Annotated in this window: 64 protein-coding genes and 1 riboswitch (1 of these 65 only partly in view); of the genes, 15 read left to right on the top strand and 49 right to left on the bottom strand. The window is 39.5% G+C overall.

Annotated features, from left to right (window positions below):
- The first annotated feature begins 227 nt into the window (after window positions 1-227).
- Window positions 228-629, top strand: coding sequence for a hypothetical protein (locus J2X07_RS01805; protein WP_310255956.1), 402 nt, complete (start codon window positions 228-230; stop codon window positions 627-629).
- A 290-nt stretch (window positions 630-919) separates the two neighbouring features.
- Here J2X07_RS01805 and J2X07_RS01800 read toward each other — a convergent pair whose 3' ends face one another.
- From J2X07_RS01800 to J2X07_RS01770, 7 genes are all read right to left on the bottom strand, one after another.
- A complete protein-coding gene (locus J2X07_RS01800; RefSeq protein ID WP_310255954.1) occupies window positions 920-1,855 on the bottom strand; it encodes a VanW family protein in 936 nt (311 codons plus the stop codon).
- Between the two features lie 257 nt (window positions 1,856-2,112).
- Window positions 2,113-3,084, bottom strand: a complete 972-nt coding sequence (locus J2X07_RS01795) for a ring-cleaving dioxygenase (protein ID WP_310255952.1) — start codon at window positions 3,082-3,084, stop codon at window positions 2,113-2,115.
- A 77-nt stretch (window positions 3,085-3,161) separates the two neighbouring features.
- Entirely contained in the window at window positions 3,162-3,488 is a 327-nt protein-coding gene (locus J2X07_RS01790) for a YnfA family protein (RefSeq protein WP_310255950.1), read from the bottom strand.
- Window positions 3,489-3,669: 181 nt separating this feature from the next.
- Window positions 3,670-4,632, bottom strand: a complete 963-nt coding sequence (gene egtD / locus J2X07_RS01785) for an L-histidine N(alpha)-methyltransferase (protein ID WP_310255948.1) — start codon at window positions 4,630-4,632, stop codon at window positions 3,670-3,672.
- Window positions 4,629-5,903: an ergothioneine biosynthesis protein EgtB gene (egtB, locus tag J2X07_RS01780; RefSeq protein ID WP_310255945.1), complete on the bottom strand. Its 1,275-nt coding sequence runs from the start codon at window positions 5,901-5,903 to the stop codon at window positions 4,629-4,631. The genes egtD and egtB overlap by 4 nt, the downstream gene beginning before the upstream one ends.
- 518 nt (window positions 5,904-6,421) lie before the next feature.
- Complete coding sequence (locus tag J2X07_RS01775; RefSeq protein WP_310255944.1) at window positions 6,422-6,706, bottom strand: DUF3817 domain-containing protein; 285 nt, start codon at window positions 6,704-6,706, stop codon at window positions 6,422-6,424.
- Window positions 6,707-7,030: 324 nt separating this feature from the next.
- Entirely contained in the window at window positions 7,031-7,930 is a 900-nt protein-coding gene (locus J2X07_RS01770; RefSeq protein WP_310255943.1) for a manganese catalase family protein, read from the bottom strand.
- 139 nt (window positions 7,931-8,069) lie between these two features.
- Here J2X07_RS01770 and J2X07_RS01765 point away from each other — a divergent pair, with 139 nt between their 5' ends.
- On the top strand, window positions 8,070-8,537 hold the full coding sequence (locus J2X07_RS01765; RefSeq protein ID WP_310255942.1) for an NUDIX hydrolase: 468 nt from the start codon (window positions 8,070-8,072) through the stop codon (window positions 8,535-8,537).
- A 29-nt stretch (window positions 8,538-8,566) separates the two neighbouring features.
- Complete coding sequence (locus J2X07_RS01760) at window positions 8,567-9,355, top strand: class I SAM-dependent methyltransferase (protein WP_310255941.1); 789 nt, start codon at window positions 8,567-8,569, stop codon at window positions 9,353-9,355.
- A 49-nt stretch (window positions 9,356-9,404) separates the two neighbouring features.
- Here the strand turns inward: J2X07_RS01760 and J2X07_RS01755 are convergent, their stop codons facing one another.
- From J2X07_RS01755 to J2X07_RS01705, 11 genes are all read right to left on the bottom strand, one after another.
- Window positions 9,405-9,590 (bottom strand): 4-oxalocrotonate tautomerase, encoded by a 186-nt coding sequence (locus J2X07_RS01755; RefSeq protein WP_310255940.1) that lies wholly within the window; start codon window positions 9,588-9,590, stop codon window positions 9,405-9,407.
- A 12-nt stretch (window positions 9,591-9,602) separates the two neighbouring features.
- Window positions 9,603-10,403 carry a 2-keto-4-pentenoate hydratase gene (locus tag J2X07_RS01750; RefSeq protein ID WP_310255938.1) on the bottom strand — a complete coding sequence of 267 codons (801 nt, stop codon included), beginning with the start codon at window positions 10,401-10,403 and terminating at the stop codon, window positions 9,603-9,605.
- Between the two features lie 2 nt (window positions 10,404-10,405).
- On the bottom strand, window positions 10,406-11,434 hold the full coding sequence (gene dmpG / locus J2X07_RS01745; RefSeq protein ID WP_310255936.1) for a 4-hydroxy-2-oxovalerate aldolase: 1,029 nt from the start codon (window positions 11,432-11,434) through the stop codon (window positions 10,406-10,408).
- Window positions 11,421-12,332, bottom strand: a complete 912-nt coding sequence (locus tag J2X07_RS01740; RefSeq protein WP_310255935.1) for an acetaldehyde dehydrogenase (acetylating) — start codon at window positions 12,330-12,332, stop codon at window positions 11,421-11,423. Before J2X07_RS01740 ends, dmpG begins: the two co-directional genes overlap by 14 nt.
- A 28-nt stretch (window positions 12,333-12,360) precedes the next feature.
- Window positions 12,361-13,143, bottom strand: coding sequence for a 2-keto-4-pentenoate hydratase (locus J2X07_RS01735; RefSeq protein WP_310255934.1), 783 nt, complete (start codon window positions 13,141-13,143; stop codon window positions 12,361-12,363).
- A 70-nt stretch (window positions 13,144-13,213) separates the two neighbouring features.
- A complete protein-coding gene (locus J2X07_RS01730) occupies window positions 13,214-14,683 on the bottom strand; it encodes an aldehyde dehydrogenase (RefSeq protein ID WP_310255932.1) in 1,470 nt (489 codons plus the stop codon).
- The gene (locus tag J2X07_RS01725; protein ID WP_310255931.1) at window positions 14,680-15,159 is read right to left on the bottom strand and encodes a RidA family protein; all 480 of its coding nucleotides are present in this window, start codon (window positions 15,157-15,159) and stop codon (window positions 14,680-14,682) included. The genes J2X07_RS01730 and J2X07_RS01725 overlap by 4 nt, the downstream gene beginning before the upstream one ends.
- On the bottom strand, window positions 15,131-16,177 hold the full coding sequence (locus J2X07_RS01720; protein WP_310255929.1) for an amidohydrolase family protein: 1,047 nt from the start codon (window positions 16,175-16,177) through the stop codon (window positions 15,131-15,133). Before J2X07_RS01720 ends, J2X07_RS01725 begins: the two co-directional genes overlap by 29 nt.
- Entirely contained in the window at window positions 16,165-16,710 is a 546-nt protein-coding gene (locus tag J2X07_RS01715; protein ID WP_310255927.1) for a 3-hydroxyanthranilate 3,4-dioxygenase, read from the bottom strand. The genes J2X07_RS01720 and J2X07_RS01715 overlap by 13 nt, the downstream gene beginning before the upstream one ends.
- Window positions 16,711-16,957: 247 nt before the next feature.
- Window positions 16,958-18,445 carry a 4-hydroxyphenylacetate 3-hydroxylase family protein gene (locus J2X07_RS01710; RefSeq protein ID WP_310255926.1) on the bottom strand — a complete coding sequence of 496 codons (1,488 nt, stop codon included), beginning with the start codon at window positions 18,443-18,445 and terminating at the stop codon, window positions 16,958-16,960.
- Window positions 18,446-18,484: 39 nt separating this feature from the next.
- Window positions 18,485-19,234 carry an IclR family transcriptional regulator gene (locus tag J2X07_RS01705; RefSeq protein WP_310255924.1) on the bottom strand — a complete coding sequence of 250 codons (750 nt, stop codon included), beginning with the start codon at window positions 19,232-19,234 and terminating at the stop codon, window positions 18,485-18,487.
- Window positions 19,235-19,633: 399 nt separating this feature from the next.
- Here J2X07_RS01705 and J2X07_RS01700 point away from each other — a divergent pair, with 399 nt between their 5' ends.
- Window positions 19,634-20,764, top strand: a complete 1,131-nt coding sequence (locus J2X07_RS01700) for a HAMP domain-containing sensor histidine kinase (RefSeq protein WP_310255922.1) — start codon at window positions 19,634-19,636, stop codon at window positions 20,762-20,764.
- A 348-nt stretch (window positions 20,765-21,112) separates the two neighbouring features.
- On the opposite strand, the gene J2X07_RS01695 is transcribed toward J2X07_RS01700, so the two are convergent.
- From J2X07_RS01695 to J2X07_RS01685, 3 genes are all read right to left on the bottom strand, one after another.
- Window positions 21,113-21,979 (bottom strand): dimethylarginine dimethylaminohydrolase family protein, encoded by an 867-nt coding sequence (locus tag J2X07_RS01695; RefSeq protein ID WP_310255920.1) that lies wholly within the window; start codon window positions 21,977-21,979, stop codon window positions 21,113-21,115.
- A 271-nt stretch (window positions 21,980-22,250) separates the two neighbouring features.
- Window positions 22,251-23,096 carry a DUF4037 domain-containing protein gene (locus J2X07_RS01690; protein ID WP_310255918.1) on the bottom strand — a complete coding sequence of 282 codons (846 nt, stop codon included), beginning with the start codon at window positions 23,094-23,096 and terminating at the stop codon, window positions 22,251-22,253.
- A gap of 105 nt (window positions 23,097-23,201) precedes the next feature.
- Window positions 23,202-23,987, bottom strand: a complete 786-nt coding sequence (locus tag J2X07_RS01685; RefSeq protein WP_310255916.1) for a phosphotransferase family protein — start codon at window positions 23,985-23,987, stop codon at window positions 23,202-23,204.
- 97 nt (window positions 23,988-24,084) lie between these two features.
- On the opposite strand from J2X07_RS01685, the gene J2X07_RS01680 reads away from it, so the two are divergent.
- Both J2X07_RS01680 and J2X07_RS01675 read left to right on the top strand, forming a co-directional pair.
- Window positions 24,085-24,231, top strand: a complete 147-nt coding sequence (locus J2X07_RS01680) for a hypothetical protein (protein ID WP_310255914.1) — start codon at window positions 24,085-24,087, stop codon at window positions 24,229-24,231.
- Window positions 24,232-24,290: 59 nt separating this feature from the next.
- Entirely contained in the window at window positions 24,291-24,521 is a 231-nt protein-coding gene (locus tag J2X07_RS01675) for a hypothetical protein (RefSeq protein ID WP_310255913.1), read from the top strand.
- Window positions 24,522-24,630: 109 nt separating this feature from the next.
- On the opposite strand, the gene J2X07_RS01670 is transcribed toward J2X07_RS01675, so the two are convergent.
- From J2X07_RS01670 to J2X07_RS01620, 11 genes are all read right to left on the bottom strand, one after another.
- Window positions 24,631-25,317 carry a YqcI/YcgG family protein gene (locus tag J2X07_RS01670; protein WP_310257364.1) on the bottom strand — a complete coding sequence of 229 codons (687 nt, stop codon included), beginning with the start codon at window positions 25,315-25,317 and terminating at the stop codon, window positions 24,631-24,633.
- Between the two features lie 110 nt (window positions 25,318-25,427).
- Complete coding sequence (locus tag J2X07_RS01665; protein WP_310255911.1) at window positions 25,428-26,426, bottom strand: phosphotransferase; 999 nt, start codon at window positions 26,424-26,426, stop codon at window positions 25,428-25,430.
- The gene (locus J2X07_RS01660) at window positions 26,399-26,704 is read right to left on the bottom strand and encodes a DUF2087 domain-containing protein (protein WP_310255909.1); all 306 of its coding nucleotides are present in this window, start codon (window positions 26,702-26,704) and stop codon (window positions 26,399-26,401) included. The genes J2X07_RS01665 and J2X07_RS01660 overlap by 28 nt, the downstream gene beginning before the upstream one ends.
- Window positions 26,705-26,723: 19 nt before the next feature.
- Window positions 26,724-27,098: a DUF2500 domain-containing protein gene (locus J2X07_RS01655; RefSeq protein ID WP_310255907.1), complete on the bottom strand. Its 375-nt coding sequence runs from the start codon at window positions 27,096-27,098 to the stop codon at window positions 26,724-26,726.
- Between the two features lie 34 nt (window positions 27,099-27,132).
- Complete coding sequence (locus J2X07_RS01650; RefSeq protein ID WP_310255906.1) at window positions 27,133-27,528, bottom strand: DUF2500 domain-containing protein; 396 nt, start codon at window positions 27,526-27,528, stop codon at window positions 27,133-27,135.
- Between the two features lie 432 nt (window positions 27,529-27,960).
- A complete protein-coding gene (locus J2X07_RS01645; RefSeq protein ID WP_310257362.1) occupies window positions 27,961-28,938 on the bottom strand; it encodes a S66 family peptidase in 978 nt (325 codons plus the stop codon).
- Between the two features lie 102 nt (window positions 28,939-29,040).
- Window positions 29,041-29,505 carry a GNAT family N-acetyltransferase gene (locus J2X07_RS01640; RefSeq protein WP_310255900.1) on the bottom strand — a complete coding sequence of 155 codons (465 nt, stop codon included), beginning with the start codon at window positions 29,503-29,505 and terminating at the stop codon, window positions 29,041-29,043.
- Window positions 29,506-29,569: 64 nt separating this feature from the next.
- A complete protein-coding gene (locus J2X07_RS01635; protein WP_310255899.1) occupies window positions 29,570-30,379 on the bottom strand; it encodes an alpha/beta fold hydrolase in 810 nt (269 codons plus the stop codon).
- Window positions 30,380-30,579: 200 nt separating this feature from the next.
- Window positions 30,580-31,242, bottom strand: coding sequence for a type 1 glutamine amidotransferase domain-containing protein (locus J2X07_RS01630; protein ID WP_310255897.1), 663 nt, complete (start codon window positions 31,240-31,242; stop codon window positions 30,580-30,582).
- A 375-nt stretch (window positions 31,243-31,617) separates the two neighbouring features.
- Window positions 31,618-32,463, bottom strand: coding sequence for an aldo/keto reductase (locus J2X07_RS01625; RefSeq protein ID WP_310255895.1), 846 nt, complete (start codon window positions 32,461-32,463; stop codon window positions 31,618-31,620).
- Between the two features lie 94 nt (window positions 32,464-32,557).
- Window positions 32,558-33,058 carry an NUDIX hydrolase gene (locus tag J2X07_RS01620; protein WP_310255893.1) on the bottom strand — a complete coding sequence of 167 codons (501 nt, stop codon included), beginning with the start codon at window positions 33,056-33,058 and terminating at the stop codon, window positions 32,558-32,560.
- A gap of 188 nt (window positions 33,059-33,246) precedes the next feature.
- On the opposite strand from J2X07_RS01620, the gene J2X07_RS01615 reads away from it, so the two are divergent.
- Window positions 33,247-33,480, top strand: a complete 234-nt coding sequence (locus J2X07_RS01615; RefSeq protein WP_310255891.1) for a transporter suffix domain-containing protein — start codon at window positions 33,247-33,249, stop codon at window positions 33,478-33,480.
- A 78-nt stretch (window positions 33,481-33,558) separates the two neighbouring features.
- Here the strand turns inward: J2X07_RS01615 and J2X07_RS01610 are convergent, their stop codons facing one another.
- The gene (locus J2X07_RS01610; protein WP_310255890.1) at window positions 33,559-34,131 is read right to left on the bottom strand and encodes an MFS transporter; all 573 of its coding nucleotides are present in this window, start codon (window positions 34,129-34,131) and stop codon (window positions 33,559-33,561) included.
- On the bottom strand, window positions 34,128-35,561 hold the full coding sequence (locus J2X07_RS01605) for an FAD-binding oxidoreductase (protein ID WP_310255888.1): 1,434 nt from the start codon (window positions 35,559-35,561) through the stop codon (window positions 34,128-34,130). The genes J2X07_RS01610 and J2X07_RS01605 overlap by 4 nt, the downstream gene beginning before the upstream one ends.
- Window positions 35,562-35,821: 260 nt before the next feature.
- Here J2X07_RS01605 and J2X07_RS01600 point away from each other — a divergent pair, with 260 nt between their 5' ends.
- Window positions 35,822-36,055 (top strand): hypothetical protein, encoded by a 234-nt coding sequence (locus tag J2X07_RS01600; protein ID WP_310255886.1) that lies wholly within the window; start codon window positions 35,822-35,824, stop codon window positions 36,053-36,055.
- 178 nt (window positions 36,056-36,233) lie between these two features.
- Here J2X07_RS01600 and J2X07_RS01595 read toward each other — a convergent pair whose 3' ends face one another.
- Entirely contained in the window at window positions 36,234-37,394 is a 1,161-nt protein-coding gene (locus J2X07_RS01595) for an amidohydrolase (RefSeq protein ID WP_396193573.1), read from the bottom strand.
- 366 nt (window positions 37,395-37,760) lie between these two features.
- Between J2X07_RS01595 and J2X07_RS01590 the strand changes: the two genes are divergently transcribed.
- Window positions 37,761-38,387 carry a class I SAM-dependent methyltransferase gene (locus J2X07_RS01590; RefSeq protein ID WP_310255881.1) on the top strand — a complete coding sequence of 209 codons (627 nt, stop codon included), beginning with the start codon at window positions 37,761-37,763 and terminating at the stop codon, window positions 38,385-38,387.
- A 157-nt stretch (window positions 38,388-38,544) separates the two neighbouring features.
- Entirely contained in the window at window positions 38,545-39,201 is a 657-nt protein-coding gene (locus J2X07_RS01585) for a class I SAM-dependent methyltransferase (RefSeq protein WP_310257361.1), read from the top strand.
- 73 nt (window positions 39,202-39,274) lie between these two features.
- Here J2X07_RS01585 and J2X07_RS01580 read toward each other — a convergent pair whose 3' ends face one another.
- Window positions 39,275-41,557, bottom strand: a complete 2,283-nt coding sequence (locus J2X07_RS01580; protein ID WP_310255879.1) for an ATP-dependent DNA helicase — start codon at window positions 41,555-41,557, stop codon at window positions 39,275-39,277.
- 183 nt (window positions 41,558-41,740) lie between these two features.
- Between J2X07_RS01580 and J2X07_RS01575 the strand changes: the two genes are divergently transcribed.
- Complete coding sequence (locus J2X07_RS01575; protein WP_310255877.1) at window positions 41,741-42,700, top strand: isopenicillin N synthase family dioxygenase; 960 nt, start codon at window positions 41,741-41,743, stop codon at window positions 42,698-42,700.
- 168 nt (window positions 42,701-42,868) lie between these two features.
- On the opposite strand, the gene mscL is transcribed toward J2X07_RS01575, so the two are convergent.
- The gene (gene mscL, locus J2X07_RS01570) at window positions 42,869-43,330 is read right to left on the bottom strand and encodes a large conductance mechanosensitive channel protein MscL (RefSeq protein ID WP_310255876.1); all 462 of its coding nucleotides are present in this window, start codon (window positions 43,328-43,330) and stop codon (window positions 42,869-42,871) included.
- A gap of 221 nt (window positions 43,331-43,551) precedes the next feature.
- Window positions 43,552-44,088, bottom strand: a complete 537-nt coding sequence (locus J2X07_RS01565; RefSeq protein ID WP_310255874.1) for a 2'-5' RNA ligase family protein — start codon at window positions 44,086-44,088, stop codon at window positions 43,552-43,554.
- A 167-nt stretch (window positions 44,089-44,255) separates the two neighbouring features.
- Between J2X07_RS01565 and J2X07_RS01560 the strand changes: the two genes are divergently transcribed.
- Window positions 44,256-44,384 carry a YjcZ family sporulation protein gene (locus tag J2X07_RS01560; RefSeq protein WP_310255873.1) on the top strand — a complete coding sequence of 43 codons (129 nt, stop codon included), beginning with the start codon at window positions 44,256-44,258 and terminating at the stop codon, window positions 44,382-44,384.
- Between the two features lie 154 nt (window positions 44,385-44,538).
- Here J2X07_RS01560 and J2X07_RS01555 read toward each other — a convergent pair whose 3' ends face one another.
- Both J2X07_RS01555 and J2X07_RS01550 read right to left on the bottom strand, forming a co-directional pair.
- Window positions 44,539-44,994, bottom strand: a complete 456-nt coding sequence (locus J2X07_RS01555) for an NUDIX hydrolase (protein WP_310255872.1) — start codon at window positions 44,992-44,994, stop codon at window positions 44,539-44,541.
- A gap of 186 nt (window positions 44,995-45,180) precedes the next feature.
- Window positions 45,181-45,459 carry a hypothetical protein gene (locus J2X07_RS01550; RefSeq protein WP_310255871.1) on the bottom strand — a complete coding sequence of 93 codons (279 nt, stop codon included), beginning with the start codon at window positions 45,457-45,459 and terminating at the stop codon, window positions 45,181-45,183.
- A 352-nt stretch (window positions 45,460-45,811) separates the two neighbouring features.
- On the opposite strand from J2X07_RS01550, the gene J2X07_RS01545 reads away from it, so the two are divergent.
- Window positions 45,812-46,651 (top strand): 5'-nucleotidase, lipoprotein e(P4) family, encoded by an 840-nt coding sequence (locus J2X07_RS01545; protein ID WP_310255866.1) that lies wholly within the window; start codon window positions 45,812-45,814, stop codon window positions 46,649-46,651.
- A gap of 148 nt (window positions 46,652-46,799) precedes the next feature.
- Here J2X07_RS01545 and J2X07_RS01540 read toward each other — a convergent pair whose 3' ends face one another.
- The 9 genes from J2X07_RS01540 to J2X07_RS01500 all read right to left on the bottom strand — a co-directional run bounded on the left by J2X07_RS01540 (window position 46,800) and on the right by J2X07_RS01500 (window position 55,757).
- Window positions 46,800-48,050, bottom strand: coding sequence for a homoserine dehydrogenase (locus J2X07_RS01540; protein ID WP_310255865.1), 1,251 nt, complete (start codon window positions 48,048-48,050; stop codon window positions 46,800-46,802).
- Window positions 48,037-49,134, bottom strand: a complete 1,098-nt coding sequence (metX, locus tag J2X07_RS01535; protein WP_310255863.1) for a homoserine O-acetyltransferase MetX — start codon at window positions 49,132-49,134, stop codon at window positions 48,037-48,039. Before metX ends, J2X07_RS01540 begins: the two co-directional genes overlap by 14 nt.
- A gap of 185 nt (window positions 49,135-49,319) precedes the next feature.
- Window positions 49,320-49,434, bottom strand: a riboswitch (SAM riboswitch).
- 175 nt (window positions 49,435-49,609) lie between these two features.
- Window positions 49,610-50,716 (bottom strand): hypothetical protein, encoded by a 1,107-nt coding sequence (locus J2X07_RS01530; protein WP_310255861.1) that lies wholly within the window; start codon window positions 50,714-50,716, stop codon window positions 49,610-49,612.
- Between the two features lie 287 nt (window positions 50,717-51,003).
- Window positions 51,004-51,651: a nitroreductase family protein gene (locus J2X07_RS01525; protein ID WP_310255859.1), complete on the bottom strand. Its 648-nt coding sequence runs from the start codon at window positions 51,649-51,651 to the stop codon at window positions 51,004-51,006.
- Between the two features lie 92 nt (window positions 51,652-51,743).
- Entirely contained in the window at window positions 51,744-52,280 is a 537-nt protein-coding gene (locus J2X07_RS01520) for a hypothetical protein (RefSeq protein WP_310255857.1), read from the bottom strand.
- 155 nt (window positions 52,281-52,435) lie between these two features.
- A complete protein-coding gene (locus J2X07_RS01515) occupies window positions 52,436-53,053 on the bottom strand; it encodes a phosphatase PAP2 family protein (protein ID WP_310255856.1) in 618 nt (205 codons plus the stop codon).
- Window positions 53,054-53,155: 102 nt separating this feature from the next.
- On the bottom strand, window positions 53,156-53,587 hold the full coding sequence (locus J2X07_RS01510) for a general stress protein (protein WP_310255854.1): 432 nt from the start codon (window positions 53,585-53,587) through the stop codon (window positions 53,156-53,158).
- 85 nt (window positions 53,588-53,672) lie between these two features.
- A complete protein-coding gene (corA, locus tag J2X07_RS01505) occupies window positions 53,673-54,626 on the bottom strand; it encodes a magnesium/cobalt transporter CorA (RefSeq protein ID WP_310255852.1) in 954 nt (317 codons plus the stop codon).
- 303 nt (window positions 54,627-54,929) lie between these two features.
- The gene (locus J2X07_RS01500) at window positions 54,930-55,757 is read right to left on the bottom strand and encodes a VanW family protein (RefSeq protein WP_310255851.1); all 828 of its coding nucleotides are present in this window, start codon (window positions 55,755-55,757) and stop codon (window positions 54,930-54,932) included.
- Between the two features lie 201 nt (window positions 55,758-55,958).
- Here J2X07_RS01500 and J2X07_RS01495 point away from each other — a divergent pair, with 201 nt between their 5' ends.
- Entirely contained in the window at window positions 55,959-56,879 is a 921-nt protein-coding gene (locus J2X07_RS01495) for a permease (protein WP_310255850.1), read from the top strand.
- Window positions 56,880-56,897: 18 nt separating this feature from the next.
- A protein-coding gene (locus J2X07_RS01490) for a TIGR03943 family putative permease subunit (protein WP_310255849.1) crosses the window boundary here: on the top strand, window positions 56,898-57,671 show its 5' portion. Its footprint extends 84 nt past the window's final position; only the first 774 of its 858 coding nucleotides appear in the window; the start codon lies at window positions 56,898-56,900; its stop codon lies off the right edge, out of view.

The following is a 57,671-nucleotide window of genomic DNA, read 5'->3' as shown; positions in this document are numbered from 1 at the left end:
CAATTATATTTATAGATTGTTTTTGCATACTTTGTTGCTTTTGATTTGGAAAGTAGGTGATTTTCGTTTCAGGATGTTCGCACCTTACACTCCAATCAACTTCACAATGAAGTCTCTTTATAATATTTACCTAAAAGCATCAATCTTTTAGAAAAAAGCTTATTTATATGTATCTTTCAGTTATCATAATGTAAAATAATGGTATAAAAGAGGTAGAGGTGTTACTAATGAATTATTTGAAAGGTGCTGCTTTATCTTTTATCCTGTTTTCTCTTTACCTTTACTTTACGTTGCTTAATGGTTCATCTGAAGGCGAAGGTATTTGGTACGAAGCATATGTAATGGGATTTTTACTTGTATACACCATTTGTTTTGCAACAGAGATGTTTATTAAACTAGCTGAAACCCAGTGGCACCGCAAAAAATTTGATTGGCTGATCATTCCTGCTACCTGTATAATAAGTTTTCCCTTTTTGCATTTCCCACCTTTATATATATCGATTTTTGTCGGAGCATTTGGCTTTTTTATCGGTCGCCGGCTCCCCAATAACCGATTTATTTTAAGTTTGACACCGCTTCCGTTACTTTTCTTAGCTTTTTTCGTCATTGTTCAATCCCTTGCCTTATAAATTTCTTGAACCTGAGGCTAAAATCCTTCAATTTTTTATAAGGCTTTTTTTGCTTTTGAAAATTTTGGGATTTCCGTTCCAGTTTGCTTAATTTCCGCGGGGCAGGCGGTGAGCTCCTCGTGGTCAAAAGTTTGATGGTCCCGAAGGCAAAAAGCACATTCTTAGTGCATTTCCCTTTTTCTTGTCGAGGCTGGTCAAACCGCTTTACACTTGTCACTGCGTCGTAATTTTCCCTCGTAAATAGTTATGCTTTCTAAAAGTAAAAAATAAAACCCTGGATTTCTCCAGGGTTAATGATTTGAATGATGAACATTCTGTTCTGTATGAATTTCTTTTGGTAATTTTGTAGATGCACTTGGAACTTTACGCGGTTCGATATTGATAACATCAGATGAATACAATCCTATGATCATACTTCCGCCATATTTCTTTGCCCGGATTAAGATTGGCTGATTATACTCATTCTTAAATTGAAAATCAGGACCGTACCAGCTAACTGTGGCATCTCGTCCTGGAGGAACATAAGGAACACGTTTGCTATGAGAATAACGCTGTACGATTTTTAGACCTGCACGATCCACTGCATTAAACAAGGTGGAAGAAACTTGGCAGATTCCTCCTCCGACACCTTCAGCCAGCTCACCTCTTACAATGATAGGAGCACGCATATACCCTTTTCCTAACGTTCGATTTCCGACTACTTTGTTAAAGGAAAACGTTTCATTCGGAAAAACCACATGACTATCAATCGCCTTTGCAGCCAAGTCAATATTGTTTGTACGGCTTTTATTATTGGAGTTAAAGTATGTAACATATTGACCAATTCTTTGTGTTTTTATGTGGGAAAGCAATTCGCTGTCTACTTTAGGATACATATTTAACTCTGGTACATCTGCTGTTACAGATCCTTCACCGTAAAAATAAGAATAAAACGTCTCTATAAAAGCTTTTCGATTTAATTTGTAACCGACTTCTCCAGGAACGATTCCGCCTTGGTCACTGATTTTTGCGTTAACTGGCGGTTTGTATACTTTAAGTTCCAGTTTATTTACGAATTGATTTAATTTCTTTTCATCGATCATCGGTATGCCGGGAATAGATAAATCGAAGCTGGAACGGTTCACTTCCGCAACTTGCTCTCCTTGTTGGTTGATCGTTAATTGGTCTGATGCTTGAACAGGCTGTGCTATAAAAAGCATGCTGGCCAGCAATGGAATTTTAATCACTTCGTATACCTCCAATCCTCATTACGATATCTATTTTGTTACGGCGTTTTTTACTTTTTCCTAATTTCCTTCTTTTTAGTCATTTGTTTGATAACAATGTCTGATTTTTGTATTCTTGATTGTTCTTGGAAGTGTTCGATTGTAACCTTGTCTTACACCAAGCATTATTCGGCAGCTCCGGTTGCACTTCTACTGACGATTAAATAGAACAAAAAAACGCCCGGATTATTATATAATCCAAGCGCCTTTTCATCTTGTTATGATTTTGTATCAAGCGGCTGCAGTTTAGCTTCAATTGCCTTACGCTGCGGTTCTAAAAATGGCGGTAATGCCAATGATTCGCCAAGATGCTCCAGTTCTTCATCCGTATCAAATCCAGGTCCGTCAGTTGCAAGTTCAAAAAGAATGCGGTTAGGTTCTCTAAAGTAAAGTGATTTGAAATAGAAGCGATCCACAAATCCAGAGTTTGGAAACCTCGAAGAACTTACTTTTTCGATCCATTGACTTAGCTCTTCTTCATTATCTACACGGAACGCCACATGGTGCACACCGCCGCGTCCTAAGCGTTCTTGCGGAATGTCGTTTCGCTCTTCTACATGAACTTCAGCCCCGCTGCCCCCTTCTCCCGTTTCAAGCACAAGAATTTCTGGCTGACCGTCAACTTCCGCTGAGTAAGTACCTTTTTTACGAAATCCTAATAGTTCCGTTAACACTTGAACAGTCGCTTCAGCGGCAGGAACGGTAAGACGGACAGGTCCAAGTCCGACAATTGCTGTTTCTTCTGGGGTGGTGCTCTTACTCCAAGGCTGTCCACCTGAAACACCTTCATTATTTTCATCTGAAACCAGTATGAGACGCTGACCTTCTAAGTCACGGAAAGCTAGCGTTTTACGTTCGGCGCGCTCTTTTATTGCTTCTGTTTCAACGCCATACTCTGTTAAGCGTTTTTCCCAATAGGAAAGAGCTGCGTCATTTTTCACCCGAAGCGAAATGGCAGATATACTGTTGTTTCCATCATGATTGCGTCCAGCCATTGGGATTTCAAAAAACGTAAGCTCTGTTCCAGGATTTCCTTTTTCATCGCCATAGAACAAATGATAAACGGAAGTGTCATCTTGATTTACCGTTTTTTTAATCAATCTAAGGCCCATCACTTCTGTATAAAACTTAAAATTCTCTGGCGCTTTTGCAGTTAACGCTGAGACATGGTGAATACCTTTTAATTCCATGATTACAACCTCTTCTCGTTTCTTTTCCCTTATTATGTACTTGTGTATAAAAAATGACAAAAGAAATGATTTCTAACTTAAGTTCTCGGTGCCCAGAGCATCACAGAAACACCGATTAAACAAATACCTGCGCCAACCCAATCGTACAAATCAGGTGTTTTCTTATCGACTACCCAACCCCATAATACTGCTAGCACGATAAATACACCGCCATATGCAGCATAAACTCTGCCGAATGACGGGAAGTTTTGAAAAGTCGGGATTACTCCATATGCAATTAATATTAAACTTCCCGCTGCTCCATATGAAAAAGGTTTGGATTCCTTTAGCCAAAGCCAGATTAAATACCCTCCTCCAATTTCCGCCAGACCGGCAAGCACAAACAGTAATATAGCCCCGAGCATTAAAACGCACCTCTTTTAAAATCATTTTCCCTCATCATACTTTATTAAGATTAAGCGGACAATTCCCCTTCTAAACTTACACATGATCATTCCTTTTATTGCGAGGGTACAATCCAAATGAAACAACTGCTCCTCATCAACATACAAAAAAGACCGAATCAACGGTCTTTTTCTGGATACATTAAACTACTAAATAGTGCATACTGAACCATTCTTTTTCATCACACCAAACGTTTCGAGATGTGAATCCGCATTTTCGTGCGATATCCTGGAACTCTTTAATTGTGAATTTATATGAGTTTTCAGTATGGATGGTCTCTCCCTCATTAAAAGTTATCTTCTCGTTTCCAATTGTGATCCGTTGATTTTTTAAACTCACTAGATGCATTTCAACCCGGCCTTTATCTTTGTTGTAAAATGCGTGATGACTAAAGTGCTCGAGCTTGAAATCAGCTAATAGTTCACGATTAAACCGGTTCAACAAGTTCAGGTTGAATTTACTCGTTATCCTTTTATTATCATTGTAGGCTGCATTCAGCACAGCAGCATCTTTTTTTAAATCAACTCCAATGAGCATCCCGTCGCCTTTCGTAAGAAACTGTGATGTCTTTTTTAAGAAAGCCATCATTTCATCTCGTTCGAAGTTTCCGATTGTGGAGCCCGGAAAAAAAACAATCTTGCGCTCTGAGTTAAGTTCAGGCATATTGAACTTTTCGGTATAATCTGCAGATACAGCATGAACTTGAATATTCGGATATTCGATTGAAAGAGCTTTTGCTGACTGGTATAAAAAATCCTTTGAAATGTCGATCGCTACATATTCATTCAGTTCACGCATTGCACCTAAAAGTGTCCTGACTTTTTCACTGCTTCCACTGCCGAACTCAATTAGAGCACTATCCGATCCAGCAGCGTCTGCCATTTCATGTTTGTACTTGTTTAATATGTGAAGCTCTGTTCGTGTTGGATAATATTCAGGCAGCATCGTGATTTCTTCAAACAGTTCTGACCCTCTTTTGTCGTATAAGTATTTCGGTGATATGGATTTCGACGATTTTTTTAAACCATTTAGCACTTCACTGTACATATCTGTTTCTGTTTCATTGCCTAAATGATAGTGGACGTTTTGTTTTATCGTTTTCATGCTTTGTCCTCTGCTAATCGCAAGCCGCTGAACTGCCATCTCTTATCAGCTTGAAAAAAGTTTCTGTATGCCGGACGAATATGCGTCTTTGATGTTGCACACGATCCACCGCGCAGTACGATTTGGTTGCACATAAACTTTGCATTATATTCCCCAAGTGCTCCTTCTAGAGGCTGACTCCTTGGATAGGAAGTGTACGGGCTACTTGTCCACTCCCATACATCTCCATACGCTTTTTTTATGGATGAATGTGTTTGCTCCTCTTCTGCTGTCGGATGATAAACCTCATTCTCCACAAAATTACCTGCATGATCCAGACGCTCACAAGCATGCTCCCATTCTGCTTCTGTCGGCAATCGTTTTCCGCTCCATCTTGCAAAAGCGTCTGCTTCATAAAAACTAACATGACAAACTGGTTCATCCAGATTCAATTTCTTTTCTCCGGTTAATGTAAACGTATACCAGCCATCTTCTGTTTTCCGCCAATATAAAGGATGCTTCCACTTCTCTTTTTTCACAGTTGCCCAGCCGTCAGACAGCCAATGTTCCGGCTGATCATAACCGCCTGCTTCAATAAACGCGATGTATTCTCCGTTCGTAACTGGATGTGATGCTAATCGGTATGGTTCCAGATAAACCTTGTGTCTTGGCCGTTCGTTATCAAAAGAAAAACCCGGACCCTCAAATCCAATTTCGACTAAACCGCCTTCAATATCGATAAAAGCTGTCTCTGTTTTCAAAGGTGATCGTTTTGCAGAATTAGTTTCAGCAAACTTAGGAAGCAATGGATTGCATGAGAAGTTATATTTTACATCGGTTAAAAGGAGTTCCTGGTGCTGCTGTTCGTGCTGCAGGCCGATTTCAATCAAATCATAAATTTCTTGAGGAGGCTGATCATGATACTGATCTAACAAATGCAAAATTGCATCATTCACATGTTGCCGGTATGCATAAACTTCTTCCATAGAAGGTCTGGAAAGCACACCTCTGGAATGACGGGGATGATAGGAGCCTATCTTCTCATAATACGAATTAAATAGGTAATCAAACTGAGGATTGTAAGGAACGTACGATTCATCTTTTTCTCGTAAAATAAATCGTTCAAAAAACCAAGTGGTATGGGCGAGATGCCATTTAGGCGGACTCACATCAGGCATTGCCTGAATAATTGTATCTTCACTTTGAAGTTTTAAGGCAAGCTTTTCGGATAAAGATCGAATCGCCGAATATTGCTCACTTAACTTTCGGACTGCTACATGCTCAATCGCCATAAAGATCCTCCTTCATTTCAGCTCAGGATTTTACTGCTATGCTGTGGTTGAAGTATGTATGCACATTGATGATATAAGGAATGTTTGCGCCGCTTTGATATATATATTGACCATTAACGTCCATCATGCCACCTGCTCAAGTCATGACGTTCCATTTAAAAACCATATTAACGTATAAATAGCCGAAAAAAAGAAAATTAAAACAAACCAAACATTAACTTAATAAAAGTGCTGGGGGATGACCGCATAAAAGTAAATTCGAGCAAAATTTATTGGTATTTTGCTTGTAGGTGAGGCACTTTCTATATGAGAAAAACACATTGAAGAGACAAAGTGCATTATTGAACAAAAATCGGGGTCTATCAAACAAAAATCTAACGTTTTCAAACAAAAATCGGAGTCTAGCAAACAAAAATTCAACTCTATCAAACAAAAAGACCTTCCTCTGCCGTTGATGTACACCTGGAAAAGACACATCTAATAAAAGTAAAAGGATGTCCCGACATGGACATCCTTTTCTAATCTTTTAAAAACTTCCGGTCAAAAATAAACGGCCCGAACGGTATGACAGATGACACCATGGCAAGAAATGTGCGCATGAACGGCCATCTTTTAACATTCCATACGTACAAAATTGATAGTATGTATAGGACGAATAACAGCCCATGAAGTGAACCTGCAATCATAACCGCTATTGGCATGCCCATGAAGTATTTCAACGGCATGGCAATTCCGAGCAAGATAAGGAACGACAAGCCTTCTAAATAACCCACGATTTTTAACGTTTTTATCGGGTTCATCATAAATTACCTCCAATATTACGAATCTACTAACAGTTTTACCATAAATCATATAGAAAGTGCTTTCACAACCCTTACTATTGTGTGAACAAATCCAAAAGAAAAAGGGGACAGACCCCGGGACTGACCCCTTACAATTTATTTATTTTTCACTTTTTGGGTATTTCTCCAAGGTTTTTGCTTTATTTCATCCACCTTAACGGAGTCATTTCACTGTGTAATTAAATTTCTAGTACCTCTATAACCTATAAAACTTAATTGCGTTGAATATCATCTTATCAAATCAGAATTTTTTCATAAAAAAAAACCGGCTAAATATCGCCGGTTTTATGACATTCCTGCGTTTTTCTGAAGTCTTTTAGCAATTTCCATAAAATCTTCCTGTGAGATTCCAGGTGCGAACTCTTCCGGAATGGATCGTAATTCTGGCATTGGACCACCCTCAGGTGCACCGATAACGACTTCTAGCGGACCGCCGTCTGTTGGATGCTGACCAGCCCATATCCATGCGATATCGCGGTAATCCGTATCACTGAACGTATACAGCTTACGGTTAATCCCTTCTGCCTCAAACTTCCGTGTTGTTTCGAACGCCGAATTATCCAAATTTGGAATAGGGATCATCTTCTTCATATCGACGCCTGTTACCATCTCAATCGCTTTTGCATAAGCGAGAACATGAACGCCGCCACGAACGAGCAGATATCCAATCATTTCACGCGCGACAGGATTTGACGTCATCTCATAAACTCTCATTTTATGTGTTCGCGCTCCACACTCTAAGAAAAAGTTATGAAGCAGATCAAGAAGCAAATTCCCGCTGCAGAATACATTATCACCACTCCAAGATTTCCCCATCGAATCGAATGGAAACGCAGTTTGGGCAGTAGAAATAAAATGGTACGTATTCCGTTTGTCCGTAGCCGCTGACATCGGTGCATCGTTCACATCACCAGGTTGAGTCGTACCGTAAATCATCAAGTTAATCGTATTTGCTACGAGTTCCACATGACCAAACTCTTCTGCTGTAATACTAGACACTAAATCAAAAAACGGCTTCAACTTTCCTTTTTTTCGAAAGTTAAACGATTGATACATATAGTTATTAAGTGTAGACATCTCTCCAAAGCGTCCACCTAGCAGTTCCTGTACAGCGGCTGCAGCGTTGGCATCCGGATTAGTCGGCATGGGCAAAGCGATCGCCAGTCTGTTAAACCTTTTAATCATCGAGCACCCTCCTTAAAGTCACTAACGTTAACTTTTATGTCGGAAATAGATTGTATTATTCACATTTTTTCTAAATAAAGGAAGGAAGCTTGTCTAATTAAAGCGAATTAAGTCTGATGAAAACCTAAGGGAGAAAAAAATGGATTACATAAAACACTTACGATCTTTGGTAGGTACGGAAAAAGTGATTATGGTTGTAGCGGGGGCTATAGTATTTGATCAACAAAACCGAATACTATTACAAAAGAGGTCAGATAACGGTCGTTGGGGTATGCCAGGTGGTTTTATGGAATTTAATGAAACCGTACAGGATACCGCAAAACGAGAAGTGTATGAAGAAACAGGACTAGTGTTAAACAAATTAGAACTTTTCGGCATTTACTCTGGTTCAGATTATGAAAAAACATTTGAAAATGGCGATCAAGTGGCCATGGTTCAGATCATTTTTACTTGCAGTGACTATGAGGGAACATTGGTGCAACAAAACGAAGAATCTCTTAAAAATGAATTTTTCCCTTTAAATCACTTACCAAACGATTTATTTCTTGAGCATAAAGTATTTTTGAAAGACCTATTCTCCACAAAAGAAAGACCAATAATAAAATAGATTTAGTTTAATAGGAGGCTCATCATTTCATGGAAAACGTAATCAAACAATATAAAAATGCTTCTAATTTAGATATACGCATTCGTATTCATGAGCAATACAGCACAAATAAAACGGATTGGCACGAATGGCTATTTGATCAATATGAAATTCAGCCCAACAGCAAAATTTTAGAACTAGGCTGTGGAAGCGGTGCATTCTGGGTAAAAAATAAATCTCGTATTCCTGCTGACTGGCAAATTACCCTTTCCGACTTTTCTTCAGGTATGCTGCAAGATGCTCAAAACAACTTAGAAGGTTTGCCAAATTTAAGCTTTCAGCAAATAAATATCCAAGAGATTCCTTTTGATGTCGATAGCTTTGATGTCGTCATTGCCAATCACATGCTTTATCATGTTCCTGATCGCAGTCAAGCTTTATCAGAGATCAGAAGAGTTCTAAAACCAGGCGGCTTGTTTTATTCTTCTACAATTGGCGAAGAACATTTAAAGGAATTTGGTGAGCTACTAACACACTTTGATTCGAAGTTAGACTATTCTTCCGCGTATTTACATGCACAAGCATTTGGAATGGAAAATGGCGAACAGCAATTAAAGAGTGTCTTTTCCTCTGTAAAATTAATCCCTTTTCCAGGGGATCTTCATATCACGGAAACGGATGCCATCGTTGAGTATCTATCCTCTACAGATACAGAAGTGAACGAAGCCTTATTAGGACATAAATTAGAGGCGTTCAAAATGTACCTCGAAAAGCTTAAAGACAAAAATGGGGGCTATATTCCGATCACAAAAGCAACAGGTTTGTTTGTATCTAATTAGCACACGACACTCATAATACTGGAAAAATAGAAAAAAGAGCTGAATCCACTCAGCTCTTTTCTTTCGGCTTTCCGCCCACACCCCAATGCTTATTCGGAACTTCTTGAATCAGCACGCGGACTTGTTCTTTTTTCACATCCAGACTTTCTGCAGCTGCCGCTGTCAATGCTTCCATCAATGAACCAAGCTGTTCGTCTGTTCGACCTTCAATCACATGCACATGTATAATCGGCATCTAAAGTTTCTCCTACTTCACATATCTCGACGACAACGTTACAGAACCCAATCCATCAAACTGAGCAACAATCGTATCGTCCATATCAAACGCCACCGCTTCAGAGAGCGCACCGCTAAGTACGATATCTCCTTTTTTCAGTCCCTCGTTATGCTTTGCCAGCTTTTGAACCGCCCATGCAACCGCCTCAGCAGGGTGTCCTAAAACGGCTGATCCCGCGCCAGTTGTAACCATTTCGCCATTTTTACTCATGACCATACCTACCTCAGCTAAATCCAGATCTTCTGGCTTAACCATCTTGCTTCCTAAGATCAGTTTAGCTGAAGAACAGTTATCAGCTACAACATCCGCTAATGTAAAACGGAAATCCTTGTAACGGCTGTCGATCACTTCAATTGCTGCCACAACATACTTGGCTGCTTTCAACACATCGTCAGCTTTTACGTGTTCACCTTTTAAATCTTCTCCCATAATAAAAGCAATTTCAGGTTCTACCTTTGGATGGATGAGCCTATGCTGCTGAAGGGGTTCCCACTCATAGGCCAGCATATCACTCAGTAAATAACCGTAAATCGCCTCATGAACACCCATCATTTCCTGCTTTGCTTTACTCGTTAACCCGAGTTTAATACCGAGTCTTTTTGAACCTGTTCTCTCCATCCGTTTTTCAATAAGCTTTTTTTGGATGGAATAAGCTTCTTCAATGGTTAATTCAGGATACTGATCCGTAATTTTCACCACTTCTTTTACTTCATGCTCTGCTCTGAGCAGATAGTCAACATATTCGAGATCTGACCGGTTTGTAACTGTCATTTTCATACCTCCAATTTTGACTGCTTTGCCAGTTCTGCCGCTACTTCAATAATGAGGTCCTCTTGTCCGCCGACCGCGTTTCTTTTACCCAATTCTATTAGGATATCCCGTGGGTCCAACCCAAACCTTAAACCTGCTCGTTCAGCATGCAGCAAGAAACTTGAATAAACGCCTGCATATCCCAGTGCCAGGCTCCCTTTTTTGATTTCCTGCGAACTTGGCAGCATCGGTCCGATGACGTCTTCTGCGAGATCCATCATTTTATAAATGTCAATCCCCATGTCCATACCCATTCGATCTAATACGGCAAGGAGTACTTCTGTTTGTGTGTTTCCAGCACCGGCTCCTAAACAGCGGACACTGCCGTCAATTCGTGTCGCTCCTTCTTCAACGGCAACGAGTGTATTTGCCACTGCTAATGAAAGGTTGTTATGCGCATGAAATCCAACTTCGATATTGAGTGAATTCCGTAAAGCGGCAATCCGCTCTTTCACTTCATGAGGCAGCAAAGCCCCTGCCGAATCGGTTACATAAACGCCTTGAGCACCATACGATTCCATCAATTTAGCTTGTTCTACGAGTTTCTCTACCGGTGCGGAGTGAGCCATCATAAGAAATCCCATCACTTCCATTCCAAGTTCACGCGCCATGTGAATGTGCTGCCGCGATACATCAGCTTCCGTTACATGAGTCGCTACCCGTACAAGGCTTGCACCTAATTTTCTCGCTTCTTTCAGCTCATTTACCGTTCCAATACCAGGAATGAGAAGTACTGCAATCCTCGCTTGTTTGCATGATGCAGCAGCCGTCTCAATCAGCTTCATCTCATCAACAAGTGATTTTCCGTACTGTATGGTTGAACCCCCAAGACCATCCCCATGACTGACCTCGATATAATGCATGCCTGCTTCATCAAGTGCTTTTACAGCATCATTCACTTGTTTTTCAGTGAATTGATGAGCCATCACATGATTGCCATCACGCAAACAAACTTCTGTAAAGCGTAAAGGTAAAGTGCTATTTCGTTTCATGAGAGACCACCGCCTTTTTCACTTGTTGATTTTGTCCTAATAGATGTTTGGCGATCATTTCACCTGCCTGCTTTGCAGCTGCAGTCATGATATCCAGGTTTCCAGCATACTTCGGAAAATAATCTCCTGCCCCTTCTACTTCAACAAAGACTGTTACGCGTTTTCCATCAAATAGCGGTTCATGTTTTAAACGGTATCCAGGAACATAAAGCTGTACCTTTTGTTCCATCGCGGCAATGGATTCCCTGATTAAATCTTCATCTTTCATTTTCACTTCGCAATAAATGACGGCTCTCATTAAGATCGGCGGGTCTGCTGGATTTAAAATAATAATCGCTTTACCATGATCCGCTCCTCCAACTTCTTCAATGCCGCGGCGTGTGGTGACCGTAAACTCATCAATATTCGCTCGTGTACCTGGACCAGCACTTTTCGATGAAATGGTTGCCACTATCTCTCCATATGTAACATCAGCGACTTTGTTTATCGCATTTACAATCGGAATGGTAGCCTGTCCACCGCAAGTGATCATATTGATGTTTACTGAATCCAGATGCTCGCCTAAATTTACCGGCGGGCACACAAAATGCCCAATTGCAGCTGGTGTTAGATCAATTACCGTTTTTCCCATATCTTTTAAAATCGAAGCATGTCTGACATGTGCTTTAGCAGAAGTGGCATCAAATACGATATCAGCAAGCTCCGGCCGTTCAACTAAATCATCAATTCCGTTCGTAAAAACACGGTACCCAGCTGCATTAGCCCGTCTCAGACCATCCGAATCAGCATCGATACCAATCATCGCGGTCAGTTCAAGACAATCACTATTCTGCAGCTTGTACATGAGATCTGTTCCGATGTTCCCAGAACCGATTATGGCCGCTTTTATCTTCTTCATGTTGATAGGTCCTTTCTTTTACAGAAGTTTAATCACAAAATGAGATAGAAACTGAACCTAATTTACCGAAAAATGCTGTGACTTCATCACCAGCATCTACATCGATTGCAGCCGATAAAGCACCTGGCAAGATAAGTTCTCCTGCTCTTAACGACAAATTATAGTCTGCTAGTTTGTTAGCGAGCCAGGCAATCGCATGAGCTGGATGCCCAAGTGCAGCTGCCCCTGCACCAGTTGCAGACAGTTCTTGATTTTTCATTAATGTCATACTCATCGTACGCAAATCTATTTTGTCTAATTCATAAAAAGGTTCACCTACTACTGCACGTGCCGAAGAACCATTGTCCGCCACCGTGTCCACAAGCCGAATCTTCCAATCTTCTATGCGGCTGTCAATCACTTCAAGGGCAGGAACGAATGCTTCTGTAGCCATGAGTACATCTACAAACGTAATGTTCGGTCCTTTCAGATCTTCTTTTAAAATAAATCCGATTTCCGCTTCTACTTTTGGTTTAATAAAATCTTTTCTCGATAAAACCGCCCCGGTAGAAATTTTCATGTGATCAAGAAGGTGTCCGTAATCCGGTTCATTAACTCCGAGCATATCCTGCATGGCTTTGCTCGTCAGACCAACCTTTTTCCCGATAACTACCCGCCCATCTTCCAGCTTTCGTTCAACCCATTCCAGCTGAACTCGGTAAGAATCTTTTACAGACATTTCTGGATAACGGGCTGTTAATGGTTCGATTGGTGCTGCATTTTCTTCTGCCTCCATCAATTCATCGGTTAACTTTGAGATCAATGTTTCCATGATTAAATCCTCCCTTCCTTATTCAAAGCGTAAAACGCGACTGGTGGCCAATCACGTTTCATTATCGTAACTATAATTTCATCGTTATCGTTTTGGTTTCTGAATAAAATTCAAAACTATGCCTTCCGCCTTCTCTGCCAATTCCACTTGCTTTGGAACCGCCAAAAGGTGTGCGCAGATCCCGAATGTACCAGCAGTTAATCCACAATAAACCGGAGTCCACTTGTGCTGAAACGCGCTGAGCTCTTCTGAGATCGTTCGTCCAGACGACTCCAGCTAATCCATACTGAGAATCATTTGCTATTCGAACCGCCTCTTCTTCTGTTTTAAACGGAATCACAACGAGTACCGGTCCAAAAATTTCTTCCTGTGCCACTCGCCATTTGTTGTTCACATCATACAAAACAGTAGGTTCATAGAAGTTCCCTTTATCAAGCCCTGCAACTCGTTTACCGCCGCAAGCAAGCTTAGCCCCATCTTTCAATCCAATTTCTACGTACGATTCTACCGTTTCGAGATGACTCTTTGATACAAGGGCACCCATATCCGTGTCTTCAGATGTTGGATCACCAACTTTTATCTTTTTCACAGCAGTCGTAAACTTCTCCAAAAACAAATCATAAATACTCTCTTGTAAAAGTAAGCGTGAACCAGCTAAACAGATTTCTCCTTGATTTCGGTAAATTGCATCAATTGACCCTTGAACCGCTTCATCCAGATCAGCATCCTCAAAAACAATGTTCGCTGATTTACCACCTAGTTCCAGCGAAACTGGAATCAAATTTTCTGCAGCGTTTTTCATGATGGTTTTCCCTGTTGCAGATTCACCGACAAAAGAGATGCGGCGGACATCTGGATCTGTCGTCATCGCAGCTCCCATCGTGCTTCCTGGTCCAGTTATGATGTTCAGAACACCTGGAGGAAGCCCAGCTTGATTGGCGATTTCGCCAAACATTACAGCTGATAGCGGCGTGTAGGAAGCTGGTTTTACAACAACTGTATTTCCAGCCGCAAGTGCCGCTGAAGCTTTCCACGTCATCTGCATGAACGGCAGATTCCAAGGAATAATCAAACTTGTTACACCTGCCGGTCTGTATTTTGCGTAAGACATAATATTGTGCTTATCGTAATGCTCGCTCACCATGTACTTGGACATCTCGGCGAAGAATCGAAAGTTTGATGCTGCTCTTGGTATATCAAATCCACGGCTTTCTTTAATCGGCTTTCCAACATCGAGTGTTTCTACCATTGCAAGTTCTTCTACGTTTTCCATGATCAGATCAGCCATTCGGCATAAAATATCCGAACGTTCTTCAACAGGCATTCGGCTCCATACTCCGCTGTCAAATGCTTTCTTCGCCGATTGGACCGCTCTTTTAGCATCGGCTTCACTGCCATTTGCAACGAAGGCCAGTCTTTCATTAGTAGCGGGATTTATCGATTCAAACGTTTCTCCAGATAAAGCATCTGTATATTCTCCATCAATAAACAATTTAGCGTTTTTTACTTTTACAGATTGTGTCAAGGTTTCGGAGTTCACTTATGCGCGCCCTCCTTTTCTTCATCAATCTCGACGATCATCTCAATCTCGATCGCTGTGCCTCCTGGAAGCTGAGCCATACCCACAGCAGATCGTGCATGCTTTCCTTTTTCACCAAATATCTCTACGAGCAAATCTGATGCACCATTGATGACCTTTGGCTGATCTATAAAATTCTCCGTACAGTTCACAAAACCGAGCAGTTTCACAATTCGTTTCACTTTGTCTAAGCTGCCGAGTTCATGTTGAACAACAGCTAAGAGATTCAGCATGGACTGCCTCGATGCCGCATAACCCTCTTCCAGAGACAGGTCTGCACCAACTTTCCCATGATACTGATCCACGCCTTGTCCTGCTGTAAAAAGCAGATTTCCTACTCGAACACAGCTCACATAATTGCCTACAGATGGCCGCACTTCAGGGAGTACAAGCCCCAGGCTTTGCAGCTTATACTCCGGTGTTTGAATGACTTGCAACTTCCGCACCCCGCTTCCGTTTTTCTAGATTTAAAAAGTCAGCAGCGTTTCCTCCAAGCATCGCCTTTCTCTGTTCTTCCGTCAGTTCCAGCGTCTCATCAATAACTTTTCCAGGATTGATTTCACGCAATAAAAACGGATAATCGGAACCCATGAAAATCTTGTCTGCACCAAAACGCTCCATCATATAACGGATGTTGATCGGATCATAATTAAGCGAATCAAAATAAAATTGTTTCACGTAATGACTTGGAGGATGAGTTGTCAGCCTTAAATGCGGCCAAACGTGCCAGCCCTGATCCAAGCGTGGAATCAAATACGGAAAAGAGCCGCCGCCATGCGCAAAACAAATTTTTAGCTTTGGAAATTTCTCCATCATTCCACTCCATATTAATGAAGCTGCAGCAAGAGCCGTTTCACTCGGCATTCCGATTGTGTACATGAAATTATGGTTGTTCATGCGTTCTCGCCCAAGGGTTTCCCATGGATGAATAAAGAGAGGCACTTCCCATCTTTCCGCCATCTCAAAAAACTCAATAAAATCCGGATGGTCGAGATTCTGACCGTTCACGTTTGTTCCGATTTCGATTCCGTGAAGACTGAGCTCATTTATGCACCGGTCCATTTCTCGGATCGCTGTCTTTGCATCCTGCATCGGCACGGTTCCAAGGCCTGCAAAACGCTCCGGAAACTCACTTACTGTTTTTGCGATAAAATCGTTCTGAATCTTTGCCATTTCTTCTGCTTGTTCTGGCGGTGCCCAATAAGAGAACGTTACAGGAATCGGAGATAGAACCTGAATGTCAACTCCTTCTCTATCCATATCAAGAATTCTTTTTTTCGGATCCCATACCTGATCGGTCACATCTCTAAAATTCTTCCCTGCAACCATAATGGATGCTCCGCACGTACATGTGCGATTTAAAACCGCCCAACGCTCACCACCATACTTTTCAGCAAAGTCAGGGAACGACTCTGGAATGATATGTGTGTGAAAGTCGATTCTTAACACTTCCATTCCTCCACGTTCTCAGGCATCTGGTAGCCACAGTCCTTGCATAGGCGAACACGTTCGTTCGAGTTAAAGCTATGAATCGCTTCTTTTACCTGTTTTTCAATATCATTCAATTGAACGGTTACTCTGTGCATTTCAGAATCACAGCGGTCACAGAACCATACAAAGTCTTCTAGTTCACCTTGCGCGCGTTTGCGTTCAATAACAAGACCATACGAATCCGCAACACGATGAGGAGAATGCGGAACCATTGCCGGCAGCATGAACACATCGCCTTCTTTAACTTCTACCACTTCACGCTTTCCTTGGTTGTTGATGATTTCTACATAGCAGCTGCCTTTGATCTGATAAAAAAACTCATCGGATGGATCAACGTGAAAGTCCCGTCTTTTATTCGGTCCGCTGATGATCATGGCGATAAATTCTGAATCCTGCCAAATGACTTTGTTATTTACCGGGGGCTTGAGTAAATCTTTGTTTTCTTCAATAAATTTTAATAGGTTAAAAGATTTTAAAGTTGCTGTACTTGAACTCATTCTAATTTCCTCCTTTTATTTAAGGCTGTTTCCGTAATCATTGTTGTTTATTGAAAGTAGTTGATTTCCGTTACAGGTTGCTCGCTTTCCGCGGGGCAGGCGGTGAGCCACATTCGTACGTTTCACTTTTAAGTGTCTCACCTGCCCACCTGTCCCGCAGGAGTCTCGCACCTTGCCCTCCGATCAACCTGCCGTTAGAGGCAGTAATAAAAATACTTCAAAAGCAACAAACTTTTAGAAAAGTGCCTTATTTAACCAGCTTAGGCTGGGTTTCCACTAAATTTTCAGTTACTGAAAGTGCATCATCTACCATCGAGAAACTCGCTTTTCTTTTATGGCCATTGTAGAAAATGGCACGCTTTCTGATCGGATCGCCTGTATAATAGCGTTCATATTGCAGAAGTCTTTGTCCGAATGCTTCACCGCAAAGATCCCAAGCCAGCTTAAATAGCTTCACGCGTTCTAATGAAGCAACGCCTTCTCTTCCTAAGTAATACTTATCAATATCATCGCGGATTTCAGGTGCATTGAAGTCATATCCAGTAGGGGACATGAGCAGACCACCTGCACCAATCACTTGCATAACTTCAATTGCCCGCGGATACATTTTCGGCAGCATTCCCCGGATGGTTTCGAGTGCAGCTCCATTTGGCATCACTTCACCTGACGCAGTTGTCTCATACTCATATTCGGCAACACGCAATAATGATCGTATTACCTCTACGTTTTGCACAAGTTCACCAAGATCGTTTTGAACATTTAAATAGACATCTACACCAATTGAGTCTGCTAGTTTGCATGCGACTTCTGTTGCAAACGCCAGTTTTATATATCCTCTTACACCCGACTGATGAGCAGGCTGCTGCGCAATTCCTGTTTTCGGATAAAGCAGGTTAGCTGCTTCAACATTGTTATAGAGGAATACACGATCCCACGGAATAAGCACATCATTAAACACGAGAAGGGCATCCATTTCTTCAAACCTTGATGCTAATGGATGGTCGAACAATGAGCGTTTCCCATCCTGCATGGGTTCACGGCAAAGCAGCTTGAGTCCTGGTGTATCAATGGGAATTGCAAATGCCAACGCATATCGCTCATCGCCAGGAGCAAAGCCTGGGAACGAATAAATAATGACTTCATCTGTAATCGGTGCGAGTGTTGCCAGCATTTTTGCTCCGCGAACGACCAACCCATCAGGTGTTTCTTCCACTGCCCCAAGGTGTGTAAATGTATCCTTTTGTCCATGGGAGTTCTTGCTGCGGTCATTTTGCGGATTGATGATTGCATGTGTTAAAAACAAGTCGTTGTCTCTTATATAGTTGTAGTAATTTTTAATGTTCACGGACCATTCGGGATTGTACTGATCCAAAAACCAGCCGTTGTGTGCCATGCCCGTAACGACAACATTTAAAAAATCGGGTGTACGTCCCATGAGCCCAAACGTAGCTTTCGCATAAATTTCAAAGAGCTTGCTGCGGGCCATCATCTCTTCGTAGCTTTTTGGGTGTAAGAATGAGTTGTTAACCCGTTCACCTGTTTCAGTACAAATGTGTGTAATATCATTCTGATATTGCGGGTCATGCTGCATGTCATACAATCTAGCAATCTCTTGAATCGGCTGTTTAAAAACAGGCTCGTTTACAACATCAGTAACCCTTCTGCCCTCCATCCAAATCTCTGGTGTACGTGATTTTAACCCTTCCATGTATTGCGCACCCGTTCTAATACCCACTTACCTTACCTCCTTAAGTTTTCATATAAGAAAGCGCTTTCAATAAACGCTGATAAAACCTAGTTCTTTTGATATCGCCTCTGCTGTTTTAACTACATGATAAATCATGCTTTGTGTATTTTGCCCCATCATATATCCAACAGGACCAACCATGTTCAGGGCGGCGATCGTTTGTCCGGTATAGGACTTAATCGGGGCTGCAATACCATAAAGCCCCATCTCGTTTTCATTATTACTAATGGCATATCCATTGGACCTAATTGTGTTCATTTCTTCTTTTAACTTTTCAACACACGTAATGGTGTTATCTGCACGCTGCAGCAGTCCCTTTGCAATCGTTGGCTTGATCAGTGAGGGATTGAAAGCGAGCAAAACTTTCCCTGTACTCGAACAATAAGCAGGCAGTGTATCTCCAATAAATGTAGGGACCGGCACCGAATCTTTTGAAGCTGCCCTCAAAACGAACCTTACTTCACCGCTATCAAACATTCCAATATGTACAGTTGTATTAAATCTTCTGACCAAACCTTCGCATAAAGGAAGGGCGTCTGTATTAATATCCTGCTGATACATCACATGGTTGCTCCATTCGAGAAGCTTCCATCCTAATCTATATTTTTTTTGGCTGTCTTGAATTAATATTCCTTCTTGGCAAAGTGTCCTCACTATATGATGGACAGTGCTTGGGTTCATTTGAAGTTTTTCTGCAATTTGCAAGTTTCCTAGAGCTGGCTCATTCTTGGTGAAACAGTTTAATATCCTTGTCATTTTTTGAACAGATGATATCAACAATTCTCCCCCTCAAGCGAATATGCAATTTGTGAAATCTAACTTAAAAAACCACCCCTTTTCAGTACGAGTTCATCATATTGAAAAAGAACGATTGTAACAATCCGGAAATTTCATAATGTGAAATTACTATAAAAAAATTTTGAATTTTTAGATAATTGTGCAGACTATTGAAGGATAGCAAGATTTTGTAACGAAGATTTATAGGTAATGAAGTTCATTAATACTTTTCGTTATTGCCCTTCGATTTACCTACCTAAAATTTGCACTTTTTTATGAAAAAATTGTAAACTGTATATAGCATTTCATATAGCAATCTATTACTATATGTAGTAGGGACACTTTTCATATAAAAATAATTTTCTTTCTATAAGTTTATAGTTGAAAGAGGTGCGATTTGTGGACATAACTGAAAGTCTAATTACTTATATGGATGAAAATTTACCTACTTATTTAAATAACTGGCATGATAAGGTCATCATTTCCAACAATGATATACATAAAGATAAAGTTATTGAAAATGCTATACATATTTTTGAATTAGTTAAACTTTCTTTACAAGGCTATCTTTCACCTGAAAAAGTTATGCATCTCGCACACGATGTGGCAACTCAAAGACTTGAAGCCGATATTAACATCGGAGAATTTGTTTATAACGTAAATCTTGGCCGTAGCGAAATCATTCGGTTTGTTACAGGATCGCGCATATCCATCGAACAGCTTCAGCCTGTTCTTGAAAATATCAACTCTCTTTTTGATGAGTTTTTGTATCATGCCGTAAAAAAATATACTCAGCTTAAAGATGCTGAAATTCAAGAAAAAACAATTTTCATCAATCAAAGCCACAAAGAGCGTCTTACTATTCTTGGACAAATGTCCTCCAGCTTCGTTCACGAGTTCCGCAATCCGCTTACAGCTGTTATGGGCTTTGTGAAGCTGATGCAGCAAGAGAACCCAAACTTGAAATACATTGATATTATTAGCCATGAGCTCACACAGCTTAATTTTCGCATCTCTCAATTTTTGCATGCCTCACGAAAAGGAGTACAGGAAAGAGAAGCCGAGGAGTTCCCTCTCGAAGATTTATTTTCTGACATACTCAACTTCATGTATCCAAGTCTTGTAGATGCTGATGTAAATGTAGTTCCGCGTATTGATCCAACAATCACACTGCTAGCGCACAAAGATGAGTTGAAGCAAGTGCTGATTAACTTAATCATGAATTCAATTGATGCATTAAGACAAAAAAAGCAAGACCGCCGTATCATGATATTTAGCAAACTGGACGAAGACGCCTCTCATGTTCAAATCACCATTTCAAATAATGGACCTGCCATTCCGCCTGAGGCGATTAAGACGATCTTTGAGCCGTTTTTTACGACGAAGGAACTCGGAACAGGAATTGGACTTTTTGTATGTAAAAAAATCATTGAAAAACATAACGGAACAATCAGCTGTACTTCCGATGACATCATGACTACTTTTTCAATCGTACTGCCTTTGCATGTCTCTGCTGAAGTGAAGATATAAAGAAAACTAGAACTGCCGCAAAGCCTTTTACTTGCGCCTAAATGAAAAAAGGTGTCACTGCCAAATACGGCAGAGACACCTTTCTTTGTTTAATGCTGTTTTCAAAAAGGTTGTTACTTTTTAATCTTATTTTATCTTCTTTGACGGTTTAATGGAGTGGAAGGTGCGTGCCTGCCACCTGAGTATTCTCCTGGTAAGGCATGCGACGAGGAAGCCCGTTTAAAATAGCGTTTGCTTTCAGACGCAGGAGCAAGTACTTCAAATGTCTTTCAAGGTGGCCCACCGCCTGCCCCGCGGAAAACGAGCACTTGGAACGGAAATCAACTACTTTCAAGAAATCAGCCTTGTTTAATGAACAGTTTCCCTATATAAAGGCATAGAACAGCACCTGAACGATCCGCCCGATTTAATGATTTCTGATATATCAACCTCGATCACTTGGTATCCTCGTTCGCGAAGTGCAGCATTCACATTTTTATTACATGGCAGACTAATGACTTTTTTGTTCCCGATTGACAGCACGTTCGTACCCATCGTAAATTGTTCTTCTTTGTTCACTTCAATTAAATGAAAATGAGATTTGAGAAGTTTCAATGTTTCTTCTTCAAACGCTTCGGGATAAACAAGTGCCTCCTTTTCAGATAAAATGTTAAACACACAATCCAGATGCAGGAAAATAGGGTTGAATGGAACCGCGATCACTTCCATGTCAGGTATTTGTGTTTGCAATTCCTTTATCGTAGCTTCTGTTGTCCGTCCGCTAACACCGATATAGACCCTCCTGCCATGAACAATTACATCTCCGCCTTCAATGCGATCTCCTTCAATGAGAGAAAGATTAATCTGATGTTCCAGCAGCCAGCTGCGAAGAACCTTCTCTTCTCCATTACGTATGGTGCTCCCCATTCTCGAAACAAAAACCGTATCCCCTATCGTAAACCCGATATCTCTCGTAAATACTTGTTCAGGAAACTTTTCTCTTGGGGGAAGTTTATAAACATCTATACCGTTATCTTTAAGCGTTTGTACAAACTGCTGATGCTGTTTCATCGCACGCTTCATATTAATATTATCTTTTGCAAAATGTCTTTGCGTTTCGTTAATCACTTCATCAATTTTCATATATCTTGGTTCACAAACGATCACCTTTTTCAATTCTCCGTATTCACTGTCGCAGTTCATGAGATTGAATTCTCCTTTTATTACGGTAGCCATCTTTAAACCTCCACTTTTTGTTAGGTTCCTAATGTGCTTTTCCCTTAAATCGGTATACCGTAAACGTCCCGTAATTAGTTTATTTTCATTTTTTCCAAAAATGGCTAAAAACTTTCATTATGTATAACCTACCTCAACGTGAGACGGTTCTTTTGTGCTTCCTTAGTAATGCTCCTGTATTAAGTCATATACAAAAATAAAAACCACCCGGGGATCCACCCGGATGGCTACTAACTATTTTGTATGGATTTCACGTTAAATATACCTCGTTTTATTCAACTTCCTGCTGAGGTCTAACAAATTGCAGTTTTTCTTTGTAAGTATCTAAAAATGGCAAATGAGGGTATTGCTGTTCAACTAGAACAAATACTTCTTCAACTAATTGTTCGAGCTCACCTATACTTTCATTTGGATCTCCGATTAAGATTTTTGTAAAGCGTTCATCCAAATTTTTCGGTTTAATTTTGAACAGCTCAATACATGCATGCATCCATTTAAATGAAGGATGGTGAATGAAAAGATTATTAAGACCAAATAATGTCCCCATTAATTTTTTCTGTACGGAACCCATCAAATCATACAGCATAAGCCAGTCTTTTCGATCCAATAATGCATTTCGGTTGTTCCATCTTTGCCAAAGAGCCAGATTTTCTTCAATCATGTTTTCAGCAAGTTTGTCAGGATATTGTTCAATCTTTTTCTTCAAATCCTTAATGATGCTATCTCCAAATAAACTTTGACCGTAATAAATGGAAGAAACCATGCATTGTTTGCCATAATCAATTTCATATTTCTTCACCACATCATCGATCCATATTTCTGCTGTACCTATTAAAAAGCTGCTGATTTCCAGTTTCACATTTTCTTCTGTTAAATAACTTTCTGCCCATTCCTCTTCTTCATATGCATGGAAATCAATGATAGAACCATTGATAGCTTCAATTGGATTCATACGATCATCGTCAGTTGGTGCTTCTGACCAGAAGAGATTCAGTTCAATATCTGAATGTTTGTCTTCCCATCCTCTTGAAACAGACCCTGCCAGCAGTACTGCCTTTACTTTTGGATTTTTTTGATAAAGAGTTGCCATATGTATCGCTATGTCTATTAATTTCAAGTCATAATTCTCCTGTCGTTATTATTAAGACGCTGTTGCTTTTGAATTTGAAAGTAGTGAATTCGCAGGATGCTCGCTTTCTGCGTGGCGTTCGGTAAGAGCCTATTAAAAAAATTCGTACAAACCTTCTTCAAAATAGGTATATTCTTCTGGTGATATCTTTTGACCTCCATAGCCTTCGTAAAATTTTTGAAGGTCGGAATCTGCTTCAAATGCATTTTGTTTTGGTCTGATTGCTAATGCAATATCATACCTTGGATCACCATACGATCCGCCGCTCCAATCAATGATACTTGTAATTTCCCCATCTTTTATTAATACATTATCAATCGTAAAATCTCCGTGGATTAAGGTTTGGGCAGAAGGTTTAAGTTGTTGTTGCTGGAGTTTCTCTAACAATTCCCTTGAACCAACCACTTCGTAGTTTTCAAGATAAAACTGGGCTTTTTCCAGCATTCGGCTCAACCATGGCTTGTCTGACCTCAGTTCTGCCGGACAATCTGTTGAATGAATTTGAGCGAGCGTTTTCCCGAATTGATAGAGTGCTTCCTGTCGTTTGTGCATGTCTTTTTCATGAAGTAAATAATCTCTTAGTGTCTGCCCTTCCATAAATTCTAGCATTGCCCACGTTTCCTCTTTTCGAACGGCATAGTGAATCACCTTGGGTACGGGAAGATTTGTTTTTGACAAAGCATTCAGAACAAAAATTTCTTGCTTTAGCCACGAACTGTATTTCTCGCCTTTGGATCTTTTTATCACAAATTTGCCGTCATCCGTTACGATAATACCTACATCTGATGTCCACCCTTGCTTAGGAAACATAATGTAAATAATCTTACTTAAGCCCTTTTTGATCTCTTTAGGAATATCATTTAACTCAAATGGATTCATAACCGTTACCCCCATCCACACTACTAACATTTGGTAATTACTGATACTATTAGATTATCACATGCTAATTTAAAATAGCATTTTTCAGGAGTATATAATGGAATTTATAAAGGGGTATCCTAGTAACGAAATTGCTTTTAACAAACACGGACAAACTATGTTTAATCCATGGCAGGCAATTCGTATTAAAGAGCTAATGAATGCTTGGAGAGACTATGATTATAGGATTTATAAAAAACAATGAAAGGAATTTTAATCGTACTGAAGAATAACTTTATTAGTAAAAAATTAGGAGGTTGTTCGTTGATTTCAAAAAAAACTGTGTATTTATATGTTCTTCTAATGGTTGTAATGATACTTGGAATCATTGCGGTTAAACTTGGATATCATGTTTGGGTCAATAAGAGTTCCATCGAAAGCTTTGATTTTAACAAGGCCTATTTTACCGCTACTATTATCAGTATTGTGCTCTTTATAAGCAACATCCGCCAATATAAAGATTCAACCAGCATTTCTACTAATAAAAACGTCTAAAAACGAGGATTAATAGCGATTTAAATGCTATTTATCCTTTTTTCTTAGTAGTCTATCAAATTAAAAAAAGAGCACACATACAGATATGTGCACTCATTCTCATCTATTTTTATTTATGATGGAACGGACATTTTCCTTGAATCGGTTCAACGTCGTCTCCAATAAAGTACTGCTTCCATTCACGATGCTCCGGGTCCCCATAATGGCTGATGTTTGGATGTGTAGGCAGGTTATCCCATTTCTCAACACGTTCACGAACTTTTTCACGTGACATGCTGCCTCCTGGAGATGTTCCTTCTAATCCCTCAAAAATCCGGCGTGGCTGAAACCCAAGGACTAAGCTGTTGCCAAGATCACGTGTTTTCCGCTGTTTGTATGCAGGTGCATTCCCAAATACAAAATACGGTTCATTATCAAATGAAAAAGCAAATAAGTGATGATCGGGATCTTTCGGAATTTGTTCCGGCCAAGGCTGGTCATCCTCCTGGTGAAGGTATTGCAAGATATCCCAGAAATATTGCCGATAGTGAGGGATGTCTTTTTCTTCTTTTTCCGGCTCAACAAAAACAAACAAGCCATGGCGAATGAGCTTTGGTGCATCAAACAATTTATTGAATTCCTTGATGGCTTCAGGTAAGTTGGACCAGTCATCATGCGTCATATAAGCATATCGAAGTTCACCTTTCTTCTCTGCTGCCATACCAAAATAACAAGGGAATGTTTTGTCAGTTACTGTTTCATGAAAGGTCTTGTATTCTTCAATGACCCATGCTGGAACTTTATCTGGATTTGTCATATCTTCTTTTGTGAGCAAGCATAATTGTTTCGTCTCCACTTCACCACTCCTCTTTTTCTACTAATGAGGATGTTCCCTTAAGACGTTTGAATAAAACGTAAATTATGTAGCTACATTTTTCCAAGAAGAATTGAATCAATCCTTTCCATGTTTTTGGCCAGCCAAATCATTTCGTTTGCAAATCGTTTTGGCGGCTCTCCTTCATGAAAAGTGAGAGAGATCCACCATGTACTTTCCATGTACCATACTACCTTCAATGAACGGCACAACCGCTCGATTGATAATTCATTTGTATTACAATAGCCTCTAATAAATGCATGTACGCCTTCTACATTTAACTTATCTTTTTGTAAACAAGCTGAGATGATCAGCCGGCCAATATCTGTTTCAATAAAATCATAATTCATTCGATCAAAATCAAGAATGGCTGACACCGATTCTGATGAAAACAATAAATTATCCACCCATAAATCCCGATGGCACCATCCAGGGGTTAGATATTCAAAATCAGAATCCTTTAATTTTGCAGTAGCTTCTTTTTGAAGGAGAAATAATGGGCGTTGATCATCCATACATTTATCTAAAGTGGAATGCCAATGCTGTAAACGTTCTGAAACGGGAGGTATCTTGAACAAGGTTTCAGACCTGGCGGGCATGTATCCTTCATTAAAAAGTTTATGAAGTTTTCCGACCACCTCTCCTAACGATTCCATCTGCTGATACGTGGCTTCTCCAGGTTTTATCAAATCCCCTTCCATAAAACACATAACAGTAAAAAGTTCACCTTTACCGGAAGTATGTAAAAGGTTTCCTTCGTGCTCCAGAAGTTCAGGACAACGGATTCCATTTTGAAATGCTCGATTTTGCGTTTCTAAAGCTATCTGTATGGTTTGTAAATCGTACTTTTTAAAGCGTTCCGGATTATATTGCTTAAGCAAAAATGTGCCTTGATTCGTCTCTATCTTCCACTTTTGATTCAGCCATCCTCGTTTAATCGGTACACTCCGAAGGATTTTAAATCTAAACAAGCTTTCCGCTTCATCTTTTAAATGTTCCCATAACGATTGTTCAAGTGCATGCATCACTTCAAATCTTGCCACTTCGCCCATTGATTTTCTAGTCTTTTTGAGTAAAAACCAGATTCACGATCCATATAGCCATTGACGATAAATTCTCTGCGAATCGTACAAAAATCTTCGTGATATCTTTTTATAAATTGATTAAGCTCAGGTTCACTAATCTTTTCTTTATCGTCTAGCTGTCTGATAATGTGTTCAAGTGCGATAAGCTTTTTCTTTTTTTGTGACGGAATGTTTTTTAGCTTTCCTTCTTTATCAAAAAAAGCCCTAATAACGCTTGCCTGATAGTTTTCAAGTTCTGTTTGCATGACCCAGCAGCTCCTTATCTTAAATCGTTCCTCTATTTTTCTGTCTCTCAAAACCTAAATACCTTGTTCCTTGGTATAACAGCTTTCCTTGATCATCTTCAACCAGCTGTCCAAAAACCTCTGGCTTCACTTCGAACTCCATTCGGTCTCCATTTACCAGCTCAAACGTTACAAAATAATCGGTCCGCGTTGTATCGTTTGATCCTCCAACAACATTCGTACGCCTAGACTTCACAATCGCACTTTCAGATTCTAACGGCTGGCTGTTATTGAAACTCCAGCGTCTTATGCCTTTCATGACATTAAAAAGAAAGGCAGCCATCACAATCGCAAAAATGACGCCTCCAATCAGCATATTAATCTCACGAAAACTCAACTCTCCTAATTGGTCCATCACTTAACCTCCTAGGGTTGTTTGTGAATCATAATTAGATTGATTCTGATTTCTTGTTTCGAACGAATGCTAAAAAACGTGTACCTTGAAAAGATAATGTTCCAATGTCACCTTCTACTAATTGTCCATACTCTTGCGGCCGTACTTCAAATTCCATACGGTCACCGCTTTCTACTTCAAAGGTTACAAAATAATCAGTCCTAGCTGAAGTATCATTTCCTCCCCCTCGTACTGCAGTGCGTTTTGTGACCGCTTCAGCTGCAACTGATAATTGAGGCTGTTTATTATTGTAGCTCCATTGGCGAATGTTCTTAAAAATCGCAAAAATAATCATTGCCACTATTAACGCGAATACTGCTCCAAATAGAATGGGAAAGAAACTAAAAAACCAATCCCCGCCTCCAAAACCTGGCTCATCAAAACTCCCCATACTTTAGCCCCCTGTTCCAAACGTCTCTTTTACATATTATTACATACGAAAATAAAAAGACAGAAGTTTCAGTATTTTTTTCAGAAAACGATGTCCTCCTTTGGGACGAATTCTACACGATTAAGGTATTTTTCTACACAATCTAACTTACAGAAATAATAATTGCTGTATTTGGATAGCAGTTCTAAAATCCTTTATTTTTGTTATTAATCGATGGGAGGTCGATTCGCTCGTATTTTTCGTTTTTCGCTTGTATTTTCGAAAAAGCGCTCGTATTTTTCATATTTCGCTCTATTCCTAAAATAGCGCTCTTATTTGCCGAATTTCGCTCGTATTCCTAAAATAGCGCTCGTATCTACGGAGTTTCGCTCGTATTCTCTCTTTTCACTTCTCAACCAAATAAAAAAAGCCGCCACTTGGCGACTTTTCCTTTTATTGATTTGCTATTTTAATAGAAACCCTGCCCTTTTGAGCATCTACTTCACACTTTCCGCCTATTGGAAAGGTAAAGATCGGTGTTGTATGTCCAAAATCAGCGTTTACCACAACGGGTAAATTTCTTAATTCTTCTTTTGTTTGAATCACATAGCGAAGTTCTTCGTCTGAAAAATGTGATGCTTTTTCAAAACGCCCGATTACGATCCCCTTCACACCGCTAAATCCAGGCTGATGAATGAGAGATTGCAGATCCCGGTCAAAAGTACGTGCATTTACTTCAGAATCATCTTCTAAAAATAGAATAGAATTCTCCAGACTCGGCATAAATTCAGTACCTTGCAGAAGATTGAATGTACAAAGATTCCCTCCAATTAGACGCCCTGCTGCACTTCCTTCATGAATGACCTTATATCCTGAATTCGGAATAAATTCGCGGTTTTCTTGATTTTGATACCACATATCATTACTCCAATGAAGAGATGGTTTTAACTCAACCTCGCAATCCTCCATCAATACTTTCTTAAAATATTCGAGTGTATAATCTAAACCTTTTTTCATCCCGAGTGAAGAAAACGCTGGACCCGAAAACGTTACTAAACCTGTTTTTGTATAAATGGCATTCTGAAGTGCCGTAATGTCCGAATATCCGCAAAAAATCTTCGGATTATCACGAATTAATTCATAGTCTAAATACTTTAAAAGCTGGTTGGATGTGAAGCCGCCAATCGTTGAAAAGATTCCTTTTACTTTCGAATCGAGAAAAGCATCATGCAAATCTTCAATCCGCTTCTCTATGGGAGCTGTTAGCAAAGCACTTGTAGCCATAATGTTCTTGCCGTACGTAACTTTCAAGCCTAACTTCTCAAAAGTTGAGATCGCTTGTTTTGCGTTTTCTTCTGAAATAATCCGGTGTGTCGTTGAAGGAGCTATGACTCTTATTTCATCACCTGGCTGCAATCGATTAGGTATGATTGTGTTCATGTTGGTTCATCCTTTTCCGTTTGAAAAATAATAGAGTACATACATTCTTTTTCGGTAAAAATTGGAACGATTGAAACGATTTAAGACAACTTGTTACTTTTTTATAAGAAACCGCCAAACCTCTTCGTTACCGAACATTTGTGATGTTTTCTGAAATCCTGTTCTTTCATAAAGTTTCTTTGCGTTTCCATTCTCTTTATGCACCGTTAAGCGAATTTCATTGCACTGTTTGAATGTGCTCTTGATCCAATCAATCATTGCTTGAAATGCTGCTCGTCCATACCCCTTTCCTTGTTGTGAAGCATCGATTATGAAACCATTGATCCAATAGCTATACGTTGTCTGTTCCTCATAAGCATGCATAATGAAACCAACCATTTTTTCTCCATCATATATGGCAAAAGGAAGGTATTCGACTTGATCACCATCTGGTTTAATGTATACCTTTGCAAGTGACACAGCCACAGACGGGACAAAACTCGTCTGTTCTTCTCTCACCTGCAGATTCATGGCTTCTTCCCAATTATCACGCGTCACTTTTTGTAAATTTATTTTCATACGATGTCTCCTGAATTTTACTTTTTCTTAAAAAAACATTCTCTTTTCACTTACAAATTCCTCTTTAACCGATAAATTGATTCAGTTCCTGGTTTACTTTTTCATGCTCTTCCCAGAAAAGTCCGTGTCCGCTCTTTTCCATCGGCACTAGTTTTGAGCTCTTAATTCCTTGATTCATTGCAAGAGCTAAAGGATAAGGGCACACCAAGTCATGAACACCATGAAGAATGAGCGTCGGAACTTGAATTTTACCTAGATCACCGAACAAGTTTTCATCACGCAAAGATATTAATACCGCTGCAGTTGAATAACCTGCCGCCTCAAGTCCCAAATTGAAAAACCAATCTGAAAACGGTGCTGATGTGTATTGGAAAAAGAAGAGATCACCAAACCCCTGAAGCATTTTAGGACGATTACTTAAAGTCCCTTGTATGAGTTGATTGGTTTCCTCTTTCGTATGTCCGTACGGAAAGTTTGGAAGTTTTGTAAAACTGGGAGCAGCCGCACCTAATAATGCGAGCTTTGAAACGTTATGTCCATTGTGGCGTGCCATATAACGAATCGAAATGGCTCCTCCAACCGAATGACCGACAAGCGTAATATTTTCTAGCTTTAAAGTGTTGATAATCGTGTATATATCATCAGCAATCCGGTCATAAGAGTAGCCGATATACGGTTTATCCGATTTGCCGAATCCTCTTATATCGATTCCAATACATCGGTAACCTAGTCCAGGCAGCTGATTAAACTGATACTCGAATAATTTATGATTTGCAGGCCACCCGTGGATAAAAAGAATCGTTTTCTGGCCTGCAGGATTCACATCTTCAACGAATATTTTTACATCTGGCTCCACTCGAATATAGTATCCCACCATCATTCCCCCACGTTTTTAATGTTTTAATTAAAATACGCATAATGGCAGAATGGGTGAATTGACCGCACTGATTATGCTGCGGATTTCTCATTTAAAAAATTTAAGTCTTTCTGTAAATTCCGATACACTATTCGGGCCATCTTTGTTGATTGCAAAAAAAACGACCAGCCTCAGCTGATCGTTTCTATCACTCGTCTTTATTGTTTATTCAGCACTTCAATCATACGAATCGCGACACTTCTGCTTGATTGTGGATTTTGTCCGGTAACGAGGTTTCCATCAGTAACCGCGAAATCTTCCCACTTTCCAGCTCTTTGGAATTCAGCACCGAGTTCACGTAGCTTTGTTTCTAATAAAAACGGCACTTCCTTCGTCAATTGCATTTCTTCTTCCTCTTCATCCGTAAAAGCAGTAACTGTCTTGCCTTTTACGATTGGTGTACCATCTTTAAGAGTCGCTGTTGTTAGTCCCGCTGGTCCGTGGCAAACACTGCCGATGACTTTGTTCGTTTGTGCCATCTGACTGACCACTTCTTTTAATTCCTCGCTCTTTGGAAAATCAAAAACTGTTCCGTGACCCCCTGGCAAAAAGATTGCGTCGTAGCTCACTGCATCTTCACTGCTCAGTTTTGCTGTATCTTCCAGGATAGATAAAGCTTCTTTGTATTCTTCCTGGTCCACACCTTCTATGCTGTTCGGATCCAAAGGAATCTTGCCGCCTTGGATACTTTTTACTGTTATGTCATAGCCGCTTTGACGAAATTCATTAAATGGAACGGCATACTCTTCAAGCCAAAGTCCTGTTTTATTCGTTCCGATATTTTGGTGGTTTGTCACTACAATCAATATTCTTTTAGTCATACACGCACTTCCTTTCTTTATCTACGGTTTCATTCTTCCCGATTTATTTTTTTTGAAACAAAGAGTTGCTACTTTTGCTCTAGGAGTAGTTGATTTCGTTTCAGATGCTCGCTTTCCGCGGGGCGTGCGGTGAGCCACCGTGCCGCTTTGCGTCTGCAGGGTCTCACCTGTCCCGCTGATCCCGCAGGACAAGGAAGGCTTCGGCAGCGGAACATCGCACGAAGAAAATTGATTTTTATTTTCGAGGAGTCTCGCATCTTACACTCCAATCAACTTACCAATGAAGTCTCTTTACGACAATTACATAAAAGCAGCAATCTTTTAGAAAACAGCCTAAAAAACTGACCATCTCAAATTGATGGTCAGCTCATTCATCTATTCAAACTGCTTATAAAATTCGGAATCGTCGGGATCTACACCATTTCGTTTATTTTGATTCAAAGAAGAAATCTGCGACATTTCTTCTGCACTTAACTCAAAATCAAAAATTTCTACGTTTTCTTCTATTCGATGCTTTGTAACGGATTTGGGAATCGTTACAACACCATTTTGAATGTCCCAGCGCAAAATGATCTGTGCCACACTCTTGTTATGTTTTTCAGCCATTTTTACTAAAACAGGTTCTTCTAAAATCTCACCCTTTAAAAGTGGACGCCACGCTTCAAGCTGAATGCCTTGTTCTTTACAATAGGATAATAATTCGTCCTGAGTAAGACGTGGATGATATTCCACTTGATTGACCATCGGTTTAATCTCTGCATCAGCAATTAAGTCTTCGAGATGATGCTGTTTAAAATTGCTTACACCAATCGCTTTTGCTTTTCCATCTTGGTAGATTTTTTCGATGGCTTTCCATGTTTCTTTGTATTTGCCAGGAACGGGCCAGTGGATCAAATAAAGGTCGACATAATCTAAACCAAGTCTTTGTAAGCTCGCGTCAAACGCCGCAAGTGTCTGATCATACCCTTGATCTGTGTTCCATACTTTTGTAGTGATAAAAAGTTCTTCTCTTGGTACGGTAGATTCACGAATAGCTTTTCCAACGCCTGTCTCATTATCATAAAAACTTGCTGTATCAATGCTTCGATATCCCGCGTCCAGTGCCCATTTTATTGCTTGAACAACCTCGTCACCTTCTTCGGCTTTGTATACACCAAGACCAATCCAGGGCATATGTACACCGTTATGTAAAACCGCTCGATCATGAATACTGTTTACCATACAGAATCCCTCCTTTCTGCTATTTTGGCACATTTTTAAGTCACTTTCTAATTTTTGAACCGTTTCTGTGAGTCTTTAATGTGCATTTTTCTAACTAAATTAATCCCTTTAAGCGAGCAAGCAATAATCCATGAGCCAGTTCGCTGTCTTTCCAAATTCCTTTTTCGATGTTATGAAACGCTCTTTCAATCGGAATATGAAATGCTTGAATTGATGCTTCCTTCTTTTCAAGCATCTGCTGCTGATACTCTAGAATATCTCGAGTAAAGTAAACGTGTGTAATCGTATTTGCCAAACATGCGGAAGGCTGAATGCTTCCTAAAAAAACGGTTTCACCACACACAATTCCGGTTTCTTCTAAAAGCTCGCGTTTTGCACCAGCATTCGGATCTTCACCAACATTCATCCCCCCGCCTGGGAGCTGGATAATAACTTCATCCACAGCAGGACGATATTGACTGATTAGAACTAAATGATCACCCTCTACTGCAACCATTACCACAGCTTGGTTCTGGTTCTCTTTTAAGGTGATTTTTCCAAATTCATCTTCGTAAACTTCTATATCTTTTTCTCTATTTTGATACACAAGTTCCATTAACAATCCCCCGCTTTTTTAAACTTCTGACTTTACATTATCCAAAATTGGAAAGTTTTTCAATATGTCAGGATTGGTAATTGTGTCCAATTCGTAAAAAAATACGATAATAAACAGCTTTTGGGAACTTCTCAGCCATCCTTTCGTATGTTAGTGAACATTTACTTGATAAAAAGGAGTCTGCAGCCATGAAAAAGTCACTAGGTATTCTATTAATCATTGCTTCATTTATTTTATGGGGTTTCATTCTCGTCGTCCCTTTTATGTCGTTTAGCGGTACGACAAAAACTGTATTCGTTACGATCTTAGTCATCACAGGAGAGGTAACCTTTTGGTTAGGTGCTCTTCTTGCTGGAAAAGACATGGTAAAACGATTCATTCAAAACATTTGGAAACGGTTGAAAAAGGAAGAAGAATCATAATCAAAGGAGGATTATGGACAAAAGACGACATAATAAAGATCACAGACTCGATGGAATTACAGAGTTAAAGCCCAACAGTTAAGTCTGTACGGGCTTTTTTGTTTCTTTTACCGATTCTATTGAAGCAGACTTCATTAGTATAACCGCCGAGATCACATACAATAGGGATGCAAGGTAGAACAGGCTGCCAATTGTAAGAAAATCGATCAAATAACCTGTTGCAATTACAGCCGCTGCTCCCCACACACTTGTCCATAAATGATAGTTTCCTATTTTTCGTCCAATTTGTTTCCCGCTTGATTGTCTAGATAACGCTGTCTTTTCAGTCGTTTTTTGCACGGCGCCTAACACGCCCATCACGATTTGCAATGCATAAAGTGCTGATACTGTTTCTATGATTGGAACGACAAGCATCATTCCGGCCATTCCCCATGTGTATAGAAGTAATAGAGTTCGGTCTCCAATTTTATCCGAAAGCCTGCCTATAACCGGGTGAGCGAGTGCACCGGTTAATGCAAAAAGCCCGTATGCCAACCCAAATTGTGAATAGCTGTCTCCAATGTTTCTAATCAGCAGCAAGTAGAACGGAAAGACCATAGAACTTGCTGTCATTAATAGACTTTGTGAAGTTACAAACGTCCGATCATTCATTTCCCATACCTCACATAAAACAGATTTTTAAACCGTTCATCCGGATCCAGCACACGTTTCTTTTCGAAAAATTCGTCAATTCTGGGATAAGCTTCATGCAGCTGCCTCTTAGTTGGGTAGGAATAGTAAGGCAAATAATAGCTTCCATCGTGCTTTAACGTAACATCGATCATTTTTTGTACTACTTTTTCTGTCTTTTGGATTTCTTGTTTCGAACGTCCTTGGTTGATCAGCAGCACAAGAGCAAACATATCGTCTTTTGCATAAGAAAGAACAGCATTTTCATCATGCTCAACAAAACGAATCGTTATGTTTAAAAGGTTCAAATCTTCCTTTTTCAACAGAGTGCGCAAGTCATCCACGTATGCCGAAAATTCATCGACTGGTACAAAATATTCTTGAAGCACTTCTGTACGGTTTGGGTTTTCGTATTCCATAAACTCACTATCAGATCTCATCACATTATTTCGCGATTCATATTTCCCATCGTTTTTGATGAAATACTTCTTTTGGGTATCCCATAATAGATTTTTACCCTTATCACTGTACCGCGATAATCCGAGCATGAATTTTGGCAGCGCAACGATTGTCTCTTTTTTCAATTCATCGTACTTATTTAATTTTCTTTGGTCATCTACGAGCACATAATCCGTTACATACAATTCTTTAAAAAATGATTTGGGAGCTACCGATAATCTTGCTAAATGCATTCTTACAGAACGATCGTTTTTTACTTTTTCTTTAAAATAAGCGGTGTATTCTGAGTAATCCATTTCCACTGTTCGGTGCTGGTACAGTTCATCATCTGCCAGTTGCAATGTCACATCAAGAATAACGCCAAAAAGACCATATCCGCCGATCACGTAAGGAAACCACTCACTATTCTCTGTCCTGCTTACATTAATAATCTCGCCATCTGCTTTTAACAAATGAAAAGATTCTACTGTGTCCACTAATGAACCATAGCGTATGTCCCTGCCATGAACATTTACACTAAGTGACCCGCCGACTGTAAAAATATTTTGGGATTGCATGACTTTTAGTGATAAACCATAAGGGTTGATTTTCGTTTGTATATCAGCCCATGTTGCTCCACTTTGAACCGTAATCTTTTTCGTTTTCGGCTGAAACTTCAAAATTTTGTTGTAGCCCTTCATATTCAGAAGCGTTCCGTTCGGATAAAGCGTTTGACCGCCTTGACTATGCTGCATGCCTGCAATGGCAATTGTTTCTTTCATTCGACCTGCTTTCCTTACCCATTGCTGTAAATCTTTCGTTGAGCTAGTAGCTGTTACCACTTTCATCTTTGTCGGTAAAAGTTTGCTTGCATCCCTCACTGTATCGTTCTGCTGTTGTTTAGAATAAACATGCAGACTTAAAAATAAAGCGAAACTATAAATTAAGATTACTGCAGCAATCCACTTCTTCATTATCAACCCGCCTAATTCACAATAGTGTAATATTACACTAATATTATAAAAGGAACCTCACGGAAATAACAAGTAAAAATTTCCAAATAAAAAAATAACGCCTAGATACTCTAGACACCTATATCTCGACCGAACATAGGAAAAAAGATACAGAAAACGCTCATTTAATAATGATAAAAATCCAAAAAAAATAGAAAAAATGGTGATTCGTACAAGCACGATCTTTACATTTTCATATAGTAATATCGGGGGTGATATCCTTGGCAAAGAACAATAACGGACAAAACGGAAATTCAAAGGAAAATAAAAGCGAAACTACTGAAGTAGGCGTTATTCGTCTAACTTCCTTCGGTCCAAAGCTTGCATCTACATTGGTTGAAGTTGTTACAGTTCCGGAACAACTTACGGAATCTGCACAAAAAAAACAACAAGAAAAATCTAAGAAAATTTCTAAAATGAAAATTTCTTTAGATGCCTTTGAAGTTTCGGAATAATTCATAAGTAAAAAGCCCCAGAATCAGGGGCTTTTTCTTTTTAGCTTTTATTTAAAAAATTGTTGCTACTGTGAGATTTGAGAGAACTCTTCTTTGAACAGTTATTTGTAGAGGAAGGAAATTAACCACTTTCAAAAGCAGTAAAGTTTGCAAAAACAACCTTCTATTTTCAGTTCGTTTATTTGGTAACTTCTATTCTTTCATTTGTATTCTGCTTCAAGTAAGTAAGTGTTGCTGCACCTAGTAAGTTGGCTGCCAGCAATAATGCGTCTTCATTTATTTTAAATTTGGGATGATGATGCGGAAAAGTTTCCTCCCAAGCAGCATCTTCAGCACCGGTAAAGAAGAAAGTTCCGGGTACTTTTTCTAGATAATAGGCGAAATCTTCGCCGCCCATCTGTGCTTCAATTTCTTCTAATTCAACGACACCCGGCACTTTTTTCGCCACTTCAACGAAAAATTCAGTATCTTCCTTATGGTTGACCACTGCGGGATAGCCGCGTTTATAAATATATTCATAAGTAGCGTCTGCAGCGAGACATGTTCCTTTTGCAATACGGTCGATTTCTTTTTCAATCGTCACTCTTACATCTTCTTTAAACGTTCTGGCGGTTCCTGTCAGCATAGCTGTGTCGGCGATAACGTTGAATGCATTCTTTGCTTCAAAAGCCCCGACAGATACTACTGCAGCATCCAGCGGATTAACGCGGCGGCTCACGATTTGCTGTAAATTGGAAACAAGCTGTGCGCCGATCACGATGCTGTCTTTTGTTAGATGGGGCTGTGCGCCATGACCACCTTTTCCTTGCACTTTTATCGTAAATGAATCGGCTGCAGCCATTACTGGACCTGTTCGGTAACCGACTGTTCCCATTGGCAGCGGTGCCCATAGATGTGTTCCATAAATTACATCCACACCATCTAAACAGCCATCTTCAATCATGGGCAGCGCTCCGCCTGGTGCCAGTTCTTCTGCATGCTGATGAATGAAGACGACGTTGCCTTCAAGTTCGCCTTTCATTTCGGTTAAAACTTTAGCTAAAACGAGAAGTGTAGCAGTATGACCGTCATGACCGCACGCATGCATTACACCAGGAACGTTCGACTTGAACGGCAAATCTGTTTCCTCCTGTATCGGGAGTGCATCAAAATCTGCACGCAATGCAACCGTTTTGCCAGGTTTACCGCCTTTAAGCGTAGAAACAACACCTCTTCCGCCTACACCTCTTCTCACTTCTAGCCCTAGCTTCTCATGATAGCCTGCGATGAATGCCGGTGTTTGTACTTCTTCAAATGAGAGTTCTGGATTTTGGTGAAGATGCCTGCGGATTTCCACCATCTCATCTTTATAAGCTGCTAATAAATTAAACAATTGTTCCAAACCCGCTCACTCCCTTTTTTTAGATCTCCACTACTTTCTCTTCGTCAAGACACTTTATAAATCCTTGTATAAACCACATATCCGATCTTTTTTCAGAACATTTAATTTACTAACATTTTACAAGCTGTTCTTATCTCTTACAACAGGCATTTAAGAACACAACTTTTTTACTATAAATTAACACCCTTCTGCTTTTCATGCTATGTAAGGGGTTTCCTTACCAGAATTTTCACTCTTAATAAAATTTACCAGCCTCCTATATTCCGCTATAATGAATCTAGTATTTTGCTTTTCCTATTAAAAAGCATTAAAGGAGCGAACTGGATGGATCTTTTGTTAAAAGAAAGTCTGAAAGCTAGCTATAATGAAAAAGCCGATGTTCGAAATAAGATGGAAATAGAAAATTGGAAGCTTGCTGAGCTCGATCTATTTATCAATGTTCTTCATCAAGAAAACTTGAATACTGTTCTTGATCTAGGTGCTGGTTCCGGCCAGCAGGGCAAATATTTGCAAGACCATAGCTTGGATGTAACGTGCATTGATCTTTCACCAAACATGGTGGAAACATGCCGTTTTAAAGGCTTAAAAGCAGAAGTAATGGACTATTATTCTCTGGATTTTGAAAAAAAATCCTTTCATGCAATTTGGGCCATGAATACATTGCTGCATGTACCAAAGATCAGTCTTCCAGCTGTTTTGCATTCGATACATACCGTTTTAAAAAATGATGGGTTGTTCTACATGGGTGTTTATGGCGGAAATGAGATTGAAGGTGTCTGGCAGGATGACTCCTATATCCCAAAACGATTCTTCTCTTTTTATACAGACGAAGGAATTCAAGAAGTCGTGTCTCCATTATTTGAAATCATCAATTTTCATGTTGTGGAATGCGCTGGAGGAAGCTTTAATTACCAGTCATTATTACTTAGAAAAAAACAGATAGAAGACTAAAAAAAGCCGCCTTTTGCGCGGCTTTTCGTTATAACACCAACCTAATATTTGGTATAATTAAGACATAACTCCGTGTCAGTCAAAAGCCGATTCTTAAATATGAAAGGCGGACGATTTTTTGACAAAAACCATTACAAAAACGGAACACCTTTACGACATGCTGGACTCTTTATTACGAGATGAGGGAGCGTTTTGGAATTCTTTTTATGAAGATCGAAATAAAAAGATTCCTTTTTTTGTTGATTCACCTGATGAAAATCTAGTGAACTATGTGGAAAGCGGCATTATTTCTCCTGGAAGGGTATTAGAGTTAGGGTGCGGACCTGGACGAAACGCGATCTATCTTGCGGAAAACGGGTTTGAAGTGGATGCTGTAGACCTTTCATCTGAGGGACTTCAATGGGCAAAAGAACGAGCAGCTAAAAAAGGGGTAAATGTAAACTTTATTCAAGGAAATATTTTTAAAATGGAATTCCCCCATCATCAATACGATTTCATCTATGATTGCGGGTGCTTTCATCACGTTCCCCCTCACCGCAGAGTGAGTTATCTTCATCTATTAAACAACAGTTTAAAAGATGATGGCCATTTCGCTATAACCTGTTTTGATGCGGAAGGAATGGGAATGAATGTTTCTGATGAAGAAGTTTACAAAGAACGTTCAATGAAAGGCGGACTCGGGTACACACTTGAGAAAATGAGAGACGTTTTTGCAGGTTTTCAAGAACTCGAATTGCGTAAAATGAACGAAATCATTCAGCCAGCTTCTGTATTCGGGCTGCCCTTTCTATGGGCAGGGCTTTATAAAAAGTAAAAAAGGAAACACTTGGAGCGAATCCAAGTGTTTTTTTTATGAAAAAGTTGTGAACCCACCCACTAAACATAAATCATCCCCTCAGCACTACAAAATCCCGCCATTCTTCTGGAAGCATTTCTACGTATTTCCGCGTCAAAAACCGATCGTCAACTAGCACAAGTGTCCCGTGATCTTCTTCAGAACGGATGACCCTGCCTCCTGCCTGCAGGACTTTGTTCATGCCTGGATACACATATGCAAAATCATATCCATTTTTACCCGACTCCTGAAAATAATTTTTCATTGTATCCCGCTCTAAACCGACCTGCGGTAGTCCGACTCCGATAATAACAGCACCTGTTAACCGGTCTCCTTTTAAATCGATTCCTTCTGAGAAAATACCACCCATAACCGCAAATCCGACGAGAGATCTTTCATGCACATCATCAAAATTAGCCAAAAATTCCTCGCGTTCTTCTTCCTTCATAGATGGATATTGCACAATTGGCTGAAATTCTGGATTAGTCTCGAGTACTTGCTCATAGACATCTGTCATGTAACGGTATGAAGGGAAAAAGACTAAATAATTTCCTGGCCGCGTTTCAACCAAGTTTGTTATCATTTCCACAATCGGTTCAATTGTCTTTTCGCGATCTCTAAATCGAGTGGAAAGGGGCTGAATGAAAACGTCCAGCTGCTCTTTTTCATAAGGTGATGGCATGCGGATGACATAATCGTCTTCCCCGCCGCCTAGCATCTCACGAAAATAAGAAAGCGGAGAAAGCGTAGCTGAAAAGAAAATACGTGCGCCATATTTTTTCCCCGTTTGGCTTAGCAAATGAGATGGATCCAGACAAAACAGCCTCACAATAACTTCACTTTTAAAACAATCTATAAATGTGACAAATCGTTCATCGTAATAGGCAGAAATTTTCACCATCTGCAATGCCGAAAAATAGGCTTCAAGCAGTGCTTCATTATTTTCACCGTTCGCAAGATGCTGTTCAGCATGCACCATGAAAGATTCCAGACATTCTATTAATTCGGCTGGCAGTTCCTTAACTACTGATTCAATCTCCCCAGCTTCTTTTTTTATGTGAAGAAGTTCATCGTTGATCGCTTTCGCCGTTTTCCATAAGCCCTCATGTTTCCCTTTATATTCGCGTGACAGCTGAAGAAACGAAGACTTTGTAATTGCTGCTGCATACATGCCGCGAGCCCGATCCACCAAATTATGTGCTTCGTCCATTAACAATACAGTCCGCTTTTTCTGTTCCTCAAACAATCGTTTAAATGACACGCGCGGGTCAAATACATAATTATAATCACAAACGACAGCATCAGCCGCATAAGCAAGGTCAATTGAAAACTCAAACGGACATACACTGTGTTTAAGTGCATATTCACTTATAACATCCCTGTCCATCACCGATTCATTTTCTAAAATGTCCAGGACTGCTCCATTGATTCGGTCATAATAGCCATCTGCAAACTCACAATACGATGGGTCACAGCGCGTTTCTTCTTTTAAACAAACCTTGTCTTTCGCGGTAATCGTTACACTTTGAAAAAATAGCCCTTTTTCTTTCATCATCAATAGCGCTTCTTCCGCATTTTTTCGGTTCAATGTTTTTGCTGTTAAATAAAAAATCTTCTCAGCTGCATTTTCACCGATCGCTTTTACAGCAGGAAAAAGTGTCGAAATCGTTTTCCCCGTTCCGGTCGGGGCATTGGCAAACAGCGTTTTTTTATCCAGAATCGTCTTATAAACGGCTCCCGCAAATTTCCGCTGGCCGTTCCTATATTGGTTAAAAGGAAAAGCCAGATCCTGTATGGTTTCATTTCGCTTAAGGCGATTGGAATATCGCAGCTGCGCGTAAGGTGCATAATTTTTCACGAGGTCGAGCATAAACATCTCTAATTCATCCCTCGTATAAACCTTTTGAAACCTTTTCTCTTCACCAGACTCCACCTGCACATATGTAAGCTGAACGCTCATTTTTTCCTTTTCTTCTTTTTTCAAATACATGTACGCATAGCATTTGGCTTGTGCCCAGTGAACCGGATAGGAGTCACTCCGAATATCCTCCAATGGCCTAGCCGTTGATTTTATTTCATCGATCGTGAACGTTTCATCTTGAATAAGAAGTCCGTCACAGCGCCCTTCTACAACGTAATTTATTCCTTCATATTCATAATGAGTCTGTAAAAACACTTCAGCAGCATCAGCTTCACTGTACGTTTTTTGTATTTTCTGATGAGCTTTTGTTCCTTCTGTTAATGATGTTGCTGTTCTGAATCCCGATTCGATGCTTCCTGACCGGTATACATATTCTACTAGTGCTCTGACAGAGATTTTTATAGACTCGTTCAATTACTTCACCTCCCCGCTCCTTGCGCATTTTTTTATAAATTAATCGTACCACATTACTGATGTTTCATAAGCTTTGAGTCTCTTGATCAGTTAACCAAAAAATAGTTATTGCTATTCAATGCTTTTATGATAAAATTTTAAATGTTTGAAAGCGATTTCAAAAAAGTTTAGGAGGACATCGATATGTCTACATTAACTAATTCACTAGTGAAAACATTAAACCTAAAGAATTTTACACACGGTACATCTGAACAGCGTAAAGAATTCGGGGTTCAGTTTGAAGCAGGATTAAAAGAAACTGGATTCATCATCTTAGAAGGTCATGGCGTTAACACTCAACTGATCGAGAAAAACTATGAGCTTTGGGAAAAGTTTTTCAGTCTTGAAAAAGAGATCAAGCAAAAGTATGAAGGCATTGAAGGCGGAGCACGCGGCTACACAGGTTTCGGTAAAGAACATGCAAAAAACCGGAAAGTTGGGGATTTAAAAGAATTCTTCCATGTTGGACAAGAATTGCCTGTTGGCCACCCACTTTCCAGTGATTATGCTGCAAACGTATGGCCGGAAGAACTGTCTGAACTTCGTCAAAACGCATTAAACTTTTATCGTGAATTAGAGCGTGTAGCACGCAACATGCTTGAAGCATTGGCGATTCAAATGGACCTTCGTCCTCGCTTTTTTGCAGATATGATTCAAGATGGAAACAGTATTCTTCGTGCCATTCACTATCCTCCGCTAGATGATTCAATGGATAAAGGCGCAATCCGTGCTGGGGAACATGAAGATATTAACTTGATCACACTTTTAGTAGAGTCTACAGCTTCAGGATTAGAGCTTCTTACACGTGAAGGAGAATGGGTTCCTGTAAAAGCGGAAAAAGGCCAGATTATTGTTGATGCTGGTGACATGCTGTCACGCATCACAAACGAAGTGATTCCAGCGACGACACACCGTGTTGTGAATCCAGAAGGAGCGAATACATCTCGCTATTCTATGCCATTCTTCGTTCACCCATACCCAAACAGTTTATTAGAAACGATCCCAACATGTATTTCTGCGGACAACCCTGAAAAGTATCCACCGATCACAGCTGGTGACTTCCTCTATGAGCGCCTTGTTGAAATCGGTTTAATCAAAAAATAATTAAAACACCGGCTGGTCCAAAAGATAAACTTTTGGCTCAGCTTTTTTTGTTTTTTTCTACGCAAATGAGCATTTTTTCTTCACAAATCAGCAAAAATTCTACATACCCTAACATTTGAATGAACAACATTTCTCCTTCTGGAAAAAATTATAAAAAAACAGCCACCTTTAATAGGATGGCTGATTCAGTGAGTCTTCTTCATTTAAATTCGCTGTACAATTTTGGCATTTCACAGCACGCAATGGAATGGTTGATAAGCAATATTTACATTCTTTTGTATCCGGTGCTTTTACTTCTTCCTTCTTCTTAAAACGATTGATTTGTTTAACCACAATAAAGATAACAACCGCAATGATTAAAAAATTGATGATCTGATTAATAAACAGACCATAATTAAGTGTAGGCGCTCCCGCTTTTTGTGCGTCAGCCAGGGACGAGTAAGATTTACCTCCCAAGTTTATGTATAAATCGGTAAAGTCTACTTTCCCAAGTATAAGTCCGATAGGCGGCATAATTACATCTTCAACTAGAGACATAACAATTTTACTGAATGCTGATCCGATAATAACCCCGATGGCTAAATCTATGACATTACCGCGCATAATAAATGTTTTAAACTCGTTCCACATGTTTCAAATTCCTTTCTCTTTATCTATTCATAGGTATTACCATACAATATTTTTTTTGAAACGTCAGTACTATAATACCGAGAAGGGGATAAATGACCAATGACTGTTTTTTGATATTTTGATAATTTCTTATCATTATCGACGAGACATCCTTTTTTAATCCCAAGTCATGATGATGGGCTTTGCCATTGAAGACAAAAAACTGACAGAACACGCCTCTGTCAGCTTTTGTTTAAATTCAAAGTGTGCAGATATTTTACTTCTACACATACCTCATTTTCGAATATGGTGTCCAGTAATGAAATGCTTGTGAGTTCCCCTTGAAAAGGTTCAACCCATTCTGCACAGCAATCAAATGCTTTTACCAAGTTTTCATGTGACAAATGGCTGGCAATCGTACAATGCGGAACCCATTGACTTGGTGCGTACAGGGATTTCGGATTAACCCATTTTTTAAAATGTTCGTGATAGCGATTATGAAATTCAGTTAAAACGCGATCCTTTGTTGGGGCCAAAAACAGCGTACCACTGCTCAGAAACATCCCCAGAGAAGGATAAAACACAGGAAGGACCTGTTCGCTTTGAAAGTACGTATTCATCTGATCTTGGAATACCTTAATATCTAATTCCTCATGAGTCGCTAAGGTGACATGCGGCTGCATGTCATAATCTGAGATAGATGCCTGCTTCAGCTTTTCCCGCCACGTATTGATCTTTTCTTCTGATTCTTTATCCAAATGAGCAATGATTGCGTACATGTGATCCCCCTCTTTTTGAGTAATTATACACGATTGTAAAAGTTAGTAAATACTATTAATTGTTTTTTCTGTAGTCGGATACTGTCCAAAAAAAATAGGCTAATCCAGCCCAAACCATAAACTTGTACGTTTAATAAATTGTTCTTGTAGAGAAGGAGGTGGGTTAGATGGGATTTAAGTGTCACGGTAACAGCTTTGCTTTAATCGTAGTACTATTTATCTTGTTAATCATTGTAGGTGCTTGTTGGTGCGGTGGTTATGACGGCGGTTATGGCGGCGGTTACGGCTATTGCTAATAGAAATGAAATAGCAATTTTCCAAACGCGTTAGAACCTTTTGCTTTTAGCAACCCCTCTTATGATCAACAGAGATAGAGACAGATTAAAGAGAACAGAGAGAAAAAGCCTGCATTCAGACGAGCGCAGGCTTTTACAATGTTTAGACGAAAAATCAAGTACTGCTGATCAACTCGTAAGGATTCATTTTCCATGACTCACTTTTTACCGTTTCCTTATTAGCAATAGCCTGCAAAGTTCTGGATCTCGCATGTGGCCTCGTTATCCAATCTGCAATGTTGTGCTCGTCGATTGCGATGAACCTTGCATCTTGTATTTCCTCTGGTTGAATGACAATCGCTCCTTTTATGTACTTTGCTTTATAAACAACACAAAGAACGTGCTTCGTTGTGTTGTAATAGACCCCTGTAACTCCTAATGGCTGGATTTCAATCCCTGTCTCTTCTAGTACTTCCCTGCGGACTGCTTCTTCCAGAGGTTCTCCCTCCTCCACTTGGCCGCCAGGCATTTCCCATGTATCATTGCGATAGTGCGTTTTTAATAAAAGAGTTTCTCCTTGATCGTTTTGGACAAGTGCTGAAACAGAGATGATATGTTTTGGATGGTTCAAACTAACAGTCCCCTTGTATGTAATTTAGTCACTATTTCTCTATTTACCTGCAAATTTCCTTTATTAGGAATATATTCTCGGATATCGATTGTATGTCTCGTATGACGCGCATATCTTCAACTTTTCCATACTCCCTGCATAAAAAAAGACCCAAAAGTTAACCTTTTTGAGTCTTTTACATATTTATTATGCTTTTGTACGGAAATTCTCTTCAATTTTCTTTATTTCATCTACTACTTCTGTTGATACACCAGACAAATACAATAGCATCGCTAAATGCTCAGGTGTAACATGAGCGCTTCCTAATTCCATTTCTTTAATACGGATACCGTTCTCTTCTTTTTCTACCTCAAGAATAGCTCCGTGAAAACCTGAACTTAAACGCGCTGTTTTTGTTCCCTCTTTCGATTCGTGTACAACAACTCTGAAATCTCCCATGTTGTACTCATTTGAAACTGTACTCATACACTTTCCTCCGTTTGTGTTTTTAATCCTCACAAAGCAAATTATAATACTTTATTTCATAAAACGGGATTAAAATGTGAAAATTTTGTTATTAATGATGCCCAAACATGCTCCAAGTTAGCCTAAACAATTTATTTCAAGTAAGAAAAAAATATTCCAAGAAAACAGTATTTACGAATATCTCCGGTACATGTTATTCCTTAATATGTAAAAAACCTGATGATAAATCTCTGTTTCTATTATTCTAAGAAAAGTAAATATTGAAACTTTTTCCCTCAAAAGATATTTTATTAATATAGGGTCATAAAGTATTCATGATCTCTAAAAAATAAATACATAGGGGAGTTTAACAATGAAAAAATCATTAGCAGTTGTCGCACTCGCAGGAACTTTCGGGCTTGGATCTTTAACAGGTGTTGGCGTCACAAAAGCAGATCTTGAGAAAAGCAGTCAAGAACAAACCGTTATGGCAACAAATTGGTTCCAAACATCGGCAGAAAACAAAGCTTTGCAAATTCAAACTTATAATCAAGCTGCCGAGGAGCTTCAGGAAATGGCGATGCAAGATTACAAGGTTAAGAATGGTCAAATCCAACTCAAGAAGAATCAAATTCGCCCGGCTGTCGTCTTGGACATTGATGAAACCGTTTTAGATAACTCTCCTCACACCGCATGGGCTATTAAAAACAATGCCGCATATCCTGCTGGCTGGTCTGAATGGATTCACATGGCAAAAGCAGAACTTATTCCAGGGTCAAAAGATTTCTTATTAGCTGCCGACAAATTAGGGGTGGAGATTTTCTACGTCTCCAACCGTACAGTCTCAGAAAAAGAAGATACGATGAAAAACTTGAATCTTCACGGTTTACCAAATGTAGACGACAAACATGTATTATTAAAAACAACGACTTCTCAAAAAGGCATCCGCCAGGACGAAATCTCTAAGACTAACAAAATCGTAATGCTCATTGGTGATAACGCGAATGATCTTTCAGATGCTTTTTATAAAGCTGACTTAAAAACTCGTTTTGCAAATGTCGATCAGATCGCTGATGAACTTGGTTCAAAGTATATTCAACTACCAAACCCTATGTACGGTGATTGGGAAGGCGCAATCTATAACTATGATTTCAGTAAAACAGATGACCAAAAAGCTGCAGACCGCTATAACGCTTTAAAACCAATGAAGTAAAAATAAAATGAATTAAGTAAGATGGCCAAAACCACGGTTTTGGCTTCTTTTTTATGGATTTGAGTGCTTAGAAAATCATTTCGAATAGTTATTACCAAAAAAACCGCAGAAGCCACTCTGCGGTTTTACACGACACTTAATGCAAACATTATAAATTCGCGGCCAGCTTCAGATTCGCGACCACTTCAAACTGGTCACTTGCCACCTCGTAAATATGAAAAGAAGGATTACTTTTCAACTCACTCGCAGCTTTACTTGTGCAAAGAATTAATTGATAAACGAGACCTGCGGATTCTTCCTTCTTTACGACTTCTGCAGCAAATGCATCAGGTAAAGGCTCTTTTCCGATTACAACGAGAACCTGCTGGGAATCTTGAGCATTAACATTGCTACTCGCTCTTCGTTCATCGTCCTGCTTAAATAATTTTAGAGTGAAAGGCTGCGGCTGCAATACGTAGGTCAAGTCCTCTACCATCGCACTTGCTGTTGGCAGTTTGCCCGCTCCAGCTCCCTGAATTGTTACTTTTCCTGCCAGACTTGTTTCTACTGTAACTGCATTTTGAACCCCTTCGACACTATATAAGGGATGATGGGCATCTACCAGAACAGGTTTTACTGAAGCGTTAAGCTGTTCACCGGCTTTTCGAATCCGTGCCAAGTGTTTAATCCGATAACCCCACAGCTCGAACAATTCTATCTGTTCCTGAGTGACTTCTGTTATGCCCTGCCTCACAACAGTATCCCAGCTTGGAGCAGCCCCGAAAGAAAGTTCACTTAAGATCATCAGCTTATAAAATGCATCATACCCTTCCACGTCGTTCACTGGATCTGCTTCAGCATATCCAAGTTCCTGAGCAGTCTTTAAGACAACTGGAAACGGCAGCCCCTTTTCTCTTATCGCCGTTAAAATGTAATTCGATGTACCGTTCAAGATCGCTTCAATCGAGCGGATCTCGTTTACTTGCAGAAGCTGTGAAATACTGCGAATGATCGGTGTTCCGCCAGCTGTTGTCGCTTCAAATCCAACTCCAACTCCCTCTTCAATCGCCTTTGCCCGCAGCGTTCTTCCGTATTTTGCAAACATCACTTTGTTCGCTGTTATGACGTGGCACCCTCTTTCAATCGCTTTTGATAAATACGTATATCCCGGCTCTTCGCCGACAATTGCTTCAAAAACAATCTGCAGATCAGGTATTCTTAAGATCTCATCAAAATCGGTTGTAACAAGAACTTCTGCGTCAACGTCTCTTTTTTTCGTACCATCCTTCACGAGAATAGCTTCGATTACGACTTCGTTCCCAAATACAGATTCCAGCTGTTTTTTATGTGTCTTTAGCGCTTCATAAACTCCTTGCCCTACTGTACCGAAGCCAAGCAATGCCGCTTTAATAGGTGCCATATTTCAACCCACTCTCCTGTGATAAAGCCTCTTTTATATAAGGCCCCCATTTATCGAATTCCACTAAAAAACCATCATGGCCAAAATCTGTTTCAATCGAATAAAACGTTCCGAATCGTGTTTGTTTCACAAATTCCTCAATTTCTTCCGGTGGATAAATGAGGTCTCCTGTATAACCGAATGCGTGCACTTCAGCCTGAATCTGAGAAGCTGCTCTTTTCCATCCGCCTAGTTTATCCCCAATATCGTGTGCGTTCATCGCATAAAGGAGGGTTAAATAACTATCAACATTAAAACGAGTGGTCAGCTTCTCTCCTTGATATGTCATATAGGAATCAACTTGGTAGAAAAACTTGCCTTCTGCATCCCCATCACGAATTGTCCGCTGAAATCGGTCATTAAAAAGCTTCGGCTGTCTGTATGTTAAGAGGCCTGCCATTCTCGCAATTTCCAATCCAACCAATCGCTCACCTTCCGTTCGATTTCCCCTCTTATAAACGGGATCATTTTCGATTGCATGAATCGCCAGCCTGTTAAACGCGATTCCATAATCGTTTAAATACGGAGTGGCTGCTAGAACAAACACTTTTTCGATTAAATAAGGAAACTGAACTGCCCATTCCAAGGCTTGCATGCCTCCTAACGAGCCTCCAACTACAGCAGTTAATCTGGGGATTCCTAACCCTTCAAGCGCATACCGTTCAGCACGGACCATGTCTCTTACCGTTACAAATGGAAAGCTCTCTTTATATGGTTTTCTTGTTTCGGAATTGATAGATCCAGGACCCGTGGAGCCGCTGCAGCCGCCGAGTACATTGAATGTTATCACTTGATAAAGATTTGTATCAATATACCGATCAGGTCCGATCAGACCTCTCCACCAGCCAGGTTTTTCTGAGGTCCCGTACGCTTCATGATTTCCAGTAAGTGCATGACAAAGCAGGATTACCGGAGCTTTAGAATTGCCTACTTTTTCATAAGATAACTCTAAGTCTGTTATTAATTGTCCTGATTCCAGCGTAAACTCCCCAAGCTTAACTTTACCGACTTCTCGTGCTGGTTCGATTACATTTTTATAGGTCATTGGCTATCGGCTCTTTTCGGATCATTTTTTTAGTCATCTAATCTCTCCTTTAGGTGAATTTTAGTCATTGTTGAAAAAAGATATGAAAAGCAGAAATAAGGTTTAGGCTTGGAAGTAATGCTGAAGTTTTGGAAGGAGGGAAAAAATAAAGAACCCCCTTCCTAAGAAGAGGGTTGGATGTCCTCCTCTTATCTTTCAGACCAAATATGATCTGTAGGAATTGGCACCTTTCCAAACCGTTGTGGTCTGTTGGTTGCCGGGCTTCATCGGGCCTAGTCCCTCCGCCTCTCTGGATAAGAGATATGTTTTTATATGTTTTAACACGTTAATATAAAGATGTTTGTTTTGTTCTTGAATAGGATTATAGGGTATCTCGTTTTTGAATGTCAACTATTTTTAGAAAAATCTTAAAAGTCATTCAAAAGTCTCATATTGCGTAATGGATTAAATTAAGATTATGAATGCAATATGCTGGTTATGCCAATTTTGTTCCAGTTCGATCGGCATTCCAATTAAATTCTTCAATTCTTTTAACAAGGACAGGAATTCTGTTTGCAATCGCCTCTTTTTCGCCGTAACGAATTTTCTGTTCTGACGTCATTTCACTGTGCAATATTTTGAATTGAAAAGCGGTCAAGCTTGTCAGTTTGATAAATTCCTCTTGTTTCACCCGTTTCTTTACATCAGCATCACCATTACAATAGCCTTCCATAAAACCATCAGCTATTGTTTCCAGCTTCCCCTCAAATCGATTGAACTGATGCTTTGCATAACGTGGTGAATTAAAGAAAGTTGCATAAAGGGAGTTATAATTGTTCATAAAATTACCTGCTAACGAATCTCCGCTGTACAAAAGCGGTACAGGATCGATTAAACATACTCTTCCATCAGCATGAAGCAATATATTTTCAGGAGAAGTATCCTGGTTCGCAAGTACAATCTTAGATTCATCAAGTTCCCTATTTTTCATGCATTCTTCGAGTTGAACCATTGTTGCTGGATGAACATACTGATCATAATTTTGGATAAACTCTTTAAAGTCGTTTAAGTACTCTTCATTTTCTTCTTTCATGAACTTTGAAACGCTTGACTGAAACTGACCTTCAATATTTGTACCATTCCATTTAAAGTATCCAAAGCCTTTTAACCCGTGCTGTGCTGTGTTCATGTATCGGAAAAATTCACCAATTTCTGCACCAGCCTGGAAAGCTTCCATGAACGTAAAGTTTTCAAGATTAATCGCTTTTCCAGCATACGATTCAACCGTAAACGTTTTATTCTTTTCAACATAATAGTGGAAAAATTCAGGACAAATACCTGGTTTAACGCTATTTGCCATTTTATAATAAGCTTTCGTGCCTGCATATTCTGCCATATATGCTGTCTCGTCAAATTCAATCTTGTTCCCGTATGCCTCCGGTTTTGGAAACCTTACAACCACAGCTTCTCCAACAGCCAGTTGAACGAGATATGCTTGATGCCATGCACCTTCACCCAAGTATTGAACCTGAGTCGTATCTTTAAGTGATTCAAGACCGCTCTTTTGAAGCGCAAAGTCAATTAAATCAAATGTTTCTTTCATAAATGATCCTCTTTCTCTAATCAATATACTTTTGCTATAAAGATAAATTCGGTATGTGTCGAAAAAAATCCTTTTTTCTTAATTAAAGGAGGTGAAGGATTGAATCATGCATTTGGTCAATTCAGGGGTGTGTGCTTATTTTCTGGATAACCGTTTCTGAATTCGCTCGTATTTTTCTTAATTCTCTCGTATTTCATAAAATGCGCTCGTATATTCAAAATCGAGCTTTCTTAAACAAAAAAACTGGCTATTTCAGGGCGATTTTAGCCTGTTTAGCCAGTTTCTTATTAATCTACATATGTTACAATTTCTTCTACAGCTTTTCGAGCGAGTTTTTTCGGCTGATCTTGCGGGTGACCAAGTGAGATCACCATGTTGATCTGCTTTTGAGCAGGAATCTCTAAATATTCTCGAATGGCATCTTGAGCAAGAAGAACAGGACCCGTCATCGGACATGTACCAAGACCGCGTGCATGTGCAGCCAGCATCAGATTTTGAATCGCTAAGCAGCTGCTCTTAATGCCTTCTTCTTCCCAAACAGCCTCTGGCGCCAATTCTATCGGATCAAAGATTTTTTCTCTGAACTTGGACTCATAAGGGGTTGCTAAACAGATGATTAACACCGGTGCACCTGAAAATGCTGTTGCATAAGGTCCGAATGAACGCGTAAGCAATTTTGCTTCCTTTGTCATGCCGTTCTCTTCTGCTTTTGCTGCAAGCTTATGAATGCCGTCCCATGTCATTTCTTCAATTTTCTTTACTTTATCTTTATTGCGAATCACAATGAATTCCCATGTTTGTGAGTTCGTATCACTCGGTGCATAACGGGCACAGTCCATAATTTCATGAATATCTTCGTTTGCTACAGACTCATCTGTAAATTTACGTACACTTCTTCTTCCATGGATGATTTCTTTAAAGTCTTCGTATTTCATGCTTGTCTCCTCTGACAAAAAAATAATCAAACTACCTGTATTATACAGAAGTTTGTAAGCAGCTTCAAAAAACAATCAAAAACAGTGCGGAATCACACTGTTTTAGCTTCACTCGCATGTACTGATATCTGCTTTTCGACAAATGAGCGGACTTCTTCTTCAACCTTCTTCTTGATGATAAATTCGACCATTGTTTGATCTGCGTGAAAACGGACAAGTCCCCAGCTCGGATACCCAGGGTTGTCAGCTTGAAGATCTGTAATCCACTCAACTGATTTGATTTGGTTCCAGCGATAGAATCTTGTAGCTGATACGATTCCATGTTTTCCAAGAACACCTCGGGACAGCTGTGAAAAAAATAAAACAATAAGGATAACGATAAAAGTAATCATAAGAAAGTTTACAGCGAACCATAGTTTAAAGAGGCCTAAGCCTTGGGTTAGTATGGTCAATAAAATGATTTCTTTTGTCCAGAAATTCTTTTGAGTATATTCTCCGCTATAAGATAATTTATAGATAGGGTCAGCCTTTTTCTTATCCTTAACATTTCTGATAATAATAAGGATAATATAGGCTATCCCTAAAGAAATACACAGAAAAAATACTGTATTTATTATAAATTCAAACATACTCTTCTCCCCTATCTCTTTCTAATTATTCAAAAAAACATGGGAAAAGATTCAAAAATTACGCACTTTTCGTTGCAACGGCTATCCCCTCGAGATCAAAAAAATATGACCTTTATACCAAAATAAAAAAAGACGCTACCTTCGAAAAACGCGCGTCATCCCTTTCTATGAGCTGGAATCATCGATAAAACATGAACAAATAGACCCGCAGCCAAACCAGCGACTATATCAGCTATGTAGTGAATGCCGAGTTTCACCCTGCTTAAGCCAATCATCAGAATAAATAATGCATATATCCATCCAGCCCAAACACGTTTCCACAAACCTGTTAAAAACAAGAGAAGGCTGTAGAAAGCAGCAGCGTTCATCGTATGTGCACTTGGATAGCCATATTTGCTTGCCTCAACAAGTCTTTCCCATTCAGGAGGTTTTCTTTTAAACAATTGTTTAAAAAGAAAATTTAACACCCTAATGCCAATCACGTTTAATAGGATAGATTTGCTCTTATACATCTCATTTGAACGTTTGTAACTAAAATACAGCATCACACCTAATGGCACTGTAAAAAAACCAGAGCCAAGTCTCGAGAATAAAAGCATCACTGGGTTTGAGAAAGTTTTCGTACGATAGATGGACCCGCTGCATCTTTTGTCCAATGAATAAAATAATTCATTGTTTCTTACTGCAGTTAGTAGTACAAAGATTAAGCCTGAAATCAGCAAAGTGAATAAACGAGATGAAGAATCATATTTCTTTTTGGTGCGGAACGTCATAAATAAACTCACCTGACTTATCTAGCATAGTGTGTTTATTTTTTCCATGACCTAAAATTCTATTCGAATAAAAAAGGACACCATTATCGGCGTCCTTAAAAGCTATTTTCTTTCTGCCATAACGATGATTTTTCCATCCTCTAAGTCCTGCATATAACGTTCAGCATCTGCTTCAGAAACATCCATTTTTAAGAGAACTTCCTTCATGCCTTCATCTCCATCATCAAACATGGATGCAAAAGGGCCTGCTGCTAATAGCGGACCTACTCCAGGAACACCTAGGCCAGGTACTGCAATCGCTCCTCCAATACCTGTTAAAAAGCCTGCAATCGTCCCGTATGTAGCACTATCTACATCATCATCCTTCACTCTTTCTTCATTTACGTGCGTTTTATTCGAAATATCGTCCAGTACTTCCTCGTCTTTTGCAACAATTGAAATATCGGAAGGACTATATCCTTTTGCGACAAGTTCTTTAATCGCTTCTAATGCTGGCGCTTCACGGTCATATGTACCGATAATATCTTTTTTCATCTGCAATTCCTCCTAAAACTCAGGTCTTAAAAGTAGATTCCCCTGTTAAGAGCGTTTTAAACAGATTGAAAAGCGATACAAATGTTTAAACCTGTTCGAACCACCCTTTTTTCTTAAACCATAATGTCATGAGCAGACCCAGCAAGATCATCATCCCTAAAACATAAAAATACCCGTTTTGAGATTTCAGTTCAGGCATGTTAACAAAATTCATTCCATAGAGCCCTGCGATAAAGGTTAATGGCATGAAAATGGTTGTAATCACAGTCAGTGTCTTCATAATATTATTCATACGGTATGAGTTCAGCGAGATATAATTGTCCCGAATATCTGATGTCATTTCACGTGCTGAGGCCATCATATCAGTTAACCGAAGAAGATGGTCATATATATCATGAAAGTAGGATCTTTCATCTGCATCCAATCCAACCCTCTTGGATTCGAGCATACGATACAGCAGTTCGCGCATAGGTACCACTGTTTTTCTTAATGAAAGCAAATCTGCGCGAATATCGAATATCTGACTGATCAATTTTGGCGCTTCATCGTCCTCGTTGCTTTCGATCGACATTACCCGTTCTTCTAATTGATGCATAATCGGAAAATACATATCAACGAGCTTGTCTATTAATTTATGCAGGAGCTCATTTTTACCGAGTTCCGGGGGTACTTTTTTTAATCCTTTTAAATAGTTCCATACAAAATCCATTTCCGGAACTTTTGTTTTATGAAATGTGACAATCATATTTTTTGTGCTAAATATATCTACCTCGGTAGCCTCTAATGTATTTTCATGTAAGGCATGGACCACGTAAAATAAATGTTCTTCATAAAATTCCACTTTTGGCCGCTGTAAGGAGTTTACACAATCCTCTACAGCAAGCGGATGAAAATTGAAATATGTACGCAGCAAATTCGTTTCTTTTGTCATTGGACTGTCAAAATCGACCCAAACCCAATCAGCCTGAATTTCATCTAAACGCTCGAGTGGCGGATTTATAATTACTTTTTGATCAACTACCGCTATTATACGAATCATTGGCAGCCCTTCTTTCTCTCTTTCTATTATCATTACCCTTTTCTATTTATCTTGTCTACAATAAGTCAGGAATTTATTTTTTAAGAAGATGCACCTCTTCAAAAGGAGTTTGGAATCATTGATACGGGGGCTTTACGTATTGAAGTACATTACGATCCCAAACTCCCTTCCTATACACTGGTATCAGAATTAGGAAGAAAGCAGATGAAACCCGAAAAATTAGTAGAACTTACTGGTTTAACTAACTTAAAGAACAGATAAGAAAAACCTTGGTCCATGTTTTTTATGGCCAAGGTTTTTTATTTATGCTTCTTGCTGAGTAGACTCCAAAAGAGGTTCATACATCATAATCGCATGATTTTCTGTTACATATTCATCATCTATTTGCTTCTTTTGTTTATTAAACACTTTACGATAGATAAGGTTATGACGAAGATAACCACCCCAATAGGCAGGCGTGATCCAATGTTCCTTTTCATAAACGTGATAGCTGTGGAGTTCTTCGTTTTCCGTACGCCACTCTCCGACAAGATGTGTATCTGTTAAGTAAAGATAAAGCTGATACGTTTGATTCGTATTGTTTTGTATTTGAAGATCCAGGTAATTGTAGGCGCAAGTTGCACCGCTTCCGAAAGGCTGTGTTCGTTTCGAATCTGGGAACACATCATAACTGTGCCGGTGACGTTCTGTTACCGTTAATGGAGTGTGCAGCGTCATCCAGTAGATGAGGTTAGAAAGCTGGCATAATCCCCCGCCAATCCCCTTTTGAAAGGTTCCATAAAAAAGAACCATTCCTTCCACATACCCTTTAGCTTTAGTCGTTGTTCCGATCCGTTTCCAATACGAAAATGTCTCACCTGGTTTAATGAGGATTCCATCCAGCTTTTGAATGGCAATCTTGAGGTTATTTACTTTATTGTGCTGATACCACATGTCCACATCTTTCAGTTTACGAAGCAATACAGTTCTGTGCGAAAAGCTTATATAAGGAAGTTTTTCGCTTTTTGTGGTTTTCGCGTACTTCTTCTTGTCTGTATACCACTCTATGTATCGTTTCATTCTGTAGTAAGCTTTCCCGAGAGAAATCCGAAATGCCGAACGCTTTTTCGGACGAAGTTCAAAATGATTCATCTCATGCCCCCTTTTGCTCAATTTCAGCGCGGGAAATAAATTGTTTGGGGTCAGACCCCATTTCCCAACAATATGTAATTCTTTACTTATGATAATATTTCCTTTGATTTTTGTAGTATATTGGATGTATTGTAGAGTAGTTCACTTTATGAAATTTTATGATTTAGCAATTTTATTTGTTAATGGTTTGGAGGTGTTGGGATGTTTGACAAAACGTTTTATCAAATGAATACCGTGTTCATCAGCATCCTGATCGAATCACTGCCTTTTGTTCTTATAGGTGTGCTTATCGCTGGTATCATTCAAATGTTTGTTACTGAGGAAATGGTGGCACGCATCATCCCAAAAAATAAAATATTAGCTGTCTTATTCGGAACAGTTATCGGTGCTATTTTTCCAGCGTGTGAGTGCGGAATCGTTCCGATTACACGCAAACTGATCGCAAAAGGTGTACCCTCTTATGCAGCAATTCCATTTATGCTGACAGGTCCAGTCATTAATCCCGTCGTGCTGTTCTCTACGTACGTTGCATTCGGAAATCAATGGAATGTTATGATTTACCGAGGTGGCCTGGCGATGATTGTGGCGATGCTCGTTGGGTTTATCCTATCGATACAATTCAAGAACACAAATGTTCTTAAAAATGAAACAGCTGCTTTCTCGGACAACCACGTTCACAATGAAACAGCAGCCACTGTAGAAACGGTTACGGAACCGAAATTACCACTTTCAAGCAAGATTACGGGTACACTCGTTCACGCTGTTGAAGAATTTTTCTCTGTAGGAAAATACTTAGTCATCGGTGCATTAATCGCAGCAAGCATGCAGACGTATGTGAAAACTTCAACGTTATTAGATATCGGACAAGGTCAAGTTTCATCATCACTTGTTATGATGGGCTTAGCTTTTGTATTATCACTTTGTTCAGAAGCAGATGCATTTATTGCGTCTTCCTTCCAAAGTACATTTACGATCGGTTCAATTGTTGCGTTTCTAGTAATGGGACCGATGCTTGATATTAAAAACGTGTTGATGATGCTTGGCGCTTTTAAGAAAAAGCTTGTCTTTAGTTTAATCTCATATATTACCGTACTCGTCTTAATCGGGTCATTATTCTTTTAAGAAGGAGGTGCCTAACTTATGATACGTATTCTCATATTAACCGGCTTTACATTTTTGTTTATGCACCTTCATGCAACTGGACACATTACTAGATATATCAATATGAAGTATTCTTATATTTCGTTCTCAGCTATTTTCATACTCGGATTGCTGACTCTTGTTCAGTTCTATATTTATGCTAAAGGGGATGATGACGGCCATCATCATCATGATGGAGATTCATGTGCGTTACCGGATTGCGGCCATGACCATAAGAAACCATCTCGCATAAAAAGTATATTCATTAGTATCGTACTTATTTTCCCGATCATATCAGGGTTGTTTTTCCCAATTGCTTCCCTTGATGCCGCAACAGTCAAAACGAAAGGCTTTCATTTTAAAGGTGTCGAGAACAAAGATGATTATGGCCAGCATCAGTTTTTAAAACCTGACAGAAGCGTTTTCTACGGAGAAGACGGTTATCGCAGCATCATGGATAAGGAAAAGAAACCTTTTGTGAAAGATAAAAAATTACAGCTTAATGATGCCAATTATTTAAAAGCAATGGAAAGTATCTATTATGAACCAAGTCTTTTCACGAGCAAAGATATTCAATTCAATGGATTTACCTACAATGGTGAAGACCAAACAAAAAACAATCAGCTATTTCTCTTACGATTCGGTATCATCCATTGTATTGCCGACTCTGGAGTCTTTGGAATGATGGTCGAATTCCCTAAAGGAACCAAATTCCCTGATAATAAATGGATAAAGATTGATGGAGAAATCCAAACGATGTATTACCAGCCATTT

The sequence above is a fragment of the Fictibacillus barbaricus genome (assembly GCF_031457135.1).
In the GTDB taxonomy this organism is placed as follows: domain Bacteria; phylum Bacillota; class Bacilli; order Bacillales; family Fictibacillaceae; genus Fictibacillus; species Fictibacillus barbaricus_A.
The sequence above is the reverse complement of the archived record's forward strand: the minus strand, read 5'-3'. Positions and strand labels throughout refer to the sequence as shown.

Coding starts and splice junctions, on each gene's coding strand:
- J2X07_RS01500 (WP_310255851.1), bottom strand. CDS start 55,757: ATGAATCATTTTGAACTTCGTCCGAAAAAGCGTTCGGCATTTCGGATT.
- J2X07_RS01770 (WP_310255943.1), bottom strand. CDS start 7,930: ATGATTAAAAGGTTTAACAGACTGGCGATCGCTTTGCCCATGCCGACT.
- J2X07_RS01530 (WP_310255861.1), bottom strand. CDS start 50,716: ATGAAAGAAACATTTGATTTAATTGACTTTGCGCTTCAAAAGAGCGGT.
- J2X07_RS01575 (WP_310255877.1), top strand. CDS start 41,741: ATGTCTACATTAACTAATTCACTAGTGAAAACATTAAACCTAAAGAAT.
- J2X07_RS01660 (WP_310255909.1), bottom strand. CDS start 26,704: ATGCAAACAGAACTTGAAAACTATCAGGCAAGCGTTATTAGGGCTTTT.
- egtD (WP_310255948.1), bottom strand. CDS start 4,632: ATGAAAACGATAAAACAAAACGTCCACTATCATTTAGGCAATGAAACA.
- J2X07_RS01685 (WP_310255916.1), bottom strand. CDS start 23,987: ATGAATCCATTTGAGTTAAATGATATTCCTAAAGAGATCAAAAAGGGC.
- J2X07_RS01735 (WP_310255934.1), bottom strand. CDS start 13,143: ATGGAAACATTGATCTCAAAGTTAACCGATGAATTGATGGAGGCAGAA.
- J2X07_RS01655 (WP_310255907.1), bottom strand. CDS start 27,098: ATGGACCAATTAGGAGAGTTGAGTTTTCGTGAGATTAATATGCTGATT.
- J2X07_RS01790 (WP_310255950.1), bottom strand. CDS start 3,488: ATGCTCGGGGCTATATTACTGTTTGTGCTTGCCGGTCTGGCGGAAATT.
- J2X07_RS01750 (WP_310255938.1), bottom strand. CDS start 10,403: ATGACAGTTACAAACCGGTCAGATCTCGAATATGTTGACTATCTGCTC.
- J2X07_RS01510 (WP_310255854.1), bottom strand. CDS start 53,587: ATGAAAAAAGATATTATCGGTACATATGACCGTGAAGCGCCAGCATTA.
- J2X07_RS01620 (WP_310255893.1), bottom strand. CDS start 33,058: ATGGAACTTGTGTATCAAAATAGAGAAAAAGATATAGAAGTTTACGAA.
- J2X07_RS01720 (WP_310255929.1), bottom strand. CDS start 16,177: ATGGAAGTGTTAAGAATCGACTTTCACACACATATCATTCCAGAGTCG.
- J2X07_RS01695 (WP_310255920.1), bottom strand. CDS start 21,979: ATGGCTACCGTAATAAAAGGAGAATTCAATCTCATGAACTGCGACAGT.
- corA (WP_310255852.1), bottom strand. CDS start 54,626: ATGATTCGTATAATAGCGGTAGTTGATCAAAAAGTAATTATAAATCCG.
- J2X07_RS01615 (WP_310255891.1), top strand. CDS start 33,247: ATGAAAAAGTCACTAGGTATTCTATTAATCATTGCTTCATTTATTTTA.
- J2X07_RS01765 (WP_310255942.1), top strand. CDS start 8,070: ATGGATTACATAAAACACTTACGATCTTTGGTAGGTACGGAAAAAGTG.
- J2X07_RS01740 (WP_310255935.1), bottom strand. CDS start 12,332: ATGAAGAAGATAAAAGCGGCCATAATCGGTTCTGGGAACATCGGAACA.
- J2X07_RS01545 (WP_310255866.1), top strand. CDS start 45,812: ATGAAAAAATCATTAGCAGTTGTCGCACTCGCAGGAACTTTCGGGCTT.
- J2X07_RS01550 (WP_310255871.1), bottom strand. CDS start 45,459: ATGAGTACAGTTTCAAATGAGTACAACATGGGAGATTTCAGAGTTGTT.
- J2X07_RS01610 (WP_310255890.1), bottom strand. CDS start 34,131: ATGAATGATCGGACGTTTGTAACTTCACAAAGTCTATTAATGACAGCA.
- J2X07_RS01670 (WP_310257364.1), bottom strand. CDS start 25,317: ATGACAAATCCAGATAAAGTTCCAGCATGGGTCATTGAAGAATACAAG.
- J2X07_RS01525 (WP_310255859.1), bottom strand. CDS start 51,651: ATGAAATACGAAGACTTTAAAGAAATCATCCATGGAAGAAGAAGTGTA.
- mscL (WP_310255876.1), bottom strand. CDS start 43,330: ATGTGGAACGAGTTTAAAACATTTATTATGCGCGGTAATGTCATAGAT.
- J2X07_RS01515 (WP_310255856.1), bottom strand. CDS start 53,053: ATGACGTTCCGCACCAAAAAGAAATATGATTCTTCATCTCGTTTATTC.
- J2X07_RS01605 (WP_310255888.1), bottom strand. CDS start 35,561: ATGAAGAAGTGGATTGCTGCAGTAATCTTAATTTATAGTTTCGCTTTA.
- metX (WP_310255863.1), bottom strand. CDS start 49,134: ATGACCTATAAAAATGTAATCGAACCAGCACGAGAAGTCGGTAAAGTT.
- J2X07_RS01650 (WP_310255906.1), bottom strand. CDS start 27,528: ATGGGGAGTTTTGATGAGCCAGGTTTTGGAGGCGGGGATTGGTTTTTT.
- J2X07_RS01665 (WP_310255911.1), bottom strand. CDS start 26,426: ATGGGCGAAGTGGCAAGATTTGAAGTGATGCATGCACTTGAACAATCG.
- J2X07_RS01585 (WP_310257361.1), top strand. CDS start 38,545: ATGCTGGACTCTTTATTACGAGATGAGGGAGCGTTTTGGAATTCTTTT.
- J2X07_RS01715 (WP_310255927.1), bottom strand. CDS start 16,710: ATGAGTTCAAGTACAGCAACTTTAAAATCTTTTAACCTATTAAAATTT.
- J2X07_RS01680 (WP_310255914.1), top strand. CDS start 24,085: ATGGAATTTATAAAGGGGTATCCTAGTAACGAAATTGCTTTTAACAAA.
- J2X07_RS01755 (WP_310255940.1), bottom strand. CDS start 9,590: ATGCCGATTATACATGTGCATGTGATTGAAGGTCGAACAGACGAACAG.
- J2X07_RS01760 (WP_310255941.1), top strand. CDS start 8,567: ATGGAAAACGTAATCAAACAATATAAAAATGCTTCTAATTTAGATATA.
- J2X07_RS01540 (WP_310255865.1), bottom strand. CDS start 48,050: ATGGCACCTATTAAAGCGGCATTGCTTGGCTTCGGTACAGTAGGGCAA.
- J2X07_RS01560 (WP_310255873.1), top strand. CDS start 44,256: ATGGGATTTAAGTGTCACGGTAACAGCTTTGCTTTAATCGTAGTACTA.
- J2X07_RS01625 (WP_310255895.1), bottom strand. CDS start 32,463: ATGGTAAACAGTATTCATGATCGAGCGGTTTTACATAACGGTGTACAT.
- dmpG (WP_310255936.1), bottom strand. CDS start 11,434: ATGAAACGAAATAGCACTTTACCTTTACGCTTTACAGAAGTTTGTTTG.
- J2X07_RS01805 (WP_310255956.1), top strand. CDS start 228: ATGAATTATTTGAAAGGTGCTGCTTTATCTTTTATCCTGTTTTCTCTT.
- J2X07_RS01595 (WP_396193573.1), bottom strand. CDS start 37,394: ATGGTGGAAATCCGCAGGCATCTTCACCAAAATCCAGAACTCTCATTT.
- J2X07_RS01520 (WP_310255857.1), bottom strand. CDS start 52,280: ATGTTTGAATTTATAATAAATACAGTATTTTTTCTGTGTATTTCTTTA.
- J2X07_RS01565 (WP_310255874.1), bottom strand. CDS start 44,088: ATGTACGCAATCATTGCTCATTTGGATAAAGAATCAGAAGAAAAGATC.
- egtB (WP_310255945.1), bottom strand. CDS start 5,903: ATGGCGATTGAGCATGTAGCAGTCCGAAAGTTAAGTGAGCAATATTCG.
- J2X07_RS01795 (WP_310255952.1), bottom strand. CDS start 3,084: ATGGAATTAAAAGGTATTCACCATGTCTCAGCGTTAACTGCAAAAGCG.
- J2X07_RS01630 (WP_310255897.1), bottom strand. CDS start 31,242: ATGACTAAAAGAATATTGATTGTAGTGACAAACCACCAAAATATCGGA.
- J2X07_RS01775 (WP_310255944.1), bottom strand. CDS start 6,706: ATGATGAACCCGATAAAAACGTTAAAAATCGTGGGTTATTTAGAAGGC.
- J2X07_RS01640 (WP_310255900.1), bottom strand. CDS start 29,505: ATGAAAATAAATTTACAAAAAGTGACGCGTGATAATTGGGAAGAAGCC.
- J2X07_RS01590 (WP_310255881.1), top strand. CDS start 37,761: ATGGATCTTTTGTTAAAAGAAAGTCTGAAAGCTAGCTATAATGAAAAA.
- J2X07_RS01495 (WP_310255850.1), top strand. CDS start 55,959: ATGTTTGACAAAACGTTTTATCAAATGAATACCGTGTTCATCAGCATC.